Annotated in this window: 53 protein-coding genes and 1 tRNA gene (2 of these 54 running past the window's edge); 32 read left to right on the top strand and 22 right to left on the bottom strand. The window is 67.5% G+C overall.

Translation table 11 applies throughout. From position 1 onward, the window contains the following. The 7 genes from AC0WR5_RS07530 to AC0WR5_RS07500 form a co-directional block, all read left to right on the top strand. Positions 1 to 396, top strand: the 3' end of a protein-coding gene (locus tag AC0WR5_RS07530) for a helix-turn-helix transcriptional regulator (protein ID WP_475867929.1). Its footprint begins 525 nt before the window's first position; only the last 396 of its 921 coding nucleotides appear in the window; its start codon lies off the left edge, out of view; the stop codon is at positions 394 to 396. A 99-nt stretch (positions 397 to 495) separates the two neighbouring features. Then, entirely contained in the window at positions 496 to 2,634 is a 2,139-nt protein-coding gene (locus AC0WR5_RS07525; RefSeq protein ID WP_475867928.1) for a TonB-dependent siderophore receptor, read from the top strand. Positions 2,635 to 2,660: 26 nt separating this feature from the next. Continuing rightward, positions 2,661 to 3,521 carry an ABC transporter substrate-binding protein gene (locus AC0WR5_RS07520; protein ID WP_475867927.1) on the top strand — a complete coding sequence of 287 codons (861 nt, stop codon included), beginning with the start codon at positions 2,661 to 2,663 and terminating at the stop codon, positions 3,519 to 3,521. Further along, entirely contained in the window at positions 3,518 to 5,506 is a 1,989-nt protein-coding gene (fhuB, locus tag AC0WR5_RS07515; protein WP_475867926.1) for a Fe(3+)-hydroxamate ABC transporter permease FhuB, read from the top strand. The genes AC0WR5_RS07520 and fhuB overlap by 4 nt, the downstream gene beginning before the upstream one ends. Then, positions 5,503 to 6,294: an ABC transporter ATP-binding protein gene (locus AC0WR5_RS07510; RefSeq protein WP_475867925.1), complete on the top strand. Its 792-nt coding sequence runs from the start codon at positions 5,503 to 5,505 to the stop codon at positions 6,292 to 6,294. The genes fhuB and AC0WR5_RS07510 overlap by 4 nt, the downstream gene beginning before the upstream one ends. A 51-nt stretch (positions 6,295 to 6,345) precedes the next feature. Continuing rightward, positions 6,346 to 8,043, top strand: a complete 1,698-nt coding sequence (locus AC0WR5_RS07505) for an ABC transporter ATP-binding protein (protein WP_475867924.1) — start codon at positions 6,346 to 6,348, stop codon at positions 8,041 to 8,043. A 166-nt stretch (positions 8,044 to 8,209) separates the two neighbouring features. Beyond that, positions 8,210 to 9,712, top strand: a complete 1,503-nt coding sequence (locus AC0WR5_RS07500) for an amidase (protein WP_475867923.1) — start codon at positions 8,210 to 8,212, stop codon at positions 9,710 to 9,712. Positions 9,713 to 9,804: 92 nt separating this feature from the next. Here AC0WR5_RS07500 and AC0WR5_RS07495 read toward each other — a convergent pair whose 3' ends face one another. From AC0WR5_RS07495 to AC0WR5_RS07475, 5 genes are all read right to left on the bottom strand, one after another. After that, entirely contained in the window at positions 9,805 to 10,509 is a 705-nt protein-coding gene (locus tag AC0WR5_RS07495; RefSeq protein WP_475867922.1) for a helix-turn-helix transcriptional regulator, read from the bottom strand. A 551-nt stretch (positions 10,510 to 11,060) separates the two neighbouring features. After that, a tRNA-Val gene (locus AC0WR5_RS07490) sits at positions 11,061 to 11,135 on the bottom strand. Between the two features lie 48 nt (positions 11,136 to 11,183). Then, positions 11,184 to 11,546, bottom strand: coding sequence for an HU family DNA-binding protein (locus AC0WR5_RS07485; RefSeq protein ID WP_475867921.1), 363 nt, complete (start codon positions 11,544 to 11,546; stop codon positions 11,184 to 11,186). Positions 11,547 to 11,776: 230 nt separating this feature from the next. Next, positions 11,777 to 14,188, bottom strand: a complete 2,412-nt coding sequence (gene lon / locus AC0WR5_RS07480; RefSeq protein ID WP_475867920.1) for an endopeptidase La — start codon at positions 14,186 to 14,188, stop codon at positions 11,777 to 11,779. A gap of 329 nt (positions 14,189 to 14,517) precedes the next feature. Then, positions 14,518 to 15,591: an NAD-dependent epimerase/dehydratase family protein gene (locus AC0WR5_RS07475; protein WP_475867919.1), complete on the bottom strand. Its 1,074-nt coding sequence runs from the start codon at positions 15,589 to 15,591 to the stop codon at positions 14,518 to 14,520. Between the two features lie 109 nt (positions 15,592 to 15,700). Between AC0WR5_RS07475 and AC0WR5_RS07470 the strand changes: the two genes are divergently transcribed. The 9 genes from AC0WR5_RS07470 to tpiA all read left to right on the top strand — a co-directional run bounded on the left by AC0WR5_RS07470 (position 15,701) and on the right by tpiA (position 21,723). Continuing rightward, positions 15,701 to 16,288: a TetR/AcrR family transcriptional regulator gene (locus tag AC0WR5_RS07470; RefSeq protein WP_475867918.1), complete on the top strand. Its 588-nt coding sequence runs from the start codon at positions 15,701 to 15,703 to the stop codon at positions 16,286 to 16,288. A 48-nt stretch (positions 16,289 to 16,336) separates the two neighbouring features. Further along, positions 16,337 to 17,467, top strand: a complete 1,131-nt coding sequence (gene tgt, locus AC0WR5_RS07465) for a tRNA guanosine(34) transglycosylase Tgt (RefSeq protein WP_475867917.1) — start codon at positions 16,337 to 16,339, stop codon at positions 17,465 to 17,467. A gap of 90 nt (positions 17,468 to 17,557) precedes the next feature. After that, entirely contained in the window at positions 17,558 to 17,899 is a 342-nt protein-coding gene (locus AC0WR5_RS07460) for a hypothetical protein (RefSeq protein WP_475867916.1), read from the top strand. Positions 17,900 to 18,075: 176 nt separating this feature from the next. After that, positions 18,076 to 18,453 carry an SUF system Fe-S cluster assembly protein gene (locus tag AC0WR5_RS07455; RefSeq protein ID WP_475867915.1) on the top strand — a complete coding sequence of 126 codons (378 nt, stop codon included), beginning with the start codon at positions 18,076 to 18,078 and terminating at the stop codon, positions 18,451 to 18,453. Positions 18,454 to 18,696: 243 nt separating this feature from the next. Further along, the gene (locus AC0WR5_RS07450) at positions 18,697 to 19,317 is read left to right on the top strand and encodes a MarR family transcriptional regulator (protein WP_475867914.1); all 621 of its coding nucleotides are present in this window, start codon (positions 18,697 to 18,699) and stop codon (positions 19,315 to 19,317) included. Further along, positions 19,314 to 20,069: a DUF3307 domain-containing protein gene (locus AC0WR5_RS07445; protein WP_475867913.1), complete on the top strand. Its 756-nt coding sequence runs from the start codon at positions 19,314 to 19,316 to the stop codon at positions 20,067 to 20,069. The genes AC0WR5_RS07450 and AC0WR5_RS07445 overlap by 4 nt, the downstream gene beginning before the upstream one ends. 25 nt (positions 20,070 to 20,094) lie before the next feature. Next, complete coding sequence (locus AC0WR5_RS07440; protein WP_475867912.1) at positions 20,095 to 20,445, top strand: HesB/IscA family protein; 351 nt, start codon at positions 20,095 to 20,097, stop codon at positions 20,443 to 20,445. Positions 20,446 to 20,469: 24 nt separating this feature from the next. Further along, positions 20,470 to 20,877 (top strand): TfoX/Sxy family protein, encoded by a 408-nt coding sequence (locus AC0WR5_RS07435; RefSeq protein WP_475868933.1) that lies wholly within the window; start codon positions 20,470 to 20,472, stop codon positions 20,875 to 20,877. Between the two features lie 96 nt (positions 20,878 to 20,973). After that, positions 20,974 to 21,723, top strand: a complete 750-nt coding sequence (tpiA, locus tag AC0WR5_RS07430) for a triose-phosphate isomerase (protein WP_475867911.1) — start codon at positions 20,974 to 20,976, stop codon at positions 21,721 to 21,723. A gap of 212 nt (positions 21,724 to 21,935) precedes the next feature. Here the strand turns inward: tpiA and AC0WR5_RS07425 are convergent, their stop codons facing one another. The 5 genes from AC0WR5_RS07425 to AC0WR5_RS07405 form a co-directional block, all read right to left on the bottom strand. Further along, positions 21,936 to 23,330, bottom strand: a complete 1,395-nt coding sequence (locus AC0WR5_RS07425) for a TRAP transporter large permease (protein ID WP_475867910.1) — start codon at positions 23,328 to 23,330, stop codon at positions 21,936 to 21,938. Between the two features lie 3 nt (positions 23,331 to 23,333). Beyond that, positions 23,334 to 24,002: a TRAP transporter small permease gene (locus AC0WR5_RS07420; RefSeq protein WP_475867909.1), complete on the bottom strand. Its 669-nt coding sequence runs from the start codon at positions 24,000 to 24,002 to the stop codon at positions 23,334 to 23,336. 123 nt (positions 24,003 to 24,125) lie between these two features. Further along, positions 24,126 to 25,130: a DctP family TRAP transporter solute-binding subunit gene (locus tag AC0WR5_RS07415; RefSeq protein WP_475867908.1), complete on the bottom strand. Its 1,005-nt coding sequence runs from the start codon at positions 25,128 to 25,130 to the stop codon at positions 24,126 to 24,128. 287 nt (positions 25,131 to 25,417) lie between these two features. Next, positions 25,418 to 26,662, bottom strand: coding sequence for a sigma-54-dependent transcriptional regulator (locus AC0WR5_RS07410; protein ID WP_475867907.1), 1,245 nt, complete (start codon positions 26,660 to 26,662; stop codon positions 25,418 to 25,420). Positions 26,663 to 26,693: 31 nt separating this feature from the next. Continuing rightward, positions 26,694 to 28,457 (bottom strand): ATP-binding protein, encoded by a 1,764-nt coding sequence (locus AC0WR5_RS07405; protein WP_475867906.1) that lies wholly within the window; start codon positions 28,455 to 28,457, stop codon positions 26,694 to 26,696. Positions 28,458 to 28,537: 80 nt separating this feature from the next. Here AC0WR5_RS07405 and AC0WR5_RS07400 point away from each other — a divergent pair, with 80 nt between their 5' ends. Then, a complete protein-coding gene (locus AC0WR5_RS07400; protein WP_475867905.1) occupies positions 28,538 to 29,731 on the top strand; it encodes a cytochrome P450 in 1,194 nt (397 codons plus the stop codon). A 149-nt stretch (positions 29,732 to 29,880) separates the two neighbouring features. Here the strand turns inward: AC0WR5_RS07400 and AC0WR5_RS07395 are convergent, their stop codons facing one another. The 4 genes from AC0WR5_RS07395 to AC0WR5_RS07380 all read right to left on the bottom strand — a co-directional run bounded on the left by AC0WR5_RS07395 (position 29,881) and on the right by AC0WR5_RS07380 (position 32,183). Beyond that, entirely contained in the window at positions 29,881 to 30,087 is a 207-nt protein-coding gene (locus tag AC0WR5_RS07395) for a hypothetical protein (RefSeq protein WP_475867904.1), read from the bottom strand. A 297-nt stretch (positions 30,088 to 30,384) separates the two neighbouring features. Further along, positions 30,385 to 31,080: a L,D-transpeptidase gene (locus AC0WR5_RS07390; protein WP_475867903.1), complete on the bottom strand. Its 696-nt coding sequence runs from the start codon at positions 31,078 to 31,080 to the stop codon at positions 30,385 to 30,387. Positions 31,081 to 31,174: 94 nt separating this feature from the next. Further along, the gene (locus tag AC0WR5_RS07385) at positions 31,175 to 31,519 is read right to left on the bottom strand and encodes a hypothetical protein (protein ID WP_475867902.1); all 345 of its coding nucleotides are present in this window, start codon (positions 31,517 to 31,519) and stop codon (positions 31,175 to 31,177) included. Positions 31,520 to 31,721: 202 nt separating this feature from the next. Continuing rightward, positions 31,722 to 32,183 carry an Lrp/AsnC family transcriptional regulator gene (locus AC0WR5_RS07380; protein ID WP_475867901.1) on the bottom strand — a complete coding sequence of 154 codons (462 nt, stop codon included), beginning with the start codon at positions 32,181 to 32,183 and terminating at the stop codon, positions 31,722 to 31,724. 146 nt (positions 32,184 to 32,329) lie between these two features. Here AC0WR5_RS07380 and AC0WR5_RS07375 point away from each other — a divergent pair, with 146 nt between their 5' ends. The 8 genes from AC0WR5_RS07375 (at position 32,330) to gloA2 (ending at position 38,666) form a co-directional block, all read left to right on the top strand. Next, positions 32,330 to 33,337: a precorrin-2 dehydrogenase/sirohydrochlorin ferrochelatase family protein gene (locus tag AC0WR5_RS07375; protein WP_475867900.1), complete on the top strand. Its 1,008-nt coding sequence runs from the start codon at positions 32,330 to 32,332 to the stop codon at positions 33,335 to 33,337. Position 33,338: 1 nt separating this feature from the next. Next, positions 33,339 to 33,638, top strand: a complete 300-nt coding sequence (locus AC0WR5_RS07370) for a DUF2849 domain-containing protein (RefSeq protein ID WP_475867899.1) — start codon at positions 33,339 to 33,341, stop codon at positions 33,636 to 33,638. A gap of 4 nt (positions 33,639 to 33,642) precedes the next feature. Beyond that, on the top strand, positions 33,643 to 35,316 hold the full coding sequence (locus AC0WR5_RS07365) for a nitrite/sulfite reductase (RefSeq protein WP_475867898.1): 1,674 nt from the start codon (positions 33,643 to 33,645) through the stop codon (positions 35,314 to 35,316). After that, on the top strand, positions 35,306 to 36,070 hold the full coding sequence (locus tag AC0WR5_RS07360) for a phosphoadenylyl-sulfate reductase (protein WP_475867897.1): 765 nt from the start codon (positions 35,306 to 35,308) through the stop codon (positions 36,068 to 36,070). The genes AC0WR5_RS07365 and AC0WR5_RS07360 overlap by 11 nt, the downstream gene beginning before the upstream one ends. Continuing rightward, the gene (locus AC0WR5_RS07355) at positions 36,067 to 36,453 is read left to right on the top strand and encodes a DUF934 domain-containing protein (protein ID WP_475867896.1); all 387 of its coding nucleotides are present in this window, start codon (positions 36,067 to 36,069) and stop codon (positions 36,451 to 36,453) included. Before AC0WR5_RS07360 ends, AC0WR5_RS07355 begins: the two co-directional genes overlap by 4 nt. A gap of 61 nt (positions 36,454 to 36,514) precedes the next feature. Then, positions 36,515 to 37,363, top strand: a complete 849-nt coding sequence (locus AC0WR5_RS07350) for a ferredoxin--NADP reductase (protein WP_475867895.1) — start codon at positions 36,515 to 36,517, stop codon at positions 37,361 to 37,363. Positions 37,364 to 37,673: 310 nt separating this feature from the next. Continuing rightward, positions 37,674 to 38,168: a translation initiation factor IF-3 gene (gene infC, locus AC0WR5_RS07345; RefSeq protein WP_475867894.1), complete on the top strand. Its 495-nt coding sequence runs from the start codon at positions 37,674 to 37,676 to the stop codon at positions 38,166 to 38,168. A 108-nt stretch (positions 38,169 to 38,276) separates the two neighbouring features. After that, positions 38,277 to 38,666: an SMU1112c/YaeR family gloxylase I-like metalloprotein gene (gloA2, locus tag AC0WR5_RS07340; protein WP_475867893.1), complete on the top strand. Its 390-nt coding sequence runs from the start codon at positions 38,277 to 38,279 to the stop codon at positions 38,664 to 38,666. A 264-nt stretch (positions 38,667 to 38,930) separates the two neighbouring features. Here the strand turns inward: gloA2 and AC0WR5_RS07335 are convergent, their stop codons facing one another. From AC0WR5_RS07335 to AC0WR5_RS07300, 8 genes are all read right to left on the bottom strand, one after another. Then, a complete protein-coding gene (locus AC0WR5_RS07335; RefSeq protein ID WP_475867892.1) occupies positions 38,931 to 39,401 on the bottom strand; it encodes a (2Fe-2S)-binding protein in 471 nt (156 codons plus the stop codon). Positions 39,402 to 39,468: 67 nt separating this feature from the next. Next, positions 39,469 to 40,473 (bottom strand): molybdopterin-binding protein, encoded by a 1,005-nt coding sequence (locus AC0WR5_RS07330; RefSeq protein WP_475867891.1) that lies wholly within the window; start codon positions 40,471 to 40,473, stop codon positions 39,469 to 39,471. Then, positions 40,470 to 41,435: an XdhC family protein gene (locus tag AC0WR5_RS07325; protein WP_475867890.1), complete on the bottom strand. Its 966-nt coding sequence runs from the start codon at positions 41,433 to 41,435 to the stop codon at positions 40,470 to 40,472. Before AC0WR5_RS07325 ends, AC0WR5_RS07330 begins: the two co-directional genes overlap by 4 nt. A gap of 198 nt (positions 41,436 to 41,633) precedes the next feature. Beyond that, positions 41,634 to 42,224: a DUF6691 family protein gene (locus AC0WR5_RS07320; RefSeq protein ID WP_475867889.1), complete on the bottom strand. Its 591-nt coding sequence runs from the start codon at positions 42,222 to 42,224 to the stop codon at positions 41,634 to 41,636. Between the two features lie 3 nt (positions 42,225 to 42,227). After that, on the bottom strand, positions 42,228 to 42,794 hold the full coding sequence (locus AC0WR5_RS07315; RefSeq protein WP_475867888.1) for a YeeE/YedE thiosulfate transporter family protein: 567 nt from the start codon (positions 42,792 to 42,794) through the stop codon (positions 42,228 to 42,230). Between the two features lie 173 nt (positions 42,795 to 42,967). Further along, entirely contained in the window at positions 42,968 to 44,845 is a 1,878-nt protein-coding gene (locus AC0WR5_RS07310) for an OmpA family protein (RefSeq protein WP_475867887.1), read from the bottom strand. Between the two features lie 68 nt (positions 44,846 to 44,913). After that, positions 44,914 to 46,209, bottom strand: coding sequence for a vWA domain-containing protein (locus AC0WR5_RS07305; protein ID WP_475867886.1), 1,296 nt, complete (start codon positions 46,207 to 46,209; stop codon positions 44,914 to 44,916). A 116-nt stretch (positions 46,210 to 46,325) separates the two neighbouring features. Then, positions 46,326 to 47,249 carry an AAA family ATPase gene (locus AC0WR5_RS07300; RefSeq protein ID WP_475867885.1) on the bottom strand — a complete coding sequence of 308 codons (924 nt, stop codon included), beginning with the start codon at positions 47,247 to 47,249 and terminating at the stop codon, positions 46,326 to 46,328. A gap of 201 nt (positions 47,250 to 47,450) precedes the next feature. On the opposite strand from AC0WR5_RS07300, the gene AC0WR5_RS07295 reads away from it, so the two are divergent. The 7 genes from AC0WR5_RS07295 to alr all read left to right on the top strand — a co-directional run. Next, positions 47,451 to 48,506 (top strand): glycosyltransferase family 2 protein, encoded by a 1,056-nt coding sequence (locus AC0WR5_RS07295; RefSeq protein ID WP_475867884.1) that lies wholly within the window; start codon positions 47,451 to 47,453, stop codon positions 48,504 to 48,506. Between the two features lie 129 nt (positions 48,507 to 48,635). After that, entirely contained in the window at positions 48,636 to 49,595 is a 960-nt protein-coding gene (locus tag AC0WR5_RS07290) for a phosphoadenosine phosphosulfate reductase (RefSeq protein ID WP_475867883.1), read from the top strand. A gap of 68 nt (positions 49,596 to 49,663) precedes the next feature. After that, positions 49,664 to 50,701, top strand: a complete 1,038-nt coding sequence (gene pyrC / locus AC0WR5_RS07285) for a dihydroorotase (RefSeq protein WP_475867882.1) — start codon at positions 49,664 to 49,666, stop codon at positions 50,699 to 50,701. Between the two features lie 129 nt (positions 50,702 to 50,830). Continuing rightward, positions 50,831 to 51,508, top strand: coding sequence for an orotate phosphoribosyltransferase (locus AC0WR5_RS07280; protein WP_475867881.1), 678 nt, complete (start codon positions 50,831 to 50,833; stop codon positions 51,506 to 51,508). A 370-nt stretch (positions 51,509 to 51,878) separates the two neighbouring features. After that, positions 51,879 to 53,363, top strand: a complete 1,485-nt coding sequence (locus AC0WR5_RS07275; RefSeq protein ID WP_475867880.1) for a replicative DNA helicase — start codon at positions 51,879 to 51,881, stop codon at positions 53,361 to 53,363. 440 nt (positions 53,364 to 53,803) lie between these two features. Next, entirely contained in the window at positions 53,804 to 54,697 is an 894-nt protein-coding gene (locus AC0WR5_RS07270) for a DUF1194 domain-containing protein (protein ID WP_475867879.1), read from the top strand. A gap of 251 nt (positions 54,698 to 54,948) precedes the next feature. Further along, positions 54,949 to 55,778: the 5' portion of an alanine racemase gene (gene alr / locus AC0WR5_RS07265; protein ID WP_475867878.1), read on the top strand. It continues 214 nt past the right edge of the window; only the first 830 of its 1,044 coding nucleotides appear in the window; the start codon lies at positions 54,949 to 54,951; its stop codon lies beyond the right edge, outside the window.

Below are 55,778 nucleotides of genomic sequence, written 5' to 3'. Positions count from 1 at the left end.
CCCGGGTTTTCCGATCCCGGCGCCCATGTGCCCGGGCCCGGCGGCGGCGCGGGCCTGCGCCCGCATCAGGTCGCGGCCCTCGAAAACCATGTTGCCAGCCATCTCGATCAACCCCTGGGCCTGTCGGATCTCGCCGATCTCGCCGGCCTGTCCGAGAGCTGGTTCAGCCGCGCCTTCAAGCAGACCCTCGGCACCACCCCCATGCGCTGGGTCACCCGCCGGCGCATCGAGGCCGCCCAGGTCCTGATGCGCGACCGCGCCATCCCCCTGGCCGAGGTGGCCCTGGCCACCGGCTTTGCCGACCAGGCCCACCTGTCCCGTGCCTTTCGCCAGGTCGTGGGCCTGCCGCCCTCGCAATGGCGCCGCGGCCACGGGCACGAAGGTTCGCAGAATTAACGCTCCCCGACGACAGTTTGGGACAAGCGGCGACAGGATCGTGCAAGACGCGCGTCAATTGTCGACTTAAACACTCAGGAAAATGCGAGGGACAAGACTATGATACGCACATGCTTCCTGATGGCCGGGGTCAGCACCCTGGCGCTGGCCTCTGCCGCCCTGGCCGACGACGGCGCGGTGATCGCGCTCGACCCGATCATCGTGCAGGGCACCGAGGATCCCACCGGCCCCGTGGCCGGCTATGCCGCCGGCACTTCCGCCTCGCTCAAGAGCGACCGCTCCCTGCTCGAGGTGCCCGGCTCCGTCACCGTGGTCACCACCGACCAGATCAAGGATACCGGTGCCACCAACCTCTCCGAGGCGCTGAACTATTCCGCCGGCGTCGTCACCGAGGCCTATGGCGCCGATCCGCGCTTCGATTCCATCGTCGTGCGTGGCCAGGATCTCCAGAACCAGATCTACCTCAACGGCCTGCGCTTCCAGCGCGCCACCGATCCCGACTACGGCGCCCCCTCGCTCGATCTCTACGGCATGGAGCGCGTCGAGCTGCTGCGCGGCCCGCAATCGGTGCTCTACGGCGCCGGCTCGCCCTCGGGCATGGTCAACCTGGTGCAAAAGCGCGCCCAGACCGACGGCGACAGCTCCGAGATGGGCGCCGAGGTCGACAGCAACGGCTCGTGGCATGTCTTCGGCGATTTCAACCGCGTCGTGGATGACCGCTTTGCCTATCGCATCGTCTCGCGCTCCGGCAACAGCAAGCTCGGCATCGAGGAATACGACAACGAGGGCAGCTACCTCGGTTTTGCCGCCCGCTATCAGCTGACCGACAGCACCCGGGTCGAACTGCTCGCCAACCTGCAGAAGGACGACCCCGACAGCCCCGCCGGCGTGCCCAACGCCCTGATCGGCACTTACCCCGACAGCGACCTGCGCGACTTCTATTTCGGCAACGAGGCGCTGGAGACCGGCGACCGCCGCATCGCCAACCTCGGCCTGCAGCTGCACCACGACTTCGACAATGGCTGGCAGCTGATCGCCAACCTGGGCACCACGAAATTCGACTGGGATTACAGCAACCTCTCCGTCGGCACCGTGACCGGCACCCAGGTCGGCCGCACCCTGCTGAACCAGTCCGAGGACAGCAGCTCCCTGGCCGCCGACATCCGCGCCACCGGCGACCTCTTCACCGGCGACATGGCGCACCGGGTGACCTTCGGCATGGATGCAAGCCGCTTCCGCCAGGACAGCAGCAGCATGTTCTACTACGGTCAGGATGCCATCGACTTTGCCGCGCCCGACTATGCGCCGCTCACCCCCTATACCGCCGGCACCACCTATGCCTCGGACCAGGACGCCACCGTCGAGCAGCTGGGCCTCTACGCCTCCGACGAGATCGAGCTGGGTCGCTGGCGTGCCACCGCCGCCCTGCGCCACGACTGGAACAAGCAGTCCGGTGAGGCCTCCACGGTCTACGATATTCCCGGCACGGGCACCTACTACAGCTCGACCGACCTGGCCCGGAACGACAGCGCCACAACCGGCCAGGCCAGCCTGTCCTATCTCTGGGACAGCGGCGTATCGGCCTATGTCTCCTATGGCACCTCCTTCTCGGTCTTCGCCGCGCCCGATGCCGACGGCAACGTGCTCAAGCCGACCACCGGCAAGCAGTGGGAAACCGGCGTGAAATACCTGCCGCCCTCCACCGACATCATGCTCTCCGCCGCGCTCTATCAGCTCGACGAGACCAACCGTGCCACCACCACCACGATCAGCGGCATTCCCTACTACAGCCAGATCGGCAAAAGCCGCATCCGCGGGCTGGAGCTGGAAGGCCGTGGCAGCCTCGGCAACGGCTGGAGCCTGACCGGCGGCTACACCTATACCGACAGCAAGGTCATCGGCGGCGACAACGACGGTCACGAGCTCGGCCTGACGCCCGAGAACACCGCCAAGCTCTGGGTCTCCAAGACGTTCGACGACGGCGCCCTGCAGGGCCTCACCGTCGGGGCCGGCGTCCGCTACATCGGCGCCCGCTATGCCTTCGAGGCCAACACCTACCGCCTCGATCCGGTCACCCTGATCGATGCCGGCGTCACCTACGAGATGCCCCGCGACACCGAGCTGCGCCTCAACGTGACCAACCTCACGGACAAGGTCTACGTCTCCTCGGTGGGCTATTTCTCCACCTACTACGGCGACGGCCGGACCTTCTCCGCCACGCTGACCAAACGCTGGTAAACCGGGTGAATCTCACTCGACGAAGCATGCTCATTCATGGGCTCTCGGGGGGGCTGGCACTTGCCAGCCTCCCCGCCTTTGCCATGGCCGCAGACACCCCGCGCCGCGTCGCGGTGCTCGACTGGGCCATGTACGAAACCCTCATCGCCCTCGGGCACCGTCCCGTCGCCGTGGCCGAGGCCCGCGCCCTCGCCACCTGTACCGCCTGCCCGCTGCCCGAGGGCACCGCCGATCTCGGCCTGCGCGGCGCGCCCAACCTCGAAGCGCTGGTGCAGGTCCGCCCCGATCTCGTGCTCTCCTCGAACTACTACACCTTCCTCTCGGCGGCCCTGGCCCCGATCGCGCCGGTGATGGCGCCCGATCTCTTCCTGGCCGGACAGCCGGTGCTGCCCCGCGTGCTGGCGCAGCTCACCGCCCTGGCCGACCGCCTGGGCGAACCCGCCGCCGGCCGCCGCACCGCCCGCGCCTTTGACGCCGAGTTCGCCGCGCTCGCCGCCCGCGCCCGCCGCTTTGCCGACCGCCCGGTGATGATGGTCAGCCTGGGCGACGCCCGCCACCTTCAGGTCTATGGCCAGGACAGCCTCTATGGCGGCACCCTCGACAGGCTCGGCCTCGCCAATGCCTGGGGCAACCGCACCGCCTTCGGCTTCAACGCCCCGATCCCGGTCGAGCGGCTGCTGGATGTGCCCGAGGCCCGCCTCGCCATTCTCGGCCCCGTCCCGATCCAGGCCCGCAATGCCCTGGCCAGGGGCGCCCTCTGGCAGGCGGTGCCCGCCCTGCGCGCCGGCCGTGTCCACATGCTGCCCGAAGATGCAAATCCCTATGGCGGCGCCCCCTCGGCGCTGCGCCTCGCCCGCAACCTGCTGCGCGCGCTGGAGGCCGCATGATCCGCCCGTCCCGCCCGTTCCCCGTGGCCCCGGTCACGGCCACCCTCGTCCTGCTGCTCTCCCTCGGCCTCTGGGCCCTTCAGGCCGGGCTGCAGCTGCCGCTCGCGCAATGGGCCGCCCCCTGGACCCCGCTCACCGGCCTCGACGGCGGGCAGATCCTGCTCGCCCACGGCCAGATGCCCCGCGCCGCACTGGCGCTCCTGGTGGGTGCCGCCATGGGCCTCGCCGGGGCGCTGATGCAGGCCGTGCTGCGCAATCCGCTGGCAGAGCCGGGCACCATGGGCGTCTCCGCCGGGGCCCAGCTCGCCCTGGTGGCGGCCACCATCCTGGCCCCCGGCCTGCTCGCCCATGGCAACGGCCCGGTGGCGCTGGCCGGCGCCGGGATCGCCGCCGCCCTGGTCATGCTGATCGGCGCCCGCAGCGATTTCGAGCCGATCACCCTCACCATCGCCGGCATGCTCTCGGGGCTGCTGGCCTCGGCGCTCGCCACCGCGCTGGTGCTGGGCCAGGGCCACTACCTGCTGTCGCTGGTCATCTGGAACGGCGGCGCCCTCACCCAGGACAGCTGGCACGGCGCCGCGGTGCTGCTGGCGGTGCTGCTGCCCTGCGGCCTGCTCACCGCGCTGCTGCTGCGCCCGCTCACGCTGATCGGGCTCGGCGGCGCCACGGCGCGGTCGCTGGGCGCGCGCACCGCCGCCATCCGCATGGCGGCCATCGCCCTTGCGGTGGTGCTCGCCGCCACCGTCGCGGCGCTGGTCGGCCTCGTCGGCTTTCTCGGCCTCGCCGCCCCGCTCATCGCCCGGCGCTGCGGCGCCCGCACCACCGCCCAGATCCTGCTCGGCGCCACCCTGGCCGGCGCCCTGCTGCTTTCGCTCGTCGACAACCTGCTGATGCTGCTTGCCGCCCTCGGCGGCCCCGACCTGCCCACCGGCGCGGTCACCGGGCTGATGGGGGGGCCGCTCCTGCTGCTGATGCTGCCGCGCCTCGCCGCCCGTCCCGCGCCGCAGGACAGCGCGCCGCCGGGCCGCGCACGCCATCCCGTCCGGCTGCTCGCGGGGCTCGCCTGCGCGCTCTTTGCTCTGGCGCTGCTTGGCCTCTGGCTCGGGCGCGGCCCCGATGGCTGGGGCCTGCTCGCCGGCGATCTCGCCGCGCGCTTCCTGCCGCTGCGCGCCACCGCCCTCCTCGCCGCCGCCGGGGCCGGTGCCCTGCTCGCGCTCTCCGGCGCGGTGCTGCAGCGCCTCACCGGCAACCCCATGGCCGGGCCCGAGGTGCTGGGCGTCACCGGCGGCGCCTCGCTGGGCTATGCCGCCGCGCTCTTCGTCTGGGCCGTGCCCGGCCCGGCCCAGCTGGCGCTCGCCACCGCGCTCGGCGGCGGGCTCACCCTTCTGGCCCTCGCCCTCGTCGCCCTGCGCTCCGGCGTCTCCGAGGCGCGTCTCCTGCTCGCCGGCCTCGCCATCGCCGTCTTCGCCTCCTCGGTGCTGGCGGTGCTCATGGCCTCCGGCGATCCCCGCGCCTGGAACGTGCTCGGCTGGCTCGCCGGCAGCGCCTCGCGCGCCGGCCCCGCCCAGGCCCTGGTCCTCGCGCTCATGGCGCTCGTCCTGCTCGCCGCCGCGCTCTTGCTGCGCCGCTGGTTCGAGATCCTGCCCCTCGGCGCGCCCACCGCCCGCGCCCTCGGCCTGCCGCTGCCCGCCGTGCGCCTGGCGCTGATCCTGGCCACGGGGCTCGCCACCGGCACCGCAAGTCTGCTCGTCGGCCCGGTCAGCTTCATCGGTCTCATGGCACCCCATATCGCCCGCAGCCTCGGCCTGGTGCGGCCCGCGCCCTTCCTGCTCGGCAGCTGGCTGATCGGCGCCGGGCTGATGACCATCGCGGCCTTCGGCGCCCGCACCCTCGCCTATCCCTACGACCTGCCGCTCGGCCTCGTCGCGACCTTCGTCGGCGCGCCCTGGCTCTGCCTGGCCCTCACCCGCAGGACAGCCCGATGACCTCCCCAAAGGCACCCGAAACGGCCCCGCTCTTCCGCCTCCGCGAGGTCTCTGCCGATGTCCCCGGCCGCCGGCTCCTCGACCGGCTCTCCCTCGACATTCCGCCCGGGCTCACCGCGCTGATCGGGCGCAACGGCTCGGGCAAGTCGACGCTGCTCAACCTGCTCGCCGCCCAGGGCCGCCCCTCCTCCGGCACGATCGCCCACCGCGGCCGCGACCTCGCCCGCACCGAGCGCCGCGCCCTCGCCCGCGCGCTTGCCTTCCTGCCCCAGGTCACGCCGCCCACCGAAGGCCTGCGCCTGCGCGAGATGGTCGCGCTCGGCCGCTATCCCTGGCTCGGCGCCCTCGGCCGCCCCGGCCCCGAGGACCGCCGCCTCGTCGGCGAGGCGATCACCGCCTGTGGTCTCGACGCCCTGCAGGACCGCCTCGTCGACACGCTCTCGGGCGGCGAGCGCCAGCGCGGCTGGATCGCCATGATGCTGGCCCAGGGCGCCGGCACCCTGCTGCTGGACGAGCCGATCTCCGCCCTCGACCTCGCCCATCAGCTCGACGTGCTCGGCCTGCTGCGCGACACCGCCCGCGCCCGCGGCCTCTCCGCCGTCATCGTGCTGCACGACGTCAACATGACCGCGCGCTTCTGCGATCACGTCATCGCCCTGCGGGACGGGGCGCCGGTGCTTCAGGGCCCCTCCTCCGCCCTGCTCGACCCCGTGGCGCTGGAACGGATCTACGGCGTGCCCATGCAGGTGCTGCCGGCCGAGCCGCTGCCCGTGATCCACCCGCTCTGACGACCGCTCCGCCCCCCAAAGACCAAACAGCCCAAAGCCAGGACTTCCCACATGCTGCGCCAGTTCTTCGAATACTACCGCCCGCACCGGCGCCTCTTCTGGATCGACTTCGGCTCTGCCGTCCTCTCCGGCCTGCTCGAGCTCGCCTTCCCCATCGCCATCACCGCCTTCATCGACCACCTGCTGCCGCTGGGCGACTGGCGCCTCACCATCCTGGCCGCCGTCGGGCTGCTGTCGATCTACGCGCTCAATACCGCGCTGATGGCCGTGGTGATCTACTGGGGCCACAAGCTCGGCATCGAGATCGAGACCGAGATGCGCCGCCGCGCCTTCGGCCATATCACCCGGCTCTCCTGGCGCTGGTTCGACCGCGCCCGCACCGGCAAGCTGGTGGCCCGCGTCACCCGCGACCTCGAGGAGATCGGCGAGGTGGCCCACCACGGCCCCGAGGATCTCTTCATCGCCATCATGACCTTCATCGGCGCCTTCATCCTGATGATGATGATGCACCCGGCGCTCGCCGGCATCACCGCCGTCATCGTGCCGCTCACCGTCTGGGTGGCCTCGGTCTACGGCGCCCGCATGACCCGCAGCTGGCGCGACATCTACTCCCGCGTCGGCGCCTTCAACGTGCGCCTGGAGGAGGCCATCGGCGGCATCCGCGTGGTGCAGGCCTTTGCCAACGAAGAGCACGAGGAAAAGCTCTTCGCCCGCGACAATGCCGCCTACCGCGCCACCAAGCTCCAGGCCTACGACATCATGGCCCGGGCCAGCGCGATCCACTACATGGGCCTGCGCTTCGTGCAGGTCGTCGTCATGGGCGCCGGCGCCGGCTTCGTGCTGCAGGGCAGCCTCGACATCGGCGCCTTCGTGGGCTTCCTGCTGCTGGTCAACGTCTTCTTCCGCCCGCTGGAGAAGATCGCCGCCGTGATCGAGACCTACCCCCGCGGCATTGCCGGCTTCCGCCGCTACCTCGACCTGCTGGAAACCGAGCCCGACATCCGCGACCTGCCCGGCGCCATCACCGCGCCGCCGCTTTCGGGTGCCGTCCGCTTCGAGGGCGTCTCCTTCGCCTACGACGAGTCGCTGCCGGTGCTCGATGACATCTCCTTTGATGTCGAGCCGGGCCAGACCGTGGCGCTCGTCGGCCCCTCCGGCGCCGGCAAGACCACCGCCCTCGCCCTGCTGCCGCGCTTCTACGAACCCACCGCCGGGCGCATCATGGTCGATGGCCACGACATCCGCGACCTCACCCTGCACAGCCTGCGCAGCCAGATCGGCACCGTCAGCCAGGACGTCTTCCTCTTCGGCTCCACCCTGCGCGAGAACATCGCCTACGGCCGCCTCGACGCCAGCGAGCAGGAGATCCTCGAGGCGGTCGAAAACGCCCGCCTCACCGAGCTGGTCGCCCGCCTGCCCGAGGGGCTCGATACCATCGTCGGCGAACGCGGCGTGATGCTCTCGGGCGGTCAGAAGCAGCGCGTCGCCATCGCCCGCGCCTTCCTCAGGAACCCGCCGATCCTCATCCTCGACGAGGCCACCTCCGCCCTCGACCGCCAGACCGAGCGCGAGATCCAGGCCGCACTCGACCGGCTCTCGGTGGGCCGCACGGTGCTGGTCATCGCGCACCGGCTCGAAACCATCCGCCACGCCGACCGCATCCTGGTCTTCGAGGCCGGCCGGCTGGTCGAGAGCGGCACCGATGCCGACCTCAGGGATGTCGCCGGCGCCTATGGCCGGCTGATCTGACGGCCGCGCCCCGCCGCGACAGCCGCGGCAGGCGCCCTCTGGCGGCCCCGGGGCGCCCCGGGGCGCCGCGTGTCGACATAAATGCCGATTATGCGCCTCACGACGCTTGGTTAGTCCTTTCGGGGAACCGCGCCTGCGGTTCCCCAAGACCAACACGGAGCGTCACATGACCCTTGATCGCCGCCAATTCATCGGCACCGCCGCCGCCCTCGCGGCCACCACTGCCCTGCCCTCCATGGCCAGCGCCGCGACCGCCCTGCCCCAGGGCTGGGCCTTCGCCTCCCTGGCCGAGACCGCCGAGCAGGTCCGCCAGGGGGCGGTCTCTCCCGTCGCTCTGACCGAGGCGATGCTCACCCGCATCGACACGCTCGACAAGAACCTGCACTCCTACATCAACGTCACCGGCGACATGGCCCTGGCCCAGGCCGCCGAGGCCGAAACCGAGATCGCCCGCGGCCAGTACCGCGGTCCGCTTCAGGGCATTTCGATCGGCTGGAAGGACCTGCTCGACGTCAAGGGCACGCCCACCACCTTCGGCTCGCCTGCCTACCGTGACCATGTCCCGGAGGAGAACGCCACCGTCGTCGACCACCTGGAGGAGGCCGGCGCGGTCTTCATCGGCCGTCACCACCTGCTCGAAGGCGCAAGCACCGAGCACAACCCCGCCTTCGGGCCCAAGCCGGTGAACCCCTTCAACCCCGAGGTGACGCCCGGCGGTTCCTCCTCCGGAACCGGGGTCGCGGTGGCCGCGGGGCTGTGCTTTGCCGGGCTCGGCTCCGACACCGGCGGCTCGATCCGCTTTCCCTCGTCGCTCAACGGCCTGACCGGCCTCAAGCCGACCTGGAGCCGCGTCAGCCGCAAGGGCGTGCTGACCTACGCCGAAACCCTCGACGTGATCGGCCCGATGGCGCGTTCGGCCGAAGATGCCGCGATCGTGCTCAAGGTCATCGCGGGCGCAGATCCCCGCGATCCCACCAGCGCCCTGCGCCCGGTGCCGGACTACGTCGCCGAGCTGGACGGCGCGACCGGCGCCCGTGACCTCAGGATCGGCTTCGACCTGGCCTATTGCTCTGCCGGCACCGAGGCCCAGATCATCACCGCCATGCAGCAGGCCCTGGCCGCCTTCGCCGACCTCGGCGCCCGGGTCGTGCCGATCACCATGCCCGACACCCTGCCCGCGGCGAAAAGGATGATCGACCTGCAGTACCCCGAGATGGCGGGCTGGCACGAAAAGCGCTTCGACGAGGCGCCCGAGCTCTTCGGCAAGGGCCTGGCCGACGCGATCCGTCGCGGACGCGATACCGATCCGGTCCTGACCGCGCGTGCCTATATCGAGCGGGAATACCTGCGCGGTCATTTCGCCCGCCTCTTCGAACAGGTCGACCTGATCGTCACCCCGGTCCTCACCTCGGCCACCATGAAGATCAAGCCGCCGCAACCGGACGAGACTTACAACGACTTCCTGTCGCGGATCCACGGCTTCACCGCGCCCTACAGCATGACCGGGATGCCGGCATTGATCGTGCCCGTCGGCATGACCGAGGCCCAGGGTACCCCCATCGGCATGCAGATCGTCGGCCCGCATTTCGAGGAGGGCCGGATGCTGCGCGCGGCCCATGCCTTCCAGCAGGTCACCGACTGGCACCTGCGGCACCCGGCGCTGGCCTGACGCCGTCCCCGTTCCGCGCCCGGCCCCGTTCAGGTGCGCCTGTCCCTGTTCAGGCGCGCCCATCCCTGTTCAGGCACGGTCGGGCGCGGATCTCAGAGCCGCGCGGCCAGTTCCGCGCGGTTCGCCGCCCCGGTCTTGTCAAAGGCGCGGTTTATATGGGTGCGCACGGTCGAGAAGCTGATGCCCAGCAGCGCGGCGATGTCGCGGTCGCGCATGCCCTTCGCGACCAGCTGCACCACCTCGTGTTCGCGCGCCGTCAGGGCCGCGCCGCTCTCCCCGGGCCTCTCCCGAAGCAGGAAGCCGCGCAGGTACCCCGAGAGGCCCTCCAGGATCCCCACCTCGCGCTCGGTATAGGCGCGCGCCCCCTCGCGCCGCCACAGCCGGTAATCCGCCAGGTGCCGCTCACCGGCGTAAAAGAACACGTTCACCCCGTGGTGCAGCCCGTTGGGCTTCAGGAACCCCTGGTAGAACGCCGTGCGATAGAGCGCCTCGTAGGGCATGATCTGCTCTGCCGGGGTCACCCCGCGGCGCGCCCGCGTCGGCGCCGTCAGCGGGTCGATATGTTCAAAGTTGCGGTCGTATTCGCCCCGCGTCGCCGGATCCAGGTCATGCAGGAACCGGATCTCGCGCCGTTTCGCCTCGGCGACCTGATAGTTCGCCGATCCGATGTCGCTGCGCGTCAGGGAGACGATGTTGCGAAACACCCATTCCTTCAGCTCCGCACGCGGCTGCTCCGTCTCCAGGGCCACGACGATCTCGGCAAAGGCGGACAGTTCCCGGGGGCTCAGGTCGATCATCACGGATCCTTGATTGTGGCCGATGCCGCCCGAAGTAAGGGGCTGCTTCGCGGGATTGAACAGCCCGGGCGCGGCCCGCCCCACTTTTACCGCCCGCCGCCGCATTTTTGGGCAGCCCCCACTCAGTCCCCCGCACAGGCCCCCCGCACAGGCCCCCGCTCAGGCCAACACATCGCCACCGTGCGCGCCCCCTTGTCTGTTGCCCCTTGTCTGTTCCCGTCACCTGTTCCCGTCCGCCTGCGGCCTCTGCACCCGCGCACATCCGTGCGCCAATCGCCAAACCGGCACCGCACCGACGTGTTACCGACGCGATACCGACGTAATACCGACGTAGGGATCTGGCCTTTTCAGGCACTTGCAAAAACGCACAACCAGCGCCCTACGGCGCCACGGAACGATCGCCCCGCCCCCGGGCGTCCGCCCCAACCACCGCAGCTGTCTTGCTGAAACCCCGCGCAAATTCACCGGCTTGGCCGTCATCCTCTCCCGCATCGCCCGGCCCCAAAAGCAAAAAGCCTCGGCGACAAACCGAGGCTTTTCAGCAGGATAGATGGTGGGTGATAAGGGATTTGAACCCCTGACATCTTCGATGTGAACGAAGCGCTCTACCACTGAGCTAATCACCCGTGCGGCGCTGTTTAGCGATACTCGCACGGGTCTGCAAGCACCTCTTTTCAGGAATCTTCAGCTTCTTCCTCCGAAGCCGCTTCCAGCGCCTGATCGCTCTGCCGGATCCGCGTCATCACGACCTTGCCGTTGTTCACCGCCTTGATCCGATTGATCTTTATCTTTCCAAGGGGCTGCAGATTCATTTCGCGCCCCTCCGCCAGGGCCTCGCCCATGATCGCCATCATCGCCTCGATTGCCGGCTTGGCGAATTTCTTTTTGACGCCAGAGCGTTCAACCACGGCGTCGATCAGGTCCTTCTTCTTCAGTTCCGGGGCGGAAATGCTCGGGGTCACGTCGGTCACGATCGTGGTCTCCGCCTCTGCGCCCGCCATCGCGCCCTGTGTTTCGGCGGTCGATTCGATACTCATCTGGGTCCTCTCATCCGTGCAGTCGCGTGACTGCGGTTGGCCAATCCTGGCCCCGCGACGCTATCAGCCGCCCCGAGTCGTCACCAGCGCCTGGCCCTGCAACACCCCGGAAACGCCGAAAATGGCGCAAAAACCCGCGAAACTCAGCGCAAAAGGCCTCTTCAGCCCATCGATACGAAAAAGGCCGCCCCGGTATGGGGCGGCCTCTGCTGATTGCGATGCAGGCTGGATCAGTGCGCCGTGGTCGGCTGGGTGGTGCCGGTCGCGGCGGCGGCACGGGCGGCGGCGGCGGCCTCTTCGGCCTCCTCGTCCCATTCCACCGGCTCCGGCTGACGCACCAGGGCCTGTTTCAGAACCTCGCGCACGTGGGTCACGGGAATGATGTTCAGGCCTTCCTTCACGTTGTCCGGAATATCGGCCAGGTCCTTCTCGTTCTCCTGCGGAATGAAAACCGTGGTGATTCCGCCCCGAAGCGCGGCCAGCAGCTTCTCCTTCAGCCCGCCGATCGGCATGGCGTTCCCGCGCAGGGAAACCTCACCGGTCATGGCGATGTCCTTGCGGATCGGGATCTGGGTCAGCACCGACACGATCGAGGTCACCATGGCAAGGCCGGCCGAGGGGCCGTCCTTGGGCGTGGCGCCATCGGGGACGTGCACGTGGATGTCCCATTTCTCCAGCCGCGGCGGCTTCACACCGATCTCGGGCGCGATGGAGCGCACGTAACTGGCTGCGGCGTCGATGGATTCCTTCATCACGTCGCCCAGTTTCCCGGTCGTCTTCATCCGGCCCTTGCCCGGCAGGCGCAGCGCCTCGATGGACAGCAGATCGCCGCCCACGGAGGTCCATGCCAGCCCGGTCACGACACCGATCTGGTCTTCCTTCTCGGCCAGACCATAGCGGAACTTCTTCACGCCGAGGAAGTCATCGAGGTTGTCCTCGGTCACGACCACCTTCTGCGCCTCGCCCTTGACGATCATCGTCACGGCCTTCCGGGCCAGCTTGGCGATTTCGCGTTCCAGGCTGCGCACGCCCGCCTCGCGGGTGTAACGCTGGATCATCTCGGTCAACGCACCGTCGGTCACCTCGAACTCGCCCTTGCGCAGGCCGTGGTTCTTGACCTGCTTGTCCACCAGGTGCTGACGCGCAATCTCGCGCTTCTCATCCTCGGTGTAGCCGGCGAGAGAGATGATCTCCATCCGGTCAAGCAGCGGCCCGGGCATGTTGTAGCTGTTCGCGGTGGTCAGGAACATCACGTTCGACAGATCGTATTCCACCTCGAGGTAGTGGTCCACGAAAGTGCCGTTCTGTTCCGGATCAAGCACTTCCAGCATCGCCGAGGCCGGATCACCACGGAAATCCTGCCCCATCTTGTCGATCTCGTCGAGCAGGATGAGCGGGTTCGTTGTCTTCGCCTTCTTCAGCGCCTGGATGATCTTGCCCGGCATGGAGCCGATGTAGGTCCGGCGGTGACCGCGGATCTCGCTCTCGTCACGCACGCCCCCCAGGGAAATCCGGATGAACTCGCGGCCCGTGGCCTTGGCGACGGACTTGCCCAGCGACGTCTTGCCGACACCCGGAGGGCCGACGAGGCAGAGGATCGGCCCCTTCAGCTTCTTCGAGCGCTGTTGCACGGCGAGGTATTCCACGATCCGTTCCTTGACCTTCTCGAGGCCATAGTGATCGGCATCGAGGATCTTCTCGGCCGCGGCCAGATCCTTCTTGGTGCGCGATTTCACGCCCCACGGGATCGACAGCATCCAGTCGAGGTAGTTGCGCACGACGGTCGCCTCGGCGCTCATCGGGCTCATGTTCTTCAGCTTCTTGATCTCGGCGTCGGCCTTTTCGCGGGCTTCCTTCGAGAGCTTGGTTTCGCTGATGCGCTGTTCCAGCTCGGCGATCTCGCCTTCGCCGTCCTCGCCGTCACCCAGCTCCTTCTGAATGGCCTTCATCTGCTCATTCAGATAGTACTCGCGCTGGGTGCGCTCCATCTGCGATTTCACGCGGGTCTTGATCTTCTTCTCGACCTGCAGCACCGACATCTCGCCCTGCATCAGGCCATAGACCTTCTCAAGGCGCTCGCTGATGCTGAGCGTTTCCAGAAGCTCCTGCTTCTGGTCCACGTCGATCCCGAGGTGACCCGCAACCAGATCGGCCAGCCGCGAGGGTTCGTCGCTCTCGGCCACCGCCGACAGCGCCTCTTCGGGGATGTTCTTCTTGACCTTGGCATAGCGTTCGAATTCCTGCCCCACCGTGCGCAGCAGCGCCTCCGTGGTGGCTTCGTCGCCGGCTTCCTCTTCCAGCAGCTCGGCCTTGGCCTCGAAGAATTCGGCGTTGTCGAGGTATTCCTCGATCCGCACGCGCAGCGCACCTTCGACCAGCACCTTCACGGTGCCGTCGGGCAGCTTCAGAAGCTGCAGCACATTGGCAAGAACGCCCGTGCTGTGGATGCCTTCGGGGGTCGGATCATCGTCAGCGGGATCCACCTGGCTCGCCAGCAGGATCTGCTTGTTGTCCGCCATCACCTCTTCCAGCGCGCGTACCGATTTGTCGCGGCCCACGAAGAGCGGCACGATCATATGCGGAAACACCACGATATCGCGCAGAGGCAATACGGGATAAGACGGGTTGAGAGGCTCTTGCATGCTCTATCCTTAGTCTTGGGCAGATGACGCGGCCCCGCTTGGCGGCAGCACTGGTCATCTCCGTTTCACAGTCTTCTAACTTGGGAAGGCAGCTCCCGAAGTTCAACCGCATTTCAGACAGTGTGCCCCTGCATCAGCGCACGGGCAAGCACGATATATTGCGGTTTGAGAGAAAAACCCTCCCTATATGGACCGGGCGCAGGCGGCGGCCCCGCCGTCCCTGCCCCCGCCATGCGAAGACCGCCGTTATCTGGGCATTGCCGGGCCCGGCGTCAACTGCCTCCGCCGCGGCCCGATCGCGCCCAGCTCGGGGTCTCCAGGGGATGTCCTCAGGGGCGCGGCACCTGCCCGGTGTCGATCATCTGGCCAAACATCTCGATCAACGCCTCGTCGACGGACCGATAGCGCAGACCGAGGGCGCGCTCGGACTTGCTGTTGTCGGCCAGCCATTGCAGCCCCATCGAGTTGCGCACCATGTCGCGGGTGATCGACCGGCTCACCATCGGCCCCACCAGCCAGAGCAGCCATTTCGGCATCTCCTTCAGCTTCACCGGCAGGCCCTCTCCGTAGGCATCGCGCAACACCCTTGCCATCTCCAGCATCGAGACCGTGCGTGCGCTCACGATGTGGCGCCCCTGCGCATCGGGCAGGAAGGCCGCGCGGATATGCGCCTCGGCCACGTCACGGACGTCGACGGCTCCGATCTGCAGCGGCGGCACCCCCTGCTTCATCGCGCCCTTGCCCATCTGGCGCAGGATCGCGAAACTCTCCGATGTCTGCCTGTCGGCCGTGCCCGGCCCCAGCACCAGCGATGGGTTGATCACCACCAGTCGCCAGCGGTCCTGTGCCTCCGCCATTTCCCAGGCCGCCCTCTCCGCAAGCGTCTTGGAATAGGAATAGGGCTGCCGCGTCAGCGAGGACGTGGTGTTCCACTGTTGCTCGGTCAGGATGCCATCCGGCGCCTCTGCCACGTCCCGTGTGTCGCCGTAGATCGCCGCGCAGGAACTTGTCAGCACGACCCGCTCCACGCTTTCCGTCCGGTTCACCGCCCCGAGGACGTTGCGCGTGCCCTTCACTGCCGGGTCCACCAGGTCGGCCTGGGGATCCCGGATCGCCGTGGTAAAGGGAGAGGCCGTGTGGATCACCACCCGGCAGCCCGCCATGGCGGCGTCGAAGCTGCCCTCGTCCAGCAGGTCGGCCCGGTGCAATGTCAGCTTGCCCGGCAGGGCCTCGGCCATGTCCCAGAGGTGGCGGACCTTTTCCGCGTTCTCAGGGTCGCGCACCGCGCCGCGCACCTCGGCTCCCCGCTCCAGCAGGCCGCGCACGACCCATCCCGCGACAAATCCCGTCGCGCCGGTGACCAGGACCGGGGACGTTGCGTCGAAACCATCATCTTGCATCATGCTGTCTCCAAATGTGTGGCCATCGGCCTTGCGCTTCGGGCTGCTGGATGTAATCACACGTTTACCGGCACATTTACCGTCGCCGACAAACAAGTCAACAAGTGATTACATGATCAAACCGGGGCAAATCACTGCCTGTCGCAAGCGCGATGCCGAGGCCACGTCGGCCCGGATCGTCTCTGCAGCACAGGATCTCTTTACCCGGTACGGATACGACGGGGTTTCCACACGCGACATTGCCGCGACGGCAGGCGTGAACGTGGCTCTGATCAATCGCTACTTCGGCTCCAAGGCCGGCCTCTTTGAACAGGCGATCGTATCCGGCATGAAGGGGCCCGAACCCACGCCAGAGGCGCTTGGCGGGCTCGGCCGGGCCAAGGCCGAATGGCTGACCCGCCCCAAGGAGGAAGGCTTCGACCCGATGACCACCCTCCTGCGCTCCTCCATGTCGCCCGAGGTGCGCGAGATCATCCGCAAGACGGTTCAGACCCGCGGCGTGCAGGCCCTGGCCGATGCGATCCCGGGCGCGGACCGCGAAGAGCGGGCGCATCTTCTGGTGGGGATCATCGCGGGGCTCGATCTCTGGTTGCACATGCTCGAGGGTGCCGAGGGATCCGGGATCGACCGCGACCGGCTTGCCGCGCGGATCGCAGGCGTGATCGACGACATCGTCAGCGACCGCGACCCGGCGACCTGACGCAATGCCATCTGGCCTTTGGCGCGGGAAAGCGCTAATGGCCGGCGCATGACACAGCGCTTCTCCTTCACCCTGAATGCCACCGACGGGCGTGCCCGTACCGGCGTCATCGACACGCCGCGCGGCCAGATCCGTACGCCCGCCTTCATGCCCGTCGGCACCGCCGCCACGGTCAAGGCCATGATGCCCGAGAGCGTCGCCGCCACCGGCGCCGACATCCTGCTGGGCAACACCTATCACCTGATGCTGCGCCCCACGGCGGAACGCATCGACCGGCTGGGTGGTCTGCACAAGTTCATGAACTGGGAAAAGCCGATCCTGACCGACTCGGGCGGCTTTCAGGTGATGTCGCTCGCCGGCCTGCGCAAGCTGACCGAGGAGGGCGTGAAATTCGCCTCCCACGTCGACGGCTCGCGCCACATGCTGACGCCCGAGCGCTCGATGGAGATCCAGCGCCTGCTCGGCTCCGACATCGTCATGTGTTTCGACGAATGCCCTGCCCTGCCGGCCGAGGAGAAGGTCGTCGCCAATTCCATGCGCATGTCCATGCGATGGGCACAGCGCTCGCGCGATGCCTTCGGCGACCGGCCCGGCCATGCGCTCTTCGGCATCCAGCAGGGCGGCGTCACGCCGGAGCTGCGCGAGGAAAGCGCCGAAGCGCTCAAGAGCATCGGCTTCGACGGCTATGCCGTGGGCGGTCTTGCCGTGGGCGAGGGCCAGGAGGCGATGTTCGGCGTGCTCGATTATGCCCCAGGGCAGCTCCCCGAGGACAAGCCGCGCTATCTCATGGGCGTGGGCAAGCCCGACGACATCGTCGGCGCCGTGGCCCGCGGCATCGACATGATGGACTGCGTCCTACCGTCCCGGTCCGGCCGCACCGGCCAGGTCTTTACTCGTCACGGGGTCGTCAACATCAAGAACGCGCGCCATGCCGACGATCCCCGGCCGCTCGACGAGCACTGCACCTGCCCCGCCTGCCGCAACTACTCGCGCGCCTACCTGCACCATGTCTTCCGCTCTCAGGAGATGATCTCCGGCATGCTGCTGACCTGGCACAACCTGCATTACTACCAGGAGCTGATGCAGGGCATGCGCGACGCGATCGCGGCCGGAACCTTCGCGGACTGGCAGGCCGATTTCCACGCACAGCGCGCCGAAGGCGACATCGAGCCCCTCTGATCCCGGCGCCGGCCGGCGGACGATCTTAACGGTCTGTGATGATGTGCCGTGGTTTCCTGTTCGTCCGGAACCGCACCGAAAGGGCACGCCATGACCAACTATCAGCATGTCGAACAGCCGGCCGGAGTGCCGCAGGGCCTCCTTGCCGATCAGCATCTCGCCGCTCACAAACGGGCCGTTGACACCTTCGGGCAGCCGGCGCGGGCACCGCTCGCCACCGCGCGCGGCTGGCGCATGATTCACCAGATGAGCGCGCTCAAGACCGCCAGCCTGCGCGCCCGCGCTTCCGCGCCCGATCTCTTCCGTGACGGCATGGGCAGCCTTCTCGCCGATCTGGCGGAGTACGATGCCGTAAGCCGCGACAGCTACATGCTCCAGGGGCTCAGCCTGCAACATTCCCCCGGCCGCACCCGCCCGCCCCTGCTGCACTGATCCCGGCGCCCTCCGCCCGCCTCCCTCGGCACAGCCGTGCAAATCGCACAGGCTCTGCACAGCATGCCCTTCTGCAGCCCCGCCTCTGCCTGTCTGCACAGAAAGCCCGGCCGACACGCCTAGACCTCGCCCGGTACATTTCCTATATGTTCTGTCAGGAACAGAATGGAACACGCATGACCGATAGTCCCCAGACCGCGAGCTCCGAGCCGCTGGAAGGCGCGCCGCTGATCGCACCCTCTTCCACCGACCACCCGCTCTACGACAAGGTGGCCGAGGCCTGTCGCACGGTCTATGATCCCGAGATCCCCGTGAACATCTTCGACCTGGGCCTGATCTACACCATCGACATCTCCGAGGAGAGCGAAGTGAAGATCATCATGACCCTCACCGCGCCGGGCTGCCCGGTGGCCGGCGACATGCCCGGCTGGGTGGTCGAAGCCGTCGAACCGGTGGATGGTGTCAAGGAAGTCGACGTCCAGCTCACCTGGGATCCGCCTTGGGGCATGGACATGATGAGTGACGAGGCGCGGCTGGAACTGGGCTTCATGTAAGCCCGGCCAACCGCCGGATCAGCCCCGAGCCTTTGAAAAGGCCCGTACTCTCTCCTGAGTGCGGGCCTTTTTCATGGCTGCCTATCGCCCGCTCCGAAGCCGTCTGACCGGGCGCCCGTCAAGCAATTTCACTTGCATTTCCCATATGCAAGCTATTCCACTTGCCAACCCGCAAGTCAAAAAACTTGCCTTTTCTCATAGAAAGTGTTTTCACCTTCCAATAGCTCCCGTCAGAGGCCCCCCATGTCCCTGGACCCGCTCTCCCTCCGCACCATTCTTGCCGGTGACCTGGTCGCCTCCAGCGCGCTTGACGATGCCGCTCTCTCCCGCGCCTTCGACGGACTGCGCGCCGCCGCCGAACGGATCGAGCGCTGGCTGGACGCCCCGGTGCATTTCACCCGCAACCGCGGCGACGGCTGGCAGGTCGCCCTGCCCGGCCCCCTGCCCGGGCTGCGAGAGGCCCTAGCCCTGCGCGCCGGCCTGCGCATGGGCGACAAGCGCTTCGATACCCGCATCGCCCTGGCCACCGGCCTGGCAGAGCTGCCCGCCGCCGGAGACCTGAACAGTGCCGGTGGCCCCGCCTTCACAGAGGCCGGGCGCCTTCTCGACAGCCTCGCCAGCGCCCGGCTCGACCATGCCGCCGGCGGCGCCCTCTCCGCCACCTTCCTGCTCGCAGGCCAGATCAGCGACGGCTGGACCCAGGCTCAGGCCCGCGCGGCCCTGCCCATGCTCGCCCCCAACACCCCCACCCAGACCGAGGTCGCCGAAGACCTCTCGATCACCCGCCAGGCCGTCCGCCAGGCGCTGATCGGCGCCGGCATGCCCGTCCTCACCCGCGCCATCGCCCGGCTGGAGACAGAATGACCCCGACCTTCACCGCCGGCATCTCGACCTTCACCGCCCTGCTGCTGGCCCATGCACTGGCCGATTTCGTCTTCCAGGGCAGTGCCATGGCACGCGCCAAGCAGGCCCGCGATCCGATGGCGCTGCTGGGCCACATCGCGGTGGTCCTGCTCACCGCCGCGGCCAGCCTCGGCCCCGCGACGCCCGAGGCCCTGATGGCCCTGATCCTGCTGGGCTTCGCGCACCTGCTGATCGACCTGGGCAAGAGCCTGCTGCCGCCCACCCTTGCAAGCTTCCTCGCCGATCAGGCGCTGCACCTGGCCTCTGTGGGGGCCATCGCCGCGCTCTGGCCGCGCCTTTTCGCCACCGGCCTCTGGGCCCCGGCCGCGCAATGGCTGCCCGCCGGCATGGCACTCCTGGCCGGTCTGATCCTGGCCTCGCGCGCCGGTGGCTTCGCCGTCGGCCTGCTGATGCGTCCCTGGGCCGATACAGACCTGCCCCGCGGGCTGACCAATGGTGGCTTCCTCATCGGGCTGCTCGAACGTGGCCTGATCTTCCTCTTCGTGTTGATCGGCCAGCCAGAGGCCATCGGCTTTCTCATCGCAGCAAAGTCGGTGCTGCGCTTCGATACCGCAAAGGCCGATCAGCGCGCCGGCGAATACGTGATCATCGGCACGCTGGCCTCCTTCGGCTGGGCGCTGCTGGCAGCCTATGGCACCCTTGCGCTCTTCTCCGCGCTGCCCCATCTTGGCATTTCGCTTCCGAATCCCTAGATTCAGCGGCAAAGGAGATCTCTCTATGTTCAGCATTCCCGGCAAACAGGCCGTGACGATGACCCCCCGCGCGGCGGCACAGATCACGAAACTGATGCAGAAGGACGGCCACCAGGGCCTGCGCATCGGCGTCAAGAAGGGCGGCTGTGCAGGCATGGAATACACCATGGACTTCGCCCAGGAGGTCGACCCGATGGACGAGGTCGTCGAACAGGACGGCGCCCGGGTGATGATCGCGCCGATGGCGCAGATGTTCCTCTTTGGCACCGAGATCGACTACGAGACCTCGCTGCTCGAATCGGGCTTCAAGTTCAACAACCCGAACGTCACCGAGGCCTGCGGCTGCGGTGAATCGATAAAGTTCGCCGGCATGTAATCCCCCGGGGATGCCCCCGCGGCCCTGCCCGAAAGGTCCCGCACCCTGGCTGTCGATCCCGATTTCCTCGAACATCTTCGCGATCTCTTCTCCGGGCTGGGCCCGCTCCGTACGGGGCGGATGTTCTCCGGCGCGGCGCTCTATGCCGAGGAGGACGCCATGTTCGCCATGGTCTCCTCCTCCGGCACCGTCTACATGAAATCCGACGACACCACCCTGCAGGCATACCGCGACGCCGGCGCCACGCCCTTCTGGTACACCCGCGCCAATGGCACGCGGCAGGTCACCAGTCTGATGTCCCTGCCGGAGAGCGCGCTGGACGATCCCGAGGAGGCCATGCGCTGGGCCGAGCTCTCCCTCCCCCCCGCCCGCGCGGCTGCCGCCAAAAAAAGGCGCGCGAAGGAACGGCGCCGCGCTCGCGCCGGAAATTAGTTCCGGATCAATATCATGTGGGCGCTACCATTCCCTTGACGTCCCCCCCTCGCAGGTAAGAATGCCCCCGAGGCACAGCACCGGAAGGACAATGGCATGCGCAGAAAACTCGCGGCAGGCAACTGGAAGATGAACGGGCTCAAGGCCTCCCTGGCCGAGCTCGAACGCCTGGCGAAAGAACATCCCACCCCCGCCTGCGACGTGCTGATCTGCCCCCCCGCAACCCTGATGGCCCATGCCGCGGACGTCTGCCGCGGTTCGGCAATCCGCATCGGCGGTCAGACCTGCCACCAGGCCGCGGCCGGCGCCCATACCGGCGACATCTCCGCCGAGATGCTGCGCGATGCTGGCGCCACCTCGGTGATCCTCGGCCATTCCGAACGCCGGCAGGATCACCACGAGGCCTCCGAGGACATCCGCATCCTCGCGCAATCGGCACAGGCCGCCGGGCTGCAGACCATCATCTGCGTCGGCGAAAGCCTGTTCCAGCGCCAGGCCACCAACACGCTCGACATCATCGGCGCCCAGCTCTCGCTCTCGATCCCCGACAGCTCCACCGGAGAGAATCTCGTGGTGGCCTACGAGCCTGTCTGGGCCATCGGCTCCGGGCTCACCCCCACCACGGACCAGATCGGCGAAGTGCACGATTTCATGCGCGACCGCCTCGAAAGCCGCTTCGGCTACGGTGTCGGCAAATCCGTCCGCCTGCTCTACGGCGGGTCCGTCAAGGCCTCGAACGCCGAGGAGATCTTCAACGTCTCCAATGTTGATGGCGCCCTCGTGGGTGGCGCCAGCCTGAAGGCCGCCGATTTCGCCCCCATCATTTCCGCCCTGGAAAAGGCCTGAGCGCCGAGGGGGCTCTGCCCCCCGCCGCGGCAAGCCGCGCCTCCCCCGGGATATTTCGGAACAAGAAAATCCAGATAGTGTCCGGACATTTTCTTGTTCCAAGTATCCCCGCCGGAGGCATCGCCCGGCAGGGGCGGTCCTGACCGTCTCCCAATGAAAACGGCGCCCCCTCTCGGGGAGCGCCGCCGCACTCGTTACACGGAAGAAACCCGCTATTTCGTCACGATCTCCGGCCCCATCACGGCGTTCGGCAGCAGGGTCGAGATCGCCGGGATGTAGGTGACCATGATCAGGAAGATGAAGAGCACCCCCAGGAAGGGCAGCGCGGCCTTCACCACCCGCATCATCGGCATCCCCGCGACACCCGAGGTGACGAAGAGGTTCAGACCGACCGGCGGGGTGATCATGCCGATCTCCATGTTGACCACCATGATGATGCCCAGGTGGATCGGATCGATGCCCAGCTCGATGGCGATCGGAAACACCAGCGGCGCAACGATCACCAGCAGCCCCGAGGGCTCCATGAACTGGCCGCCGATCAGCAGGATCACGTTGACCACGATCAGGAACATCACCGGACCAAAGCCGGCCGACAGCATCGCATTGGCCACGTGCTGGGGCACCTGCTCGTCGGTCAGCACGTGCTTCAGGATCAGCGCGTTGGCGATCACGAACATCAGCGTGATGGTCAGCTTGCCCGCCTCGAAGAGCGTGCGCTGGGTGTCGGCATGGAACCAGGCCGTGATCAGCGCCTGCGGCTTCTTCCAGAGCGACAGGTTGCGCTCGCCGTCGGCCCCCTTCAGCGGACCCATGTCGCGGTAGATGAAGTTGGCCGCGATGAAGGCATAGACAGAGGCCACGGCGGCCGCCTCGGTGGGGGTGAAGATGGCACCGGTCACGCCCGGGATGCCGTAGATCCCCAGCATGATGATGACGATCAGCATCAGGCCCCAGAAGGCCTCGCGGAAGCTGCGGAAAACCTCGCCCATCCCGCGCCATTCGCCCTTGGGCATGTTGCGGATCCGCGCCATGATGTAGATCGCGGTCATCAGCATCAGCCCCGCCAGGATCCCCGGTATGACACCGGCCAGGAACATCCGCCCCACCGAGACATCGGTGGCCGTGGCATAGACCACCATGACGATCGATGGCGGGATCAGGATGCCGAGCGTACCGGCGTTGCAGATCACCCCTGCGGCGAAATCCTTGGTATAGCCCGCCTGGGTCATGGCGCCGATCACGATCGACCCGATGGCCACCACGGTGGCTGGCGAGCTGCCCGAGAGCGCCGCGAAGATCATGCAGGCAAAGACGCCGGCGATCGCCAGGCCGCCGCGCATGTGACCGACGCAGGCGATCGAGAAGCGGATGATCCGTTTCGCCACGCCCCCGGTCGACATGAAGCTCGACGCCAGGATGAAGAAGGGGATCGCCAGCAGCGTGAAATGGCCCACGAAGGCCTGCATCAGCGTCTGCGCGACAGAGGCCAGAGAGGTATCGCTGTAGACCAGCAGGAAGATGACGGAGGACATGCCCAGGCTGACCGCGATCGGCACGCCGATCAGCATCAGGCCCACGACCATGGCAAAGAGAATGGCAACGGACATGGATCAGTTCTCCCCGCGCAGTTCGCGCACTTCGGCGATTTCGTCTTCGACTTCGTGGCTGGCAACGATCCGGTCGATCTCGCCCTTCCACACCTTCACGGCCGCCTGGCAGAAGCGCAGCAGCAGCAGCGCCATCGACAGCGGCAGCACCGCATAGGGGATGAAGCGCGGCAGCTTCTCGTATTCGTCGCCGTCGTTCATCGCGTCCTGGACGAAGGCCAGCCACTGCGGGAAGGGAATGTCGTTGACCTCGTACCAGGCCTTGGGGCGGAACGTCTCCTCGAAGCCGGTGGGCAGAAAGCGGCCGGTGGTCTGCGGCAGGTTGGCAAAGTTGGCCCAGTAATCCCAGGCGCCCTTCAGCATCAGCACCGAGAAGGCGATGCAGACCGCTACGGCGATCAGCGCGCAGATCCGGCGGCCGGTGGGCGGCAGCAGGTCGATCACCGCGTCGACGCCAAGGTGGGCGTTCTTCTTGACCGCGTAGGAGGCGCCCAGCAACACCAGCCAGCCGAACAGGAAGACCGTGGATTCCAGCCCCCAGAGGATGTTCGCGTTGAACACGTAGCGGGCCACCACGTTGGCAAAGGTGATCAGCGTCATGACGCCGAGGATGAGGGCGATCAGCCCCTCTTCGATCCTGTCCATGATGGACGTGCCGGGTGCTGGATGCATGCCCCGTCCCCCTTGTTTCATTGATTGGTCCTGGTCGTTCCGGCGACTTGGCGGAAGCGGGTCCAGTGACGGATCGGGGGGCGCAGGCCAGGCCGCACCCCCCCTGTCGTGCAAGCTCTGCGCTTACATCGCGTTGTTGATTTCCTGGGCCTTGTCGATGTTTTCCTGGCCCACGTCGGCGGTGAACTCTTCCCAGACGGGCTTCATCACGGCCACCCAGTCGGCGCGCTGCTCGGGCGTCAGCTCGCGGATGGTGCCACCGGCATCGAGAACGCCCTGCCGGGCCGCCATGTCGACTTCCTGGATTGCGGCGTTGCGCTCCTTGGTCACCTCGTCGAGGATCGACAGGAACTGCTCACGGGTACCCTCGTCCAGGCTGTCCAGCCAGTCGACCGAAGCCACGACCATGTAGTCGAGCACGCCGTGGTTGGTCTCGGTGATGCCGTCCTGCACCTCATAGTACTTCTGGCCAAGGATGTTCGACCAGGTGTTCTCCTGGCCATCCACCACGCCCTGCTGCAGGGCGCCGTAAACTTCAGAGAAGGCCATCTTCTGCGGCGAGGCATCAAGCGCTTCCATCTGCGCCACGAGCACGTCGCTGGGCTGGACGCGGAACTTCAGGCCTGCGGCATCGGTGGGCTCCAGCAGCGGCTTGTTGGCCGAGAACTGCTTCAGCCCGTTGTGCCAGAAGGCCAGGCCGGCCAGGCCGCGCTTCTCCATCGACGACATCATGTCCTGGCCGTTCTGGGAATTCTGGAAGGCATCGACGGCTTCCATGTTCTTGAACATGAACGGCAGGTCGAAGATGCGGAAGACCTTGGTGAAGGTCTCGAATTTCGACAGCGAGGGCGCGCCCAGCTGCACGTCGCCCTGCAGCATCGCCTCCAGCAGCTTGTCGTCGTCGTAGAGGGTCGAGTTCGGGTAGACTTCCATGCAGGCGGTGCCGTCCATCTCCTCGTTGACGCGGCTCTTCAGCAGCTCCGCCGCGATCCCCTTGGGATGCTTGTCGGTGTTGGTCACATGGCTGAACTTGATGACGATCTCGCCGTCGTCGCAGCCCATGGTGTCGGCCTGGGCGGCGGTGGCGGTCAGGGCCAGAGCCATTGCGGCGGTGGTCAGGAATTTCATGCTTTCTCCTCCCGGAATTGTCCGTCACAGGGCGCGACGCCCTGCCTCAGGTGAAAATCGGGCCGGAGCGCACACCGCTCAAGGAAAAGTGCATTGGCACTGAGAATTTCGTTTTTTTGGCTTTATTTCAGCATGTTGAACCAAACCCATTCGGGAAATGCATATCCGCTATGCATGAGGCGTGCGAAAATCCGCACATGGCTTCCCCGTTCTTGTGTGGAAATCCGCACAAGAAGATTTTGCTGCAGAATCATCTTCCTGCGACGAAGTGGCCTGCTCCGGCCCGTTCAGTCCTCGCGGAAATCGCCGGGCTTCAGGTCGTATTTCGCCAACTTGTCATAGAAGGTCTTGCGCGGCAGTTTCAGCGCCTCGGCGGCGGCCCCCGCCCGGCCCTCGTGGCGTTTCAGCGCCGCCGAGAGCAGGCTCTTCTCGATCCGCGCCATCTGTTCGGCCAGGCCCAGGTCGCTGCCACCGTCATCACTTCCCTCCTCGCTGACGCCACCGCCCAGAACGAACTTCATCGCCTCGCTCATCAGCGCCCGGGCATTTCCGGGCCAGTCGCGCGCCATCAGCCCGGCCACCACCTCGGGCGTGACCTCGGGGGCCGAAAGGCCCGCCTGCTCCGCCGCCTGGGCCACATATTGGCGAAACATCACGGGGATGTCCTCGGGCCGCTCCTTCAGCGCCGGCGTATGCACCCGCATCACCCCCAGCCGGTAATAGAGATCGGGGCTGAACTGCCCGGCCTCCACCGCCTTTTCCAGATCAGCCGTGGTGCCCGCGATCAGCCGCGTGCCGGCGCCGCCTTCCAGCCGCTCGCTCAGTGCAAACTGAATGTCCCCGGGCAGCTGCCCGACCTCGTCGAGATAGAGCGATCCGCCAAGCGCCTCCTGAAACGCCGTCTCCAGCGCCGCCGCACCCATGCCCGCCGCCGAGCGTTTCACGAAGGGCCGCTGCGCCGCGCGAGAACTCAGGTGGATCACCTCGGCCACCTTCGAGATACCGGCCCCCGGCGCCCCGGTCACCAGCACGTCGGCACCCGTCGCGGCCACCTGCCGGATGCGGCGGCGCAGCGCCTGGCTCTGCTCCGAGCGGCCAAAGATCATGCGCGCCGCCGGGTCGCCGGTTTCCAGCTGGGCCTTCAGCCTGCGGTTCTCCAGCACCAGCGCGCGGGTTTGAAGCGCCCTCTCAAGAACGGGCAGCAACTCACTGGATGCACAAGGTTTTTCCAGAAATCCGAAGGCGCCGCGATCCATCGCAGCCACCGCCATGGGAATGTCGCCCTCGCCGGTCAGCAGGATCACCGGCAACTCCGGATCCACCTTGATCGCATGGTCCAGCAGGAAGAAGCCGTCGCGCCCGGGCATCCGGATATCCGAGAGCACCACGCCATCGAAATCCGCCGCGATGATGTCCTTGGCCTCGATGAAGCTGCCCGCGGTGCGCGGCTCCAGGTCGGCCAGTTCCAGCGTCTGCGCAAGGGCCTCGCGCACCGCCACGTCGTCGTCCACCACCAGCACGTTGCGTGTCATCGGTTCCCTTCCATCCCGTGTCGCGTCCCCGTCACGATGTGGCATCCGACGGCGCGCCGTCCAGCCGGATGGTGAATTCCGCCCCGCCGTCGGGATGGCTGCGCCCGCGGATGTCGCCGCCGAAACTCTGCACCAGGCCATAGCTGATCGACAGCCCAAGCCCCATGCCCTCCGACTGGCCTTCCGAGGCCCCCACCTCCTTGGTGGAATAGAACGGGTCGAATATCTTCTCCGGCGCGGCGATCCCTGGGCCTGTGTCGCGCACGGTGATCACCGCCCGCCCGTCGCCGCCGCGGATCAGCCGGATCGTCAGCACCCGGCGCTCGCAGCCCGCCATGGCATCCACCGCATTGGTGATCAGGTTCACCATCACCTGGCCCAGGCGCACCTCGCCGCCCATCGCCCAGAGCGGCGCATTGGGCCGCTCCCAGTGCAACGTCACCTCCTCTCGCCGCAGCCGCGCCTCGGTCATCTCCACCGCCGCGTCGATCACCGAGACAAGGTCGATGCGCCGCACCGGCTCGTTCTCCTGCCGGGCAAAGGCCCGCAGGTTGCGGATGATCCGCCCCATCCGGCCCGCCAGCGCCTCGATCCGGGTCAGGTTCTCTGCCGCCTTCTCGGGCTTGCCCCGCTCCAGGAAGAGCGCACCGTTCTCGGCAAACTGCCGGATCGCCATCAGCGGCTGGTTCAGCTCGTGGCTCAGCCCCGCCGACATCTGCCCCAGCGCCGATAGCTTGCCCGCCTGCACCAGCTCGGCCTGTGCCCGCTTCAGCGCCGCCTCCGCCTCCTGCCGCTCGGCCACCTCGCGGCGCAGCTGCGCATTGGCCCCGGAGAGCTGCGCCGTACGCGCCGCCACCCGGCTCTCCAACCGCGCGTTGATCTCCGACAGCGCCCGCCGCCTCTCGGCCATGGCAAAGAACAGCAGCCCCAGCACCAGCAGAACCAGCCCCACCACCGTCGCCTGCAGCGCCGCCAGCCGCCTGACCGGCGCCGCATCCACCAGCGCCTCGGCCCGCATGCCGATCTGCGGCAGCTCCCGCTCCAGGTGCAGCGCCCGCCGCGGCAGGTAGGGGCTCCAGTCGATCCGCCACAGGTCCAGCCCGCGCACGTTGCGCGCCTCCACCCCGTCGCTCTCGGCGCCCGGCGGCGCAAAGCCGCCCGCCTCGCCCACCCGCTCCCAGCCCAATAGCTCGGAACGGTTCGAGATGAAGACGCGGTCGCTCTTGTCGGTAAAGATCACTGCCGGCCGGTCGCCGCGCCATTCCTGCTCCAGCCGCTCCAGGTTCACCGTCACCGTCAGGATGCCCACCACCCCGCCACCCGGCGCCACGTTGGGCGCTGCAAAGACATAGGCCCGCACGCCGTCGAGCGGATCCACCCCGTGCCCGCGGCCCAGCGTGCCCTCGCGTGCCCCCTTCAGCGCCGCGCGCATGTAGTCGGTATCAGGCACCGCCCCCGGTTTCGCCTCGGCCAGGGCCACGCCGTCGGGCGTCAGATAGGCCATGTTCAGCACGCCGGTACGATCCGCCGCGCCCAGCATCAGCGCCTCGGCCGCGGTCACGTCGCCCTCGCCATAGCTCAGCGGCTGCAGCCCCGGGTGATCGGCCATCAGCACGGCCAGGTCCTGGTATCGCTGCAACTGCCCCGTCAGCCGGTCCGAGGCCAGCGACAGGTCGGATTCGCCGCGCTGCGCCAGACTGCCGAGCAGCTGGCCATAGCCCTGCCGGAACACCATGAAGGACACCGCGCCCACGGCCACCAAAAGCAGCAGCAGAGAGATCAGGCGGCGCGACATTTGCTCTCCTTCCGACGGGTCGTTCCATCACTTAGCCGCAGGGGGCTTGCCTTGGCCAGCGTCCGGCGTATCAAGACGCCATGAGCCGCATATCCCAGTCGCCGACCGACCCCGCCTTCGTCCAGGATCCCTATCCCTTCTACGCCCGCAACCGCGCGGCGGGGCCCATGCATGACTGGGTGGAATACGGCATGCCTGCCTGTTTCGACTACGAAACCGTCAACGCCCTGCTGCGCGACCGACGCTTCGGCCGCGACTGCCCCGCCGAGCTGAAAAAGCCCGTGCCCGAGCATATCGTGCCCTTCCACAACGTCGAGAAATACTCGATGCTCCAGCTCGACGGCGACCCGCACAAGCGGATGCGCTCGCTCACGCTGCGCGCCTTCACCTCGCGCCGCATCTCGAAACTCGAGCCCGACATCATCGAGATCGCCAATTCCCTGATCGACGCCTTCCCCAAGGACGAACCCTTCGACCTGATTCCCGCCTATGCCACCCAGATCCCGGTGATCATCATCTGCCGCCTGCTGGGCGTGCCGGAGGAAATGGGCCCGCAGCTGCTCGACTGGTCCAACACCATGGTCTCGATGTACCAGGCGCGCCGCGACCGCGCGATCGAGGAGGCCGCCGCCCGCGCCGCGGCCGAATTTGCCGAGTACGTCCGCGGCTATGCCGAGGAAAAGCGCAAGAACCCTGCCGATGACCTGATCACCGAGCTGCTCGCCGCCGAGGAAGAGGGCTCCAAGCTGACCATGGAGGAGCTGATCGGCACCTGCATCGTGCTGCTGAACGCCGGGCATGAGGCCACCGTGCACACCATCGGCAACGGCACGCTGGAACTGCTGCGCCACGGCACCGCCGCCGAAGCCGCGCAATGGCTGAGCGAAGACACCGTCGACGGCACCATCGAGGAGATCATGCGCCACGATCCGCCTCTGCACATCTTCACCCGCTATGCCTATGAAGAGGCCGAGATCCAGGGCCGCACCTTCCGGCGCGGCGACCAGGTGGCGCTGCTGCTGGGCGCGGCCAACCGTGATCCGGCGATGTGGGAAAACCCCGAGGTCTTCGATCCGGCGCGGCCGGTGAAAACCAACACCTCCTTCGGCGCCGGGGCGCATTTCTGCATCGGCGCACCGCTGGCGCGGCTCGAGCTGCGCCACGCCCTGCCGCTGCTCTTCTCCCGCTGCCCGGGCCTGACCCTCGCGGAAGAGCCCCAATATGCCGATCTCTACCATTTCCACGGCCTCGAAAAGCTGATGGTCCGCCTCTGAGGCCTCCGCCGGCCGAAGATGCAAAAAGCCCGGCGCGGTGTCCTCCGCGCCGGGCTTTCCTGTTCCCCCTCCCGCTTGCGGCCTCCTCCTGCCGCCGACGGTCTCCGGGTCTCGTCCCGGGCGGCTGGCCCGGGTCGCGTCACCCCGTCTCAGGCGGCGCGGCGCTGTGCGGTCACGCGGTGGGCGGCACCAAAGCCGCGCGCCTCGAGCAGCGCTGCCGCTTCGCCGATGCCTGCGCCCTGGGCCGCGCGGGCGGCCAGCTCTTGCATGACCAGGTCCAGAGTGTCGAACATGTCGCCCATGCGGGATGCGTTTGCCTTGGAGGCCTTGCCGATGCTTGCTACACGATTTTGCATGTCTTCACCCTTTCGGTGTCTGTTTCTACCCTCCCCGGCATCGGCGTCTCTGCGCTCTCTTGCCGGGGTAGGCAGGTTCTAGCAGGCCTGGGCGCCGCGTGTCACCCTCCCGGATGGACAATCGAAGGCAACTTTGGACAGTTCCCTATCCAAAGGGATAGGTCCGCGGGAAGAGCCCTCCCAAACGCCTGAAAACGTTCTCTTTCCCACAACCCGTCGCGGGCGGTACCGGGCAGGAAAAGGGGCGACGAACCGCGGTTCGTCGCCCCCTCCCGGATCTGTCCTGCAGCTCCCGCCTCAGTAGACCCCGGCAAAGGTGTCCGGCTTCATCGAGGACAGCACGATCACGTCGCAGCCATGCACCGCGCGGTCGTAGAGATGGATCACGTCCTGGTCCAGCATCCGGATGCAGCCGGACGACACCGCCTGGCCCAGGTGCTCGGTATCGGCACCGCCGTGAATGCGATAGAGCGTGTCCACCCCGTTCTCGAAGAGATAGAGCGCCCGCGCGCCCATCGGGTTGCCGGGGCCCGGGTCCATGCCGCCATTGGCCACCGAATAGGCCGCCAGCTCCGGCTTGCGGGCGATGGTCTCCTCCGGCACCTTCCAGCGCGGCCACTTGCGGCGGAACTGCAGCCGCGCGGTCCCCGACCAGGAAAACCCCTCGGCCCCCACCGCCACACCATAGCGCGTCGCCATGCCGTCCTTCTCCGCGAAATAGAGCAGCGCCGCATCGGGATCGACGGTGATCGTGCCGTAACTCTGGTCCGGCCAGGGGTTCGTCACCTCCTGCCGCCAGAGCCGCTCGGGCAGGCCCGGCTCCACCGCCGGCACCGGATAGGGCTCGTCGGTGATCGCGTCGTAGAAATCCGGCAACGGCGGCGGCGGCGGCGGGGCCACGGCGCGCGTCACCTCCGGGGGCTGGCTGGTCTGCGCACAGGCCGCCAGCGCGGCCATGCCGCCCAGGGCGACGAAATTACGTCTGTTCAGCATGTTGAAAGTCCTTCTGTCTGATCAACTCGGCCAGCGCCCGGCACGCCTCGGTCAGGCATCCCGCGGGGGTGGCAAGGGGTCGGGAAGAGAGCGATCAGCTCATGCGCGGCGGGGTCACCGGCGGTGGCAGGGCATGTTGCGATTGCATGTGGATCATGTCCGGCACCACCCGCTGCACCGCATAGGCGGGCCGATAGGCCGCCCTCAGCGCCAGCGGCAGGGTGAAATGGGTGCAGGGCGACCCAGGCAGCTTGGCCAGCCGGCATTTCGCCGCGCCATGGCCCGGAAACAGCGGCACGACCACCGCTTCCACCGCCGTCAACATGGCCCCCGGCGCATCCGTCGCCCCGTTGACCAGCGCCGCGGCAGGCCGATAGGCCCCCCATGGCAGCATCAGGGCAGCCAGCATCACAAAGAGGATCCCGCGCAACATCGTCATGCCGGTCAAACTAACCCGGCCGCCGGGAATGTCGAGCGCGCCCGCCCGCGCGCGCGGGCCGCCCCCTTCACGTTCCCGTGCACTGCTCCCGCACGCCGCCCTGGCGCCGGGCCGCGCCGAGCCTCCGGCTGCCCTCATCTGGCCGGAAATATCCCGGGGGGATCGCCCGGTACGGGCGATGGGGGCAGAGCCCCCGATCCGCTCACAGCGGAAGGGCCGTGGTCGACTTGATCTCCTCCATGCTCAGCAGCGCGGTGACATTGTGCACCTTCACCTCCGAGATCAGCGCCTGGTAGAAGGCATCGTAGGCCCGCGCATTCCGCACCCGCACCTTCAGGATGTAATCGATGTCGCCGGCCAGCCGGTGCGCCTCCTGCACCTCGGGGCGGTCCTTCAGCGCCTTGAGGAACTTCACCTGCCATTCCGCCTCGTGCTCGCTGGTGCGGATCAGCACGAAGAAACAGGCATCAAAGCCCAGGCTCTCCGCATCCAGCAGCGCCACCTGCGGGCCGATCACGCCGGCCTCCTTCATCTTTCGGATCCGGTTCCAGACCGGTGTCTTCGACGACCCCACCTTGCGGGCGATATCATCGAGCGATTGGGCCGCGTCCTCCTGCAGTTGCAAAAGGATTTTCCGATCCGTCTCGTCCAGCCGGACACTCATTCGCCTATTCCTCTTCTTCATGGAACGGATATCGGCACCTGGCCTCTACCCGAAACAGAATTCCTTATTTCCCGGCCCCCATAGCAGAGTAGAGGGATTATTTCCTATTCTTAGAGCAAGTCAAACAGTAGACGAGAGCCCGCCAGATGCGACACTTCCCGATCTTCCTCGACATGGACCGCGCCCGTGTTGTCCTGTCAGGCGGCGGCGATGCGGCGCTTGCAAAACTACGCCTGCTGCTGAAAACCCGCGCCGCCCTCACCGTCCATGCCGCCCATGCCCTGCCCGAGATCCGCAGTCTCGCGCGCGACGGCCGGCTCACCCTCACCGAGGCCCCGCTGACCGTCGAGGCGCTTGCGGGCGCCACCCTGGTCTATGCCGCCGACGAGGACCCGGTGCGCGATGCCGAGACCGTGCGCCTGGCCGAGGAGGCCCGCGTGCTGTCGAACATCGTCGACGACCTCGAGGGCTCCGCCTTCATCACCCCCGCCATGGTCGACCGCGCGCCCCTCACCATCGCCATCGGCACCGAGGGCGCCGCGCCCATGCTGGCCCGCGCCGTCAAGCGCGACCTCGAGGAGCGCCTGCCCGCCGCCACCGCCGACCTGGCCCGCGCCGCACAGGCCTTCCGCCCCCGGGCCGAGGCCCTGCCCCATGGCCGCGCCCGCCGCGCCTTCTGGGCCGAGTGGTTCGAGCGCGCCGGCCCCGATGCCCATGCCGCAGGTGCCGATCTCGATGCCGCGCTGGAGGATCTCCGCGCCCGTCACATGGGCGAAACGCCCAGCGAGGGCCGCATCACCCTCACCTTCACCGGCTCGGACGATCCCGACCTGCTCACGCTCAAGGCGCGCAAGGCGCTCGACCGCGCCGACGTGGTGATCCACGATTCCGCCATCGCCCCCGCGGTGCTCGAACTGGCCCGGCGCGAGGCCCGCTTCGTGCCCCTGGCCCGCCCCCTCGACGTGCCGCCGCTTCATCAGCTGCTGGCGCTCGAGGCCGACGGTGGCCAGCACGTCGTCTATATCGGCGCCGGCCCCCTGCCGCGTCACCTCGTCAATGCCTGCCGCCATATCGAGCGCCGCTCCGGCATTGCCCTCGACCTCATTCCCGGCGTCAGCCAGCCGCACGCCCACTCCTGGAAGGAAACCGCCTGACATGCCCCGTCCCTTCACGCCCAAAGTCGTCACCGCCAATGCCCTGATCGAGGGCGACGTGGTCTATTACACCGCCGCAGGCACCTGGACGCGCGAGCTGTCGGAGGCCCAGCTGCTGATGGACCAGGAGAGCGCCGAGGCCCGCCTGGCCGAGGCCGCGAAAGAGCAGAACCTTATCGTCGGCGCCTATCTCACCGACATGGCCGAGGGCCCCGACGGCCCCGTCCCCACCCACTTCCGCGAGGACTTCCGCCGCACCGGCCCCTCGAACTATTTCCACGGCAAGCAGGCAGAGGCGTAACCCCATGTATCAGTACAACGAATTCGACCGCGCCTTCCTGGCCGAACGCAACGCCCAGTTCCGTCAGCAGGTCGAGCGCCGCATCGACGGCTCGCTCACCGAAGACGAGTTCAAGCCGCTGCGCCTGATGAACGGCCTCTATCTTCAGCTGCACGCCTACATGCTGCGCGTGGCCATTCCCTATGGCACGCTGTCGTCGGATCAGATGCGCCAGCTCGCGCTCCTGGCCGAGAAGTGGGACAAGGGCTATGGCCATTTCACCACCCGTCAGAACATCCAGTACAACTGGCCCAAGCTGCCGGATGTGCCCGACATGCTCGAGGCCCTGGCCGAGGTGAACCTGCACGCCATCCAGACCTCGGGCAACACGATCCGCAACGTGACCGCCGACCATTTCGCCGGCGCCGCCGCCGACGAGGTCGCCGATCCGCGCCCGGTGGCCGAGCTCTTGCGGCAATGGTCCACCGACCACCCCGAGTTCCAGTTCCTGCCGCGCAAGTTCAAGTTCGCCGTCACCGGCTCCGAGCACGACCGCGCCGTGATCCGCGCCCATGACATCGGTATTCAGGTAGTCGAGAAGAACGGCGAGATCGGCTATCGCGTCTTCGTCGGTGGCGGCCTCGGCCGCACGCCGGTGATCGGCAAGGTCATCCGCGACTTCCTCCCCGAGGAAGATCTGCTGCCCTATTCCGAGGCGATCGTCAGCACCTACAACATCCTCGGCCGGCGCGACAACAAGTACAAGGCGCGCATCAAGATCACCGTCAACGAGAACGGCCTGGACACCTTCAAGGCCCTGACCGAAGAGCGCTTTGCCGAGCTGAAGCCGCTCTTCGAGGGCGTCGATCAGGAGATGCTGGCCGATATCCGTCAGATGTTCGCCCCGCCCGCCTTCCGCAACGCGCCCTACGACAATTACGAGGCCGAACGCGCCGCGAACCCGGCCTTCCGCGCCTGGACCGATACCAACCTCACCGCGCACCGCGCCGAGGGCTATGCCATCGTCTCCGTCTCGCTGAAGAAACCGGGCCAGACGCCGGGCGACGCCACCGCCGAACAGATGCGCGCCCTGGCCGACATGGCCGACAGCTACGGCCACGGAGAGCTGCGCATCAGCCACGAGCAGAACGTGATCCTGCCCCATGTCCACAAATCGGACCTGCCGGCGCTCTATGCGGCGCTGCGCGAACAGGATCTGGCCACCGCCAACATCGGGCTGATCAGCGACATCATCGCCTGCCCCGGAATGGATTACTGCGCCCTGGCCACCGCACGCTCGATCCCCGTCGCCCAGCAGATCGCCGAGCGCTTCGACGCGCTCAAGCTCGAGCACGAGATCGGCCCGCTCAAGATCAAGATCTCCGGCTGCATCAACGCCTGCGGCCACCACCACGTGGGCCATATCGGCATTCTCGGCCTCGACCGCGCCGGCGTGGAGAACTACCAGATCACCCTCGGCGGCGACGGCACCGAGGAGGCCACCATCGGCCAGCGCACCGGCCCGGGTTTCGCCTATGACGAGATCACCGATGCCATCGAGCGCATCATCCTGGCCTATCTCGAGCTGCGTGAAAGCCCCGAAGAGGAGTTCCTGGCCACCTACCGCCGCCTGGGTGCGGATCCCTTCAAGGCCGCGCTCTATCCCGAGAAAGCCGAGGCCAAAGCCAATGCCGCCTGAAGCCGCCATGGATTTCAGCAGCGAGACCGGCCCCGAACAGGCGGCCCGGATCAAGCGGCTGAACGACCGATACCGCCACCACGGCGCCACCTCGGTGCTCGGGGCGGCGCTGCGCGATCACGACGTCGGAGAGCTGGCCATGGTCAGCTCCTTCGGCGCCGAGAGCGTGGCGCTGCTGCATCTCGTGTCGGTCATCGACAATACCGTGCCGGTGCTCTTCATCGACACCCACATGCTCTTTCCCGAAACGCTGGTCTATCAACAGGAGGTGGCCGAGCGGCTGAACCTGAAGAACCTGCGGATCATAGAAGCTTCGAAAATGGACCTGTCGCGGGAAGACCCCGATGGTACCCTGCACAAGTTCGACACCGACGCCTGCTGCAACCTGCGCAAGACGGTGCCGCTCGACCGGGCCCTGGACGGGTTTGACGGCTGGATCACCGGCCGCAAGCGCTTCCAGAGCTCGACGCGTGCGGCGCTGGAATTCTTCGAGGCCGACGGCGCCAACCGGATCAAGGTGAATCCGCTGGCCCACTGGCACCCCGAGGACGTGCGCAACTACATGGAGGAAAACCGCCTGCCCAAGCATCCGCTTGTGTCCCAGGGCTATCCTTCCATCGGCTGCGCGCCCTGCACCTCGCCCGTTGCCCCGGGCGAAGACCCCCGGGCGGGACGGTGGCGCGGACAGGACAAGACCGAATGCGGCATCCACGTGGTGGATGGCAAGATCGTCAGATTTGGAGGAAACGCATGAGCGTTATCGTCACCGATGCGGGCTTTGCCGCAAACGACACACTGGCCGGGCTGAGCGAGAGCGAAACGCTCACCCTGCCCTCGGATACCACCCCCTGGGACCTGACAGTGGCGCCCGAGGTGAAACTGGTTCGGGTGGAATTTCCCTCTTCCGCCGACGGACGCGGCTTTACAATCGCCAAGGCCCTGCGCAAGAACGGCTATGCCGGCCATCTGCGCGCCTCCGGGCACGTGATCGCCGACCAATACGCCATGGCGCGCCGCATGGGTTTCGACGATGTCGAAATCTCCGACGCCCTCGCCGCACGCCAGCCCGAAGAACAGTGGAAATTTCGGGCAGATTGGAAGGCCCACAGCTACCAGGACCGCCTGAAGCGCGCCTAAATCTTTCCAATTGGTCAAAAATGAGATAGGGACGGGATTGTAACAGATCCTTTGCACACACATGAACGAGACCGCCGTGACCGAACAAGCCGCCGTACCCAAAGCGCCGACGCTCCCTGACGCGCAGACCGTCACCTTCGTCAAGCACTGGACAGATCGCCTGTTCTCCTTCCGCGTGACGCGCCCCGCGTCGCTGCGCTTCCGGTCGGGCGAATTCGTCATGATCGGCCTGATGGGCGATCCCGACGAGAAGACTGGCCGTCAGAAGCCGATCCTGCGCGCCTATTCCATCGCCTCCCCCTCCTGGGACGAAGAGCTGGAATTCTATTCGATCAAGGTGCCCGACGGCCCCCTGACCTCCAAGCTGCAGAACATCAAGGAAGGCGACCAGATCATCCTGCGGCCCAAGCCCGTGGGCACGCTGGTGCATGATGCGCTGCTGCCGGGCAAGCGCCTGTGGTTCTTTGCCACCGGCACCGGTTTCGCGCCCTTCGCCTCGCTGCTGCGCGAGCCGCAGACCTACGAGGATTACGACGAGGTGGTCATCACCCACACCTGCCGCACCGTGGGCGAGCTGACCTATGGCGCCGAGCTGATCGAGAACATCAAGTCCGACGAGATGCTGGCCGAGCTGATGGGCCCGGATTTCCACAAGAAGATCCGCTACTACCCCACAACCACCCGCGAAGAGAGCCCCAAGATGGGCCGCATCACCGACCTGATGCGCTCGGGCGAGGTCTTTGCCGATCTCGGCATCGACCCGATCAACCCCGAGACCGATCGCGGCATGGTCTGTGGCAACCTCGCCTTCAACATCGACATCAAGGAGCTGCTGGAGGGCTACGGCCTGAAGGAAGGCGCCAATTCCGATCCGCAGCAATACGTGGTGGAAAAGGCCTTCGTCGACTGACAGGGGGCTTTTCGGGCCGTTTGCGGGCCTTGGGGCCCCTTGCGGCCCACCACCGGCCCGGTGAGCGGCACCGCCTGCCGCGGCGGGCAAAGCCGCCCTTGATATCGCAAACAACCCCGCTTACGTGAGGGGCTGCGCGGAACCCGCGCGGCCCTTTTCTCGTTTTGCCTTTGAAACAAGCGATTTGCCGCTTGAAAACAGGCAGTTCGGGGTCTATTTTCCCGGCTCAAATCCGATCAACGATCAAAGGAACAATACCATAGCCCGCAGACCTCACAACGCGCCGCCGACTCGTGACACCGGCCCCCGCGTGAACGAAAAAATTCGTGCCCCTGAAATCCGCCTCATCGGGGCGGAAGGCGAAAACATCGGTGTCGTACCGCCCGCACGGGCGATGGCTCTGGCCGAAGAGGCCGGTCTCGATCTCGTCGAGATCTCGCCGAACGCGACGCCCCCGGTCTGCAAGATCATGGATTTCGGCAAGTTCAAGTACGAACAGCAAAAACGTGAATCCGAGGCGCGCAAGAAGCAGAAGGTGATCGAGGTCAAGGAAGTGAAATTCCGCCCGAACACCGACGTGCACGACTATCAGGTCAAGATGCGCAACGTGATCAAGTTCCTCGAAAACGGCGACAAGGTGAAGGTCACCCTGCGTTTCCGGGGGCGCGAGATGGCGCACCAGAACCTTGGTCGCGAACTGCTCGAGCGTGTCGCGGAAGACGTCAAGGAACTCGGCAAGGTCGAGAACATGCCCAAGATGGAAGGCCGTCAGATGGTCATGATGATCGGCCCGCTTCCGCGCTGATCCCATCTCTTGCAGATGTTTGTTACGCCCTCCCTTCCGGAGGGCGTTTTCATTTCCGGTCCCCGGATTTCCTTTGCCCCTCAGCCCGTCACGGGGCAAAGTTCATCCATGACCTTCATTGCCGGCTTACACCACGTGGCGATCATCTGCGCCGATTATCCCCGCTCGCGGGCCTTCTATACCGATGTGCTGGGCCTTGCGGTGATCGCCGAGAACCACCGCGCCGACCGCGACAGCTGGAAGCTCGACCTGGCCCTGCCCGGCGGTGGCCAGATCGAGCTCTTCTCCTTCCCGGAGGCCCCGGAGCGGGTCTCGCGCCCCGAGGCGCAGGGGCTGCGGCACCTCTGTTTCGCCGTCACCGACCTGGACGCCGCGATCGCGGATCTCTCGGCCCGGGGCGTTTCGGTCGAGCCGGTGCGGGTCGATGAACATACCGGGCGCCGCTTCACCTTTTTCGCCGATCCCGACGGGCTGCCGCTGGAGCTCTACGAGGCCTGACCCCGGCGCCTGACCGGGGCGAAACGGGCGTTGCCCGTGCCTCCGGCGGCCGTATTTCGGGAAAGATGAATGGCGGGGGGCGCACGCTGCGTTAACCAGGGGCATCCCGGCGATCCGCACCGACGCGATACCGACGTAATACCGACGTGATACCGACAGGGCCTTTTCGGCGGATCGGCCCTGTTAACCTTGGGGTCCGGGCTTGATTCGGGGCGCGGTGCCGTTGCGTCGGCATCGCGCCCGGTCATCTTCCGTCAGGATGTCTTACCCGGAGAGCTGCCCGCTGGCGTCCAGCGCCGCCTTGACGATGTTGTGGTAGCCGGTGCAGCGGCAGATATTGCCCTCTAGGTGTTCGCGGATCTCGGCCTCGCTGGGCTTCGGATTGGTTTTCAGCAATGAATCCAGCGCCATGACCATGCCCGGCGTGCAGAAACCGCATTGCAGCCCGTGGTTGTCCTGGAAGGCTTGCTGCAGCGAGCTCAGGCTGCCGTCGGCATTGGCCATGCCCTCGATGGTGCGCACCTCGCTGCCCTCGGCCTCGACGGCGAACATCGTGCAGGCCTTCACCTGCAGCCCGTCCACCTGCACCGTGCAGGCGCCGCACTGGCTGGTGTCACAGCCCACGTGGGTGCCGGTCAGCCCCAGCCCCTCGCGCAGGAACTCCACCAGCAGCGTCCGTGCCTCGACTTCGCCGGACAGGTCTTTTCCGTTCACCTTCAAGCTGATCTGCGGCATGCGGCTCCCCCCCCTTCGGTTGCTGGGGACAGTCAAGCACGACAGGCCCCCGGGCGGCAAGGATCCTCTAGCGCGGATCGCGGGGCTGTGGTCGCGTCGGAATTTCCTTGAGCAGGCCGCCGACGCCCATGCCCGCGATATCGGCATCCGTCACCGCGACCCCGCAGAGCACCCGCTCCAGCACCCAGTCCGCGCCGTTGAGGGCCGGGCTGCGGGCGCATCCGGGCAGGCCGATCACCGGGGTTTCGCCCAGGTTTCCCAGGAACAGCAGGTTGCCGGGATCCACCGGCATGCCGAAACGCGTGACCTGTCCGCCGGCCCGGCGCAGTGCCGCCGGCGCCACGTCTTCCGGGTCCGAGGTGGCCGAGCCGGTGAGGATCAGGATCACCTCGCCCCGCGCGGCCTTCAGCGCTTCGGTCAGCGCCACCTCGTCGTGCCGCACAAGGGCCTCCGCCTCCAGCGAGGCGCCCATCCGCGTCAGCCGCAGCGCCACCGCATCGGCGCCCTTCACGGCGCCCTCATTGCCGGGCGCCTCGCCCACAAAGGTCTGCAGCAGAACGGCTTTCCTGCGCCGTACCGGGTGCAGGCGCAGCGCCCCCCGTGCCTCGGCACAGGCTGCGGCCAGCACCGCGCCGGGCACCGCATAGGCGATGATCTTGACCGTCGCCACCATGCCCCGCACCGCCATCCGCTGCCATTCCGGCACCGTCGCCACGGTGATCATCGGGTGCACCGCGTTCACCGCTCGGATGCCTGCGGCGATCACCTCGGCCACCCCCGGCGTGGTGGCATGGATGTTGACCCGGCCCGTGGCGGCCCGCCCCAGGCGCAGGCCCGCGGCCTCCGGATCCGGCACCAGAGCCCGGGCCAGCTGTTCGGCCGCCGCGTCCTCGTGCACGTCGCCCGGCTCGAGCCGGGCCGCGATCACCTCGGTCACCCCGGCCTCCGCCAGCCGCCGCAGCGCCTCCTCCCCGAGGATCAGCCCCTTGCGCAGCCGCCCGCCCGGCAGATCGAGCGAATGGGCCAGCACCGCGCCCTGCGCCCCGGCCACCGGCAGGGGGCCGAACTTCACGCGCCCTTCCTCAACACCTGCAGCATCTCGGCGAGGATCGACACGGCGATCTCCGCCGGCCCGGCCGCGCCGATATCGAGGCCGATCGGCCCGTGGATCCGCGCCAGCTCCGCCTCGGGAATGCCCGCCGCGATCATCCTCTCGCGGCGGCTCGCCTGGGTGCGCTTGCTGCCGAGAGCACCGATGTAATAGACCTCCGAGCGCAGCGCCTCGATCAGCGCCGGATCGTCCAGCTTCGGGTCATGGGTCAGCAGCACCAGCGCCGTGCGCGCATCGAGCCCCAGCGCCTGCACCGCCTCGTCGGGCCAGTCGTCAAGGATCCGCTCGCCGGGAAACCGCGCCGCCGAACCGAAGCTGCCCCGCGGGTCGATCAGCACCGGGTCATAGCCCGCGACACGCGCCATGGGCACCAGCGCCTGGGCGATATGCACCGCTCCCACGATCAGCAGCCGCAGCGGCGGATTGTGCACGCAGACAAACCGCCCATCCTCCTCGAACCCACTGCGATCCATCCGGAAACGTTCGGGAAATTCGTCCCGGGCCAGGGCCTCTGCCGCGCCTTCCCGGCCAGAGACCAGGGCCACCGCCTGTCGCGCCGCCCGTGCCTCGACCAGCTCGGCCAGAAGCGCCTCCGGCAGGGCACTGCCCACCGGCTGCACCATCACCCGGATCGTTCCGCCACAGGCCAGCCCCACGGCAAAGGCATCGCCGTCGCTGACGCCGTATTCCAGCATCCGCGCCCTGCCCTCTTCAAGCGCCTCCAGCGCCTCGACGACCACCGCGCCCTCGACACAGCCGCCCGAGACCGAGCCCGCGATCTCGCCCTCGCCGCTGATGGCGAGCTGGCTGCCCACCCGGCGCGGGGCGCTGCCCCAGGTTTCCACCACCGTGGCCAGCGCCGCGCCCTTGCCGGCGCGGTGCCACTCCAGTGCGGTTTCGGGAATACTGTCGAACAGGTCCATGGCGTGCCCCTCTCTTCCGGGGCAAATCTGCGCCAGCCTCCGATCATGTGCAACCACCCCATTGGTCTTGCCGACATCGTGAAACGCCGCTGCCTCCGGGCCCCGGCACGCAGGGACCGCCGGAGATCCTCCGGCGGCCCGCTTCTGCCCCGTGGCGCCCTCTGCGGCGCCGCGTCTCCTTTGCTGTCGCGCTGACCCTTATTCGGCGGGCAGATCCGCGGGCTGGCCCTGGCCCGACAGCCGCTCCGGCAACACCCAGGCCACGAAGATGAAGACCGCGCCGAGGATCAGGCCGAGCACGTCGCCCCGCATTGCCAGGATCCCCTCGTAGCCCGCGCCGGGCACCGTGCCGAGGGTGACCTTGCCGCCGGCGATGTCATCCAGCAGCCCGCTGGCCTTCCAGGCCGGATAGGTGCCCATGTAGGCCGCGGCCCCGAGCAGCCCGCCCATCAGGAAGAAGAGCGCGTCCTTGCGCCCCGTGGCGGCCGCCGCCACGCCGGTGCCCGGGCAATAGCCCGAGATCGCCCAGCCAAGGCCGAGGACCAGCCCGCCAAGGAAGACGCCCACATAGGCGGCCTTCACGCTCATGTGCCCCACGTCGACGAGGCCCGCCATCTGCCCCGCGAACATCAGCACCGAGCCCACGCCGATGGCCAGCAGTATCGTCTTGGCCAGCGCCAGGTTTGTCAGGTTCAGCATCCGCGCGATGCGGTTCGGGTCGGTTGCCCCAACCCGGTCGAGCGCTGCGCCAAAGCCCGCGCCCAGGATGATGGCCAGAAGGATTTCCATGGCTCAGGCCTCCTTGCGATAGATCTGCAGCGCGGTGGGGATGGCCGCCGCAAAGGCCCCCGCCGCGAAAATGTAGCCCGAGAGCGATGTCTGCATCATGCCCGACATCATGTGCCCCGAGGTGCAGCCCCCCGCAAGGCGCGCGCCGTAAAGCGCCGCGACCCCGCCCGCAAAGGCCAGCGCATAGCGCTTCCACCGGCTGTCGCCCATGTTGGCGCGCCAGACCGCCGGCACCGCGCGTTCGGCCCGGTCCACCCCGCCCCGCAGCATCGCCGATGCAAAGGCCCCCAGCGCCATCGCCAGCACGAAGATGAAACTGTAGTTAATGGGATCGGCCGCTTCCTTAGCGTATTTGCCACCGGACTTCGCCATATATGCATTATCCGAGGTCCAGTTGCCGTCGACCTGCTGAATGAAATCCGGTTGCACCGCATCCGCCACGATCCCGTCCAGGATCACGAACTGCGTCGAGACGCCGATCGGTTTCACCAGCAACACGGCGAGAAAGAATACCAGCCCCAGCACCAGCCCGCCGGTCTGCCAGCTCAGGGGTTTCCAGTTTGACGACATTGCCGCCTCCCATCCTAAACACATTCTCAATCTGTTATATATTTATTCTGGAATTTGAATTTGATGTCGATCAAGTGGGCGGCCATTACCTCCGGCGGCCCACTACCTCCGACGGCCCGGCATGAAAAAGGGGCCGCCCCTTCAGGCAGCCCCTTCCGTCGATTTCAGTCTGATCAGCCGTCCTGCAGCAGCGGTGTGATGCGGCGCACGGCGGCGCGACGATTGGCGCGCTCATCGGCCTGGGTCTGCACCTTCAGGTCGCTCTCGCCATAGCCCTGCACGATCATGTTCTCCGGCGGCACGTCGAAATACTCCGTCAGCGCCAGGGCCAGGCTCTCGGCCCGCCGGTCCGACAGGGCCAGGTTGTAGCTCGCCTTGCCCACCGCGTCGGTATGCCCCTCGACCAGGAAGACCTCGGCCGGATTCTCCGCGATCATCTCGCGCATCGCCTCGCCCAGCGCCGACAGGGCACGGGCTTCCTGCGGCTGGATCACCGCGCTGCCGGTGGCAAAGTTGATCTGATCGACCGAGATTTCCGGCACCAGGGCCCGCACTGCGCTGATGTCCCGCACCTGGCTCAGGGAGAACCGGCGGTTCACCCCGGCCTCACGGGCAAGCGCCTGTTCCAGCGCGGAAACATCCGCATCGCGGTACTCGACCACACGCTCGCGCGGCCGCGGCAGATCCTCCACGCGCACCTCTTCGATGCGTTGCGTGTCATCAAACAGCACCACCTGCTGCCCGTCCGGCAGCACCCGTGTCCGCTGCAGCACGGTGCCGTCCGCAGCGCGGATCGTCACCACCTTGCTGCCGTTCTGGCGGGTCACCGTGCTGCGGGTCGACCCGTCGTTGAAGGTCTCGGTGCGCACCGCGTTGCCCGGCTGACGCAACAGCGTGTCGTCGTCCTTCAGCACCACGTACTGCCCGTCGCGCTGCACCACCACCCGGTCGCCCGAGTTCGAGACGACCTCGTCGCCATTGTCGAGGATCGAGCCCACCGCATAGGCCCCAAGGCCGGCCAGCGCCGCCTTGGCCAGCGTGTCCAGCAGCTGGTTGCCCTTGTCGTTGTCGGCCTGCTGGGTTTCCTGTGCCGGTTGCTGCATCGCGGGCGCCACGGTCTCGTTGACCGAGGTGCCGAATTCCTCGTCCGACGACCGCGCAGTCTCCTCGGTAACGGTCTCTTCCTGCACCTGGGCGGCCTCCGCGTCTTCCAGCAGGGCGTCCGAGGCGCGGCGCTGTTCCTGTCGCTGCTCGGTGATCTCGGCCTGCTGCTTGGCCGTGGCCTGGGGCACTTCGGGGGCCTCCGCAGGGGCTTCCGCAACCGGCTCCTGCGCAGGCGCCTCGGCCGGCTGTTCCGCCGGTGCCTCTGCCTGCTGCTGCGGCGGCTCGGCGGTCTCGACGGTCTTTGCAGGGGCCGCCGGTGCTTCGGCCTGCTCCGGCGCAGGCTCGGCTTCCGTCGGCTTTGCAGGAGCTTCCGCGGTTTCGGGTTCCGGCGCGTTTTCAACGGCTTCCGGCACCACTTCGGCCTGTTCGCCGGTGGCGCGGATGTCATCCGGATCGCCGCTCTCGCTCAGCGACGCGGTCCCGGTTGAATCCGCCTCGACGCGCCCTTCCGGAGCCGCTTCGGGCTGCGCGTCAGGTGCATTCCCGGCTGTTTCCGGGGCGCCGTCACCCTGGCGGTTCTGCTGGCCCGGAGCAGCTTCGTTCGCCGCTCCGTTCGGGGTTTCATTCCCCGCCGGCCCACCATTGTCCTTGCCGCCGTCGCGGGCCTCTTCGGCGCGCTCCTGTCCCGTGGCCTTCGGCGTATCGCCTTCTGCGGCTTTAGGGGCCTCGGCAGAGGTCTCACCGGCCGGCGGCATCGCCTCTTCGGCGGCCCGCTGCTCTTCTTCCAGCTTCTTGCGCAGCTGCTCTTCGGTCAGCTCCGAATTCGCCTCTCCGGTCACGGCCGGGGCGTCATTTCCGCTGGTGTCCTGCGCCACCACAGGCATCGGGGCGGCCAGCGCCACGCAGAGCGCCAGCGCCGTGGTGTTCCTGAACAGAGACATCTTCATCGTTACGTCCTTTCCCGCCGCTCCAGTGCGGCTCTCCGGACAAGCCAACACGCGAGAGCGCAGGAAGTTCAGTTTGTCACGCATTCGTATTGGCGAATTCGTGCCGCCTGGCCGCGCAGCAATCCCATCAGGCGGTCCTTTTCGCCTGCATCGTCGGGCCGCGAAATCACCTCGGCCAGCGCCTCGAGCGAGGCCACGGAATGACCGGCGCGAAAGCTGTCGACATGGGGCAGCATCGCGGCGATCCCGCGGGCCTTCGGCGCGAACCCCTCCCAGCGCAGCAGGGGGTTCAGCCAGATCAGCCGCCGGGCCGACAGCTGCAGCCGCTCGGTCTCGCGCGCCAGGTCCTCCGGCGCGTCCCGGTCCAGCCCGTCGGTGATCAGCAGCACCACCGCGCTCTGCCCCATGACCCGCCGCGACCAGTCGCGGTTGAAGGCATGCAGGCAGTGCCCGATCCGCGTGCCACCCTCCCAGTCCTGCGCCTCGGCCCCCGCCGCGGCCAGCGCCGCATCCACGTCGCGCTGCCGCAGGTGGCGGGTGATATTGGTCAGCTGCGTGCCAAAGGTAAAGGCATGCACCTGCGCCCAGCCCTGCCCCCTGCGGTTCGACACCGCGTGGAGAAAGTGCAGGATCATGCGGGAATACTGGCTCATCGACCCGGAAATGTCGCAGAGCACCACCAGCACCGGCCAGCGCGGGCGCGGCACCTGCCGCGGCAGATGGCGGATCTCTCCGCCCTGCCGCATCGCCTCGCGCAGCACCCGCGCCCGGTCGATCCGCCGCCCTGTCGCACTGGCCTGTCCACGCCGCGAGGGAAGCGGTTTCACCGGCAGGCTCAGCCGCGCCAGCATGCGCTTCGCCTCCGCGATCTCCTCTGTGCTCATCTGTTCGAAATCGAGGCTCCGCAGGCGCTCCTCGGCCGACATCGTCAACGCTGCATTTACCTCCAGCCGGGTCTCACCTTCTTCCTGCTCCGGCGGCTCGACGGGCCGGTCCGCTCCGTCGAGCAACGCCTCCGAGGCGCGTCTTTCGGCCGCCTCCGCATGGCGCTCCTCTGCCACCCCGCGCACCGCCGGCAGCATCATCGCCATCATGTGCTCCATGTAGCGCGGGTCGCGCCAGAACAGCCGGAAGACCTGCGCAAAGACCCGCGCCTCCTCGGGCCGCGTCACGAAACAGGCCCGCAGGGTCCAGAAGAAATCGCGCCTTTCCGAAAAGCCCACGGCCTCGACCGCGCGCACCGCCTCGATAACCCGGCCCGGCCCGATGGGCAGCCCCGCCTTGCGCAGGGCCCGGGCGAAATGGGTGATATTCGCCATCAACTGCGGGTTTGCGGGCAGGTCAACTGCGGAATACTCCGGCATCTCAGCGCCCCCAACCCCTGTCGTCACCACCTTGGTCCTTGCGCATCTCCCCGGGCTCCTCTCTCCCCAAGCTGCCCCCTGCGGGGCCACGACCCACCATCGGGCAAGGCCGCCCTTCAGGCCGGCGCCAGCGTCGCGCGGGCCTCGTCAAGAAGGCGCTTCGCCTCGGATCCCTGCAGGCGTGCAATGTCGTCCTGGTACTTCAGGATCGCCCCCAGCGTGTCGGCGATGGTCTCCGGGCTCAGGGCAATGACGTCGAGCGCCAGCAGGCACCTGGCCCAGTCGATCGTCTCGGCAACGCCCGGGGTCTTGAACAGGTCCTCGGTGCGCAGCCGCTGCACAAAGGCCACGATTTCCCGGCTCAGCGCCTCGCTGGCCTCCGGGGCCCGGGCGCGCAGGATTTCCATCTCGCGCGGGAAATCCGGGTAGTCGACCCAGTGATACAGGCAGCGCCGCTTCAGCGCATCATGCACCTCTCGCGTGCGGTTCGAGGTGACAATGACGATGGGCGGCTCCGGCGCGCGGATCGTGCCCAGCTCGGGGATCGTCACCTGGAACTCCGAGAGCGCCTCCAGCAGGAAGGCCTCGAAAGGCTCGTCGGTACGGTCCAGTTCGTCGATCAGCAACACCGGCGGCCCCTCCGCATGGGGGCGCATGGCCTGCAGCAGCGGCCGCTCGATCAGGTAGTCGGGCCCGAAGAGCTCCTCTTGCAGGGCCTCGCGCACGGCCCCGCCGGTGGCCTCTGCGGTGCGGATCGCCACCATTTGCGCAGGGAAATTCCACTCGTAGACCGCCGTGGCCGCATCCAGGCCCTCGTAGCACTGCAGCCGGATCAGCCGCCGGCCCAGCGCCGCGGCCAGGGCCTTTGCGATCTCGGTCTTGCCGGTGCCGGGGACCCCCTCCAGGAACAGCGGCCGCCCCAGCCGCAACGCCAGGAAGGTCACCGTGGCCAGCGGCCTGCCGCAGATGTAATCCTGACCGGCCAGAAGGCGCTGCACCGCGTCGATGCTCCCTGTCCCCGCTGCTGACATCTCGTCCATCCCCGCGCGCCCTCCTTGCCGTCACTCGTTCCGGTCAGCCTGCACCCGCCACGCCCGAGGTCAAGGGCGACCAAGGTCGCCAGAAGGGCGATGCCGGCGATTGACCCCGCCGCGGCCCGTTGCCATGGTCTGCCCATGATGCGCGCCTGCACCCTCCCCCCCCGGCTCCCCGCCGCCCGCTGCCTCCGGCTGCGCTGAACCATGCGGTTTCTCGCCATTCTCACCCTGCGGAACGAGGCCGCCTTCCTGCTGGAATGGCTGGCCCATCACCGCGCCATCGGCTTCACCGATTTCCTCGTCTTTTCCAACGACTGCCAGGATGGCACCGATGTGATGCTCGACAGGCTCGCCGCAATGGGCCTGCTCACACATGTCCGCAACGATGGCCCCTACGATCAGCGCGGCATCCAGTTCACCGCCCTGAAACAGGCCGACCGCCTTGCCCCGGTGCAGCAGGCCGACTGGATCCTGACCTGCGACATTGATGAATTCGTCAATATCCACGTGGGCGACGGCACCCTGCCGGCGCTGACGGCCGCCCTGCCCGAGGCCAGCGCCATCGCCCTGGGCTGGCGCCTCTTCGGCAATGCCGGAGTGGTCGATTATGCCGATGCCCCGGTCACCGGGATCTTCACCCGCGCGGCTCCTGAAGTGCTGCACTGGCCCTGGCGGGCGGCGATGTTCAAGACCCTCTACCGCAACGACGGCACCTACCGGAAACCCGGCGTGCACCGTCCGCGTTCTCCGCATCCGGAGCGCGTCGCACGTGCGCAATGGTTCGACAGTCACGGCCGCCCGCTGCCGGACCGCTTCCGCACCGAGGGGCTCTTCCTCCCCTTCGGGCGGCCCAACTACGGGCTGGCCCAGCTGAACCATTATGCCCTCGGCGCGATGCAGAGCTTCCTGCTCAAGGCCGACCGCGGCCGGGTCAACCGCAGCCGCGATCCCATCACCATGGACTACTGGGTCGAGCGCAATTTCAACCAGGCCGAGGACCGCAGCATCCTGCGCCACGCCGCCGCGCAACAGGCGGAACGCGAACGCCTGATGGCCGATGCGGAACTCGCCCGACTGCATGCCGAGGCCGTGGCCTGGCGCTATGCCCGGATCGCCGCGCTGATGCTTCAGGAAGAACCGCGCAGCCTGATGGCCCGCCTGCTCATGACCCCACCCAGCCGGGCGCTGACCGCCGCCGAGGCACAGCCGATCATCCGCGCGGCCATCACCGCCCAGGGCATGTCCCCGCCCCTGGGCTGAACGCCGGCTGAGAGGGCCGCATCACACCTCTGTCCCATCCGTTTCTCAATTTCGCCCGATTGTGCGCCTAGGCCTGCGGCATCCCCCGCCGCCAAGCCGAATCCCCGGCCAGCCCGACACGAGTTCCCGATGCCGAAATCCCCCCTGCCGGATCTGCCCGCCACGCTCGCCGGGATCAGCGACGGCGCCTGGCACCAGACAATGGCCGAGCTGGGCGCGCGCCACGGCATCTTCTACCCGCTGGGCAAGCGCCATTCCTCCATGCTGATCGAGGCCGGCTCCACCCTGCTGGTCACCTTCGAGTCGATCCAGGGCATCCGCGACCGCAGCCCCACGGCCCGCCCCGCCGGCTGGCACATGGTCGAGGACTACGGCTGGTCGCACCTCGCGGTCTTCTCCGACGGCGAGACCTGGTTCCGGGATCCGGCAATCCACGCGGGCCTCGACAGGCTGGTCGACGACGGTTTCTACGACGACTACGATCAGGTGGTCTTTTTCGGTGTCGGCCCCGGCGGCTATGCCGCCTGCGCCTATTCGGTCACCGCCCCCGGCGCACGGGTCCTTGCGCTCCGTCCCCAGGCAACCCTCGACAACCGCCTGGCGGGCTGGGATCACCGTTTTCCCGACATGCGCCGCACCTCCTTCAACGACCGCTACGGCTATGCCCCCTTCCTCAGCGAGGCGGCGCGACAGGTCATCCTGGTGCATGACCCGGCCAACCCGCTCGATGCCATGCATGCCTCGCTCTTCACCGGCGCCAACGTGCTCGATCTCAGGCTACGCAACCTCGACGCCCCGGTCGACCTGCACCTGCAGCGCATCGGTGCCCTGCCCCCGATGATCGCGCTGACCGCCCGGGACGACACGCAGCTCGCCGACCTCGCCCGGGTGGCCCGGCTCCGGCGCGACGATCTGCCCTACCTGCAGCACCGGCGCGATCAGCTCCTCGGCCGCGGCCGCAGGTATCGCGCCCACGCGGTGGCCGAAAACACCGCCCGGCGCCTCGGGTTGCCCGGTTTCCGGCTCGACCCGGCGGGCATCGCGCCGGCGCCCGGCCCCGGCGACCCCGCCTCCCGTCCTCGGGGCTGACCGCCCCAGGCACCGAATCCGCTCAGGAAACACTGGCGCTTTTTCAGAGCTTCGGTTAATCGGCCCATATGACCGACAGCCTCACCATCCACCGTCCCGACGACTGGCACCTGCATCTGCGCGATGGCGAGATGCTGAAGGCCGTCCTGCCCGAAACCGCCCGTCATTTCGCCCGGGCGATCGTCATGCCCAACCTGGTGCCCCCGGTGGTGACCGGCGCCCAGGCCGGCGCCTACCGCGACCGGATCCTCGCCGCGCTGCCCGAGGGCATGCGCTTCGAGCCCCTGATGACCCTCTACCTCACCGAAGAGACCGACCCCGCGGATGTCGCGGCGGCCGCGGCCTCCGGCCTGGTCAAGGCGGTCAAGCTCTATCCCGCCGGTGCCACCACAAACTCCGCCTCCGGCGTGCGCGACTTCCAGAAGGTCCGTCCGGTTCTGGAACGCATGGCCGAGATCGGCCTGCCGCTCTGCACCCACGGCGAGGTGACCGACCCCGACGTCGACATCTTCGACCGCGAGGCGGTCTTCATCGACAAGGTGCTCGACCCGCTGCGGCGCGACGTGCCGGAACTGCGCGTGGTGATGGAGCACATCACCACCTCCGATGCCGCCGATTACGTGCGCTCCGCGCCTGCGGGGCTCGGCGCCACGATCACCACGCACCATCTGGTGATCAACCGCAACCACATCCTGGTGGGCGGCATCAAGCCGCATTACTACTGCCTGCCTGTCGCGAAACGTGCCACCCATCAACAGGCCCTGCGCAAGGCCGCCACCTCCGGCGACCCGCGCTTCTTTCTCGGCACCGACAGCGCCCCGCATGTCGATCCGGCCAAGGAATGCGCCTGTGGCTGCGCCGGCTGCTTCACCGCCACCAACACCCTGGCGATCCTGGCCCATGTCTTCGAGGAGGAAGGCGCGCTCGACAAGCTCGAGGGCTTCACCTCGCTGAACGGTCCCGCCTTCTACCGCCTGCCGGTCAATGCCGAGACCATCACGCTTGTCCGCGGCGAAAAGGACTACCCGGCCAAGATCGTCGGCGGCGACGGCCCTGTCACCGTCTTCGACCCCGGCTTCACCCCCGCCTGGCACGTGGCGGACTGATCGGTTTCCCTGTTTCAAATATCCCCGCCGGAGGCGCACCTGAACTGGCGCTTCCGGCGGAAGCCCCAGGCCTCCGGCGGGGATATTGAAAAACAGGGAAACACCAAGACCATTCGAGAGGACACCCCGATGATCCCCAGCTCCTACCCGTCGAAAGAAGAGATCGCCCGTCTGACCGCGGGCATGCTGCTCGATATCCAGGCCGTGCACTTCAACGCCGACGAGCCCTTTACCCTGGCCTCCGGCCTGCCCTCGCCCACCTACATCGACTGCCGCAAGCTGATCTCCTTTCCGCGCATCCGCTCGGCGCTGATGGATTTCATGACCTGCACGGTGATGCGCAACGCCGGCCTCGAGGCCTTCGACAACATCGCCGGGGGCGAGACCGCGGGCATTCCCTTCTCGGCGCTGGTGGCCGAGCGAATGGCGCTGCCGATGACCTACGTGCGGAAAAAACCCAAGGGCTACGGCCGCAACGCCCGCATCGAGGGGCTGATGACCGAGGGCCAGCGGGTGCTTCTCGTCGAGGACCTGACCACCGATGGCGGCTCCAAGCTCTCCTTTGTCGATGCCATCCGCGAGACCGGCGCCACCTGCCAGCATACCGCGGTGATCTTCTACTACGGCATCTTCGAGGGTACCGAGGAGAAGCTGGCAGAGCATGACATCTCGCTGCATTACCTCTGCACCTGGTGGGACGTGCTCGCCGAGGCCCGCTCCCGCGGCACCTTCACCGATGCGACGCTGGACGAGGTCGAAGCCTTCCTCAAGGCACCGCGCGCCTGGCAGGAGGCCCGCAAGGGCTGAGACCTGCCTGCCCGGTGCGCGGCATCTGCGGATATTCGCCGCATCCCCGCTGCAACCTCCGGGTGCAACCTGGCACATTCAGTAACATCTTGACGAAAGCGGGCCCTCTGCCACATCATGTGGTAGGAGGCCCGAACTTCACAGGTTATCCACAGGATGTTCACGCATTTATACAATTTGCGTCGGCCCCTGTGGATTGGCTAAGGAGTGGCTCCATTCGGGGGACGTCCGCAGCAACGACTCGGACATCTGAGGCAGGTTTGCCGCGCGACGTGTGGGAGCGTCGCGTGGCCGGCACCCCCCCGATCTTGGCAGACAGGCAAGGCACCCTTGGCCGATCCGGGCCACGGGGCACAGGGACAGGCAGAGAATGAACGAGATCAGCACTTTCAATCCGACGGGCGCGGACGTGCAGTTGCCCGATACGATGCCGCATTCCGTCGAGGCCGAGCAGCAGCTGCTCGGCGCCATCCTGACGAACAACGATGTCTATGACCGCATCGCGCAGGTCATCAGCGCCCAGCACTTCTATGATCCCGTCCACGCCCGCATCTTCGAGATCGCGGCGGCGCGGATCGCCCGCAACAACCTCGCCTCGCCCGTCACCCTCAAGGCCTTCATGGCCGACGACGAAGGGCTGAAGGAACTCGGCGGGCCCGCCTACCTCGCCAAGCTTGCGGGGGCTGCCGTCTCCTCCTTTGCCGTGCGCGACTACGCCCAGATGATCTATGACCTGGCCGTGCGCCGGGAGCTGATCCGCCTGGGGCAGGACATCTCGGCCGCCGCGTCCAAGGTCGATGTCGACAACGACCCCAAGGAACAGATCGTCCAGGCCGAGCAGAAGCTCTACAAGCTGTCCGAACAGGGCTCGGCCGAGTCGGGATTCGTTTCCTTCCTGAAGGCCGTGACCGAGGCGGTGAACACCGCCAACGCGGCCTATCAGCGCGACGGCGGCCTGGCCGGCATTTCCACCGGCCTGGTAGACATGGACCGCAAGCTCGGCGGTCTGCACCCCTCCGACCTCCTGATCCTCGCCGGGCGTCCCTCGATGGGGAAGACCTCGCTCGCCACCAACATCGCCTTCAACGTGGCCAAGGCCTACAAGCGCGGCATGCGCCATGACGGCGTCGAGGGCGCGGTCAACGGCGGCGTCGTCGGCTTCTACTCTCTCGAAATGTCGGCCGAACAGCTCGCCGCACGGATCCTGTCGGAGGCCTCCGAAGTGCCCTCCGAGCAGATCCGCAAGGGCGACATGACCGAGGAGGAATTCCGCCGGTTTGTCCAGGCCGCGAAGGATCTCGAGGCTTGCCCGCTCTACATCGACGACACGCCCGCCCTGCCCATCGCCCAGCTGGCCGCCCGGGCGCGCCGCCTGAAACGGACCCATGGCCTCGACCTGCTGATCATCGACTACCTTCAGCTCTGTCGCGGCACCGCCGACAACCGGGTGCAGGAAATCGCCGAGATCTCGATGGGCATGAAGGCCATCGCCAAGGAACTGAACATCCCCGTGATCGCCCTGTCGCAGCTGTCGCGGTCTGTCGAAAGCCGCGAGGACAAGCGTCCGCAGCTGTCGGACCTTCGCGAATCGGGCTCGATCGAACAGGATGCCGACGTGGTGATGTTCGTGTTCCGCGAGGAATATTACGTCGAACGCGAGAAACCTTCCGACGACAAGCTCGATGAAATCGCCGCCTGGCAGCAGCGGATGGAGCGGCTTCACGGCAAGGCCGAAGTGATCATCGGCAAGCAGCGTCATGGGCCCATCGGCACCGTGGAACTGTCCTTCGAGGGCCGCTTCACACGTTTCGGCAACCTGGTGAAACCCTGGCAGCAGGAGGCCGACGACTACTGATCGCGCGGCCCGCCCCCCGGGTCTGCCCGCCTTCGACGTCACGGCATAACACACTGGATTTTCAGCGGCTTTCAAGGGCCGCGGAACGGCGCCCCGGGGCGCCGTTTTGTACATCCCGGGGGCGGCATCAGGCGCGGCCCGAAACCATACCCGGGTTTCAAATACCCCGTCACACGACTGTCACATCCGGCTCCCCCCACCATCCTCTTTGCAACCGCGGCATTGCCCTCGGCCGAGCGCGCAATTCATGGCCGCTCGGGAACTTTTGCGTATTTCCTCAGAAAACATGGAAAGTTCGCGTCTGGAAATCTCGCGTTAAGGTAAATTGGCTAATTCTTTGAGCAGCCAAAGCGGTTTTCCCCTCCTCCACTCGCTGCACCGCAGCAAGAGCGGGCGATTGTGCTGGACAGACTCACAAAACGGACCGGACACTCTTTCTCATGCGGTATTTGTTGCTCTTCCTCCTCTCCCTGGCGCCCCTCCGCCTTCAGGCAGGGGTTTCGGATTTCACCTATGACCCCACCATCGTCGAGGTCGACGTCGAGCTTGCTCTAATGGTCGACGTTTCGCGCTCGATGACATCGCACGAACTCGAGATCCAGAGGCGCGGATATGCCGCCGCCCTGACCAGCGATGCCGTGCTCAGCGTGATCGGCCAGGGCTTTCTTGGCCGGATCGCCGTCGCCTATGTCGAATGGGCGGGGCCGAACTCGCACCGCGTCGTCGTCGACTGGACGACCATCGGCTCGCCCGACGATGCCGCCCGCGTCGCCGGCGCCCTGATGGAGAGCCAGCCCTACGGGATGCAGCGCACCTCGATCTCCTCCGCGCTGGATTACGCGGCCGAACTGATCGACGGCAACGGCTTCCAGGGGCTGCGCCGCGTGATCGACGTCTCCGGCGACGGGCCGAACAATTCCGGCGCCCCCGTGGTACCGGCCCGCGACCGGGTGCTGGCCCGCGGCATCACCATCAACGGCCTGCCGCTGATGACCGAGGAAGGCGTCGGCAGCCAGTGGACGATCAACGACCTCGATGCCTACTACCGTGACTGCGTGATCGGCGGACAGGGCGCCTTCGTCATTCCCGTCCATGACTGGGACGAATTCGCCAATGCCGTGCGCCGCAAGATCGTGATGGAGATCGCGGGGCTGCAGCCCGAGGAGCCCGAGCGCATCGTGCCCGTCATCAACCGTTCCGAGGAGGGCACCGCCCGTGTCATCCGGGTGCAGGCAACCCAGGCGCTGCCCGCCGCCGGCACCGCACCCGGCACCTACGATTGCCTTGCCGGCGAAAAGACCTGGGACCGGTTCCGCCAGAACTGGGAGCCCTGATCCCTTCCCCATCCGGAGGCCCGGCTTCCGGTTACGCCCGCACGCCGCTGCGCTTCCCCCCCCTTGCGCTCGCGTGCGGGCTGTTCCCCTCCCGCCTTTCCCCGCACCGGCGCCCGTCTCGGGCGCCCTGCGCGTTTTTCCGGCCCCCGCGGGCCGTTCTTCCGGCCTGTAAAGCACCCGTGATCCGCGCAACTGCGCCTGCGGCCGATATTCCTCTTGCGCATGGCGCGCGCTGGACCCACAAAGCGCGCATGAGTACCGCACGCCTCACCATCGACCTCGACGCGCTGACATCGAATTGGCGCATGCTTGATGCCGCCTCCGGCCCCTCCGTCGAATCCGGAGCCGTGGTCAAGGCCAATGCCTACGGGCTGGGGGTCGACAAGGTCGCGCCCGCGCTCGCCGGCGCCGGCGCCCGCCGCTTCTTCGTCGCCAGCTGCGAGGAAGGTGTCGAGGTGCGGCGCGTTCTCGGGCCCGGGCCCGAGATCAACGTCTTTTCCGGCCACATGGCGGGCGACTCGGCCATGGTCCGCGACGCCCAGCTGACGCCGATGATCAACTCCATCGACCAGATGCTGCGCCATTTCGAGGCGCTGCCCGGCCATTCCTTCGGCATCCAGCTCGACACCGGCATGAACCGCCTCGGCATGGAGCCCGGCGAATGGGATGCCCTGCGCGAGATCGCCCTGGCCCAGGGTCCCGCGCTGATCATGTCGCACCTGGCCTGTGCCGACGAACCCCGCCACCCGATGAACCAGATGCAGCTCGACGCCTTCCGCGCCATGACCGAGGGCTGCGGCGTGCCGCGCTCGCTCTCGGCCACCGGCGGCATCCTGCTCGGCCGCGAGTACCACTTCGAGGTCACCCGCCCCGGCATCGGCATGTACGGCGGCCGCCCCTTCACCGAGGCGACCCCGGTGGTCCAGCTCGACCTGCCCGTGATCCAGACCCGCCAGGTCATGACCGGCGAGGCCGTAGGCTATGGCAACGCCTGGATCGCGCCGCGCCCCAGCACCATTGCCACCGTCGCCGCCGGCTATGCCGACGGGCTGCACCGCGCCATGGCCAAGGGCGCCATGCT

Source organism: Pseudooceanicola sp. DL12 (assembly GCF_056270665.1).
Note: the sequence above shows the minus strand (reverse complement) of the source record. Positions and strands in the feature narration are given on the sequence as shown.

Excerpts from the sequence above, each read along its gene's own strand:
- AC0WR5_RS07475 (WP_475867919.1), bottom strand. The coding sequence starts at position 15,591 with ATGATGCAAGATGATGGTTTCGACGCAACGTCCCCGGTCCTGGTCACC.
- AC0WR5_RS07520 (WP_475867927.1), top strand. The coding sequence starts at position 2,661 with ATGCTCATTCATGGGCTCTCGGGGGGGCTGGCACTTGCCAGCCTCCCC.
- AC0WR5_RS07425 (WP_475867910.1), bottom strand. The coding sequence starts at position 23,330 with ATGTCCGTTGCCATTCTCTTTGCCATGGTCGTGGGCCTGATGCTGATC.
- AC0WR5_RS07385 (WP_475867902.1), bottom strand. The coding sequence starts at position 31,519 with ATGACGATGTTGCGCGGGATCCTCTTTGTGATGCTGGCTGCCCTGATG.
- AC0WR5_RS07455 (WP_475867915.1), top strand. The coding sequence starts at position 18,076 with ATGACCGATAGTCCCCAGACCGCGAGCTCCGAGCCGCTGGAAGGCGCG.
- AC0WR5_RS07410 (WP_475867907.1), bottom strand. The coding sequence starts at position 26,662 with ATGACACGCAACGTGCTGGTGGTGGACGACGACGTGGCGGTGCGCGAG.
- AC0WR5_RS07300 (WP_475867885.1), bottom strand. The coding sequence starts at position 47,249 with ATGGACGAGATGTCAGCAGCGGGGACAGGGAGCATCGACGCGGTGCAG.
- tpiA (WP_475867911.1), top strand. The coding sequence starts at position 20,974 with ATGCGCAGAAAACTCGCGGCAGGCAACTGGAAGATGAACGGGCTCAAG.
- AC0WR5_RS07350 (WP_475867895.1), top strand. The coding sequence starts at position 36,515 with ATGAACGAGACCGCCGTGACCGAACAAGCCGCCGTACCCAAAGCGCCG.
- AC0WR5_RS07485 (WP_475867921.1), bottom strand. The coding sequence starts at position 11,546 with ATGAGTATCGAATCGACCGCCGAAACACAGGGCGCGATGGCGGGCGCA.
- AC0WR5_RS07445 (WP_475867913.1), top strand. The coding sequence starts at position 19,314 with ATGACCCCGACCTTCACCGCCGGCATCTCGACCTTCACCGCCCTGCTG.
- AC0WR5_RS07375 (WP_475867900.1), top strand. The coding sequence starts at position 32,330 with ATGCGACACTTCCCGATCTTCCTCGACATGGACCGCGCCCGTGTTGTC.
- AC0WR5_RS07310 (WP_475867887.1), bottom strand. The coding sequence starts at position 44,845 with ATGAAGATGTCTCTGTTCAGGAACACCACGGCGCTGGCGCTCTGCGTG.
- AC0WR5_RS07335 (WP_475867892.1), bottom strand. The coding sequence starts at position 39,401 with ATGCCGCAGATCAGCTTGAAGGTGAACGGAAAAGACCTGTCCGGCGAA.
- AC0WR5_RS07415 (WP_475867908.1), bottom strand. The coding sequence starts at position 25,130 with ATGAAATTCCTGACCACCGCCGCAATGGCTCTGGCCCTGACCGCCACC.
- AC0WR5_RS07275 (WP_475867880.1), top strand. The coding sequence starts at position 51,879 with ATGAACGAGATCAGCACTTTCAATCCGACGGGCGCGGACGTGCAGTTG.
- AC0WR5_RS07420 (WP_475867909.1), bottom strand. The coding sequence starts at position 24,002 with ATGCATCCAGCACCCGGCACGTCCATCATGGACAGGATCGAAGAGGGG.
- AC0WR5_RS07450 (WP_475867914.1), top strand. The coding sequence starts at position 18,697 with ATGTCCCTGGACCCGCTCTCCCTCCGCACCATTCTTGCCGGTGACCTG.
- gloA2 (WP_475867893.1), top strand. The coding sequence starts at position 38,277 with ATGACCTTCATTGCCGGCTTACACCACGTGGCGATCATCTGCGCCGAT.
- AC0WR5_RS07460 (WP_475867916.1), top strand. The coding sequence starts at position 17,558 with ATGACCAACTATCAGCATGTCGAACAGCCGGCCGGAGTGCCGCAGGGC.
- AC0WR5_RS07315 (WP_475867888.1), bottom strand. The coding sequence starts at position 42,794 with ATGTCGTCAAACTGGAAACCCCTGAGCTGGCAGACCGGCGGGCTGGTG.
- AC0WR5_RS07280 (WP_475867881.1), top strand. The coding sequence starts at position 50,831 with ATGATCCCCAGCTCCTACCCGTCGAAAGAAGAGATCGCCCGTCTGACC.
- AC0WR5_RS07270 (WP_475867879.1), top strand. The coding sequence starts at position 53,804 with ATGCGGTATTTGTTGCTCTTCCTCCTCTCCCTGGCGCCCCTCCGCCTT.
- AC0WR5_RS07390 (WP_475867903.1), bottom strand. The coding sequence starts at position 31,080 with ATGCTGAACAGACGTAATTTCGTCGCCCTGGGCGGCATGGCCGCGCTG.
- AC0WR5_RS07370 (WP_475867899.1), top strand. The coding sequence starts at position 33,339 with ATGCCCCGTCCCTTCACGCCCAAAGTCGTCACCGCCAATGCCCTGATC.
- AC0WR5_RS07295 (WP_475867884.1), top strand. The coding sequence starts at position 47,451 with ATGCGGTTTCTCGCCATTCTCACCCTGCGGAACGAGGCCGCCTTCCTG.
- AC0WR5_RS07495 (WP_475867922.1), bottom strand. The coding sequence starts at position 10,509 with ATGATCGACCTGAGCCCCCGGGAACTGTCCGCCTTTGCCGAGATCGTC.
- AC0WR5_RS07505 (WP_475867924.1), top strand. The coding sequence starts at position 6,346 with ATGCTGCGCCAGTTCTTCGAATACTACCGCCCGCACCGGCGCCTCTTC.
- AC0WR5_RS07325 (WP_475867890.1), bottom strand. The coding sequence starts at position 41,435 with ATGGACCTGTTCGACAGTATTCCCGAAACCGCACTGGAGTGGCACCGC.
- AC0WR5_RS07360 (WP_475867897.1), top strand. The coding sequence starts at position 35,306 with ATGCCGCCTGAAGCCGCCATGGATTTCAGCAGCGAGACCGGCCCCGAA.
- lon (WP_475867920.1), bottom strand. The coding sequence starts at position 14,188 with ATGCAAGAGCCTCTCAACCCGTCTTATCCCGTATTGCCTCTGCGCGAT.
- AC0WR5_RS07320 (WP_475867889.1), bottom strand. The coding sequence starts at position 42,224 with ATGGAAATCCTTCTGGCCATCATCCTGGGCGCGGGCTTTGGCGCAGCG.
- AC0WR5_RS07365 (WP_475867898.1), top strand. The coding sequence starts at position 33,643 with ATGTATCAGTACAACGAATTCGACCGCGCCTTCCTGGCCGAACGCAAC.
- AC0WR5_RS07405 (WP_475867906.1), bottom strand. The coding sequence starts at position 28,457 with ATGTCGCGCCGCCTGATCTCTCTGCTGCTGCTTTTGGTGGCCGTGGGC.
- AC0WR5_RS07525 (WP_475867928.1), top strand. The coding sequence starts at position 496 with ATGATACGCACATGCTTCCTGATGGCCGGGGTCAGCACCCTGGCGCTG.
- AC0WR5_RS07355 (WP_475867896.1), top strand. The coding sequence starts at position 36,067 with ATGAGCGTTATCGTCACCGATGCGGGCTTTGCCGCAAACGACACACTG.
- AC0WR5_RS07395 (WP_475867904.1), bottom strand. The coding sequence starts at position 30,087 with ATGCAAAATCGTGTAGCAAGCATCGGCAAGGCCTCCAAGGCAAACGCA.
- AC0WR5_RS07305 (WP_475867886.1), bottom strand. The coding sequence starts at position 46,209 with ATGCCGGAGTATTCCGCAGTTGACCTGCCCGCAAACCCGCAGTTGATG.
- AC0WR5_RS07290 (WP_475867883.1), top strand. The coding sequence starts at position 48,636 with ATGCCGAAATCCCCCCTGCCGGATCTGCCCGCCACGCTCGCCGGGATC.
- fhuB (WP_475867926.1), top strand. The coding sequence starts at position 3,518 with ATGATCCGCCCGTCCCGCCCGTTCCCCGTGGCCCCGGTCACGGCCACC.
- AC0WR5_RS07470 (WP_475867918.1), top strand. The coding sequence starts at position 15,701 with ATGATCAAACCGGGGCAAATCACTGCCTGTCGCAAGCGCGATGCCGAG.
- AC0WR5_RS07510 (WP_475867925.1), top strand. The coding sequence starts at position 5,503 with ATGACCTCCCCAAAGGCACCCGAAACGGCCCCGCTCTTCCGCCTCCGC.
- AC0WR5_RS07400 (WP_475867905.1), top strand. The coding sequence starts at position 28,538 with ATGAGCCGCATATCCCAGTCGCCGACCGACCCCGCCTTCGTCCAGGAT.
- pyrC (WP_475867882.1), top strand. The coding sequence starts at position 49,664 with ATGACCGACAGCCTCACCATCCACCGTCCCGACGACTGGCACCTGCAT.
- AC0WR5_RS07380 (WP_475867901.1), bottom strand. The coding sequence starts at position 32,183 with ATGAGTGTCCGGCTGGACGAGACGGATCGGAAAATCCTTTTGCAACTG.
- tgt (WP_475867917.1), top strand. The coding sequence starts at position 16,337 with ATGACACAGCGCTTCTCCTTCACCCTGAATGCCACCGACGGGCGTGCC.
- AC0WR5_RS07500 (WP_475867923.1), top strand. The coding sequence starts at position 8,210 with ATGACCCTTGATCGCCGCCAATTCATCGGCACCGCCGCCGCCCTCGCG.
- AC0WR5_RS07440 (WP_475867912.1), top strand. The coding sequence starts at position 20,095 with ATGTTCAGCATTCCCGGCAAACAGGCCGTGACGATGACCCCCCGCGCG.